The following is a 57671-nucleotide window of genomic DNA, read 5'->3' as shown; positions in this document are numbered from 1 at the left end:
ATCAGCCTCAGCGACCGGCTGGTCGACATCGCCGCAGGACAGGCAGATGTGGCGATCCGCTTTGGCCCCCTGACCGACAGTCCGCTGACCGCCCGCAAGCTGGGCGAAAACGGCCGGGTCATCGTCGCTTCGCCGGCTTATCTGCACCGCCACGGCACACCGGCGATACCAGAGGATCTGCATGGCCATAATTGCCTTAACTTCAATTTCCGCCGGGCCGAACCCGTCTGGCCGTTTCGCAAGGATGGGCGGGATTATGCGCTGAGCGTTCGCGGCACGATCGAAGCTAACAATGGTGAGACGCTGGGCCAGCTCGCGGCCGACGGTGTCGGCATTACCCGCGTGGGGCGGTTCAGTGTCCAACCCGAGCTGGCATCAGGCCAGTTGGTGGCGATATTGGAAGACTATAATCCGGGCGACATCGAAACAATCCATGCTGTTTTTATGGGCGGGGCGAATGTACCGGCCCGGGTCAGGGTTTTCGTGGATTTTCTCGCAGAGCGCCTGATCTAACATGGTTCGGTGCTCCAGGGTTTGGGCTGCCGACTGAATAGATGTTCAGCACAACCGGCCCCTCGGTCAATCGACGACGTCATCCATGCAAGGATGATGCGCTTGCTCCTGTCAAATGCCGTCATCAGCATAGCGCGGTGGCGAAGGATGCGCCGGGCTTTCGCTAAGAGCTTCTCGCCACTCCGAACAAGCAAAAGCCGCACTTGAGCCAAAGTCATATAGACTTCAGACTATGTCTATTGATTAAGTAGACATATATCCGTCACACCGCTCCGCATTCATCGAATGAGGGGGTTGGTTTGAAAGCGTTGTTCGGTAGGACTTTTTCTGGAAGAAGACACAGATTGCTCGCCAGCGCGGCGTCCGCGATTGCAGTCTCTGCGGTAATTTTTCCTCAAGTGGCTTCGGCCGAAGAAGCCGCCGGCCCGGCGGATGCAGCGCCCGATGGCGCAGACATCGGTGAAATCACCGTGACGGCGCGCTACCGCACGGAAAGCGCGCAGGACGTTCCCATCGCGATTTCCGCCATTTCCAGCCGCCAGCTGGAGGCGCAGGGCGTCAGTTCGCTCAAGCAGGTGGTCCAACAGCTCCCCAGCCTCAATATCCAGGGCTTCAGCGGCCGCAACCAGACGATCACGATCCGCGGCATCGGCACCAATGCCGGCGGCACCAACGACGGGCTTGAACAGGGCGTCGGGCTCTATGTGGACGGCGTCTACCGGCCGCGTACCGGATCGGTCATCACCGACCTGATCGACATCGAAAGTATTCAGGTCCTTCGCGGGCCGCAGGGAACCCTGTTCGGCAAGAACACCGTTGCGGGCGCGATCGACATCACCACGCGCGAGCCGCAGTTCCAGCAGGAAGCGCGGGCGGAGCTGAGCTACGGCAACTACAACCAGGTGCGCGGCTACTTCGCGTACAACGGGGTGGTCAGCGACGACTTGGCGTTCCGCATCTCATACTTGCGCAATCGGCGCGACGGGTTGATCTACAACACCACCCAGCGCGAGCATTGGGACAACCTCGACAACCATGCCGCGCGGTTCGACCTGCTCTACAAGCCGAGTGCGGACTTCAAGCTGCGCCTGATCGCGGACTACAGCATCCAGAAGGGCGACGTCGGCTTTACCAGCATCGCCGGCGTCCTGCCTACGACACTGGCGAACGGCGCGCAGGTCCGCGGGTTCTACCGCCGTGCCGCCGATGTCGGATACACGCCGGGCACCGTCAACGCTTTCGATCGCAAGACCGACATCGACTCCTCGCAGTACGACGAGATGCCCAGCTGGGGTGTCCAGGCCCGCGCGGACTGGGACGTCGGCCCGCTGACGCTGACCTCGATCACCGCATACCGCAACTGGAAATGGGTGCCCAATTACGACGGCGACCAGTTCGGCGCCAACGTCATCACCAACAGCGTGGTGGCCACCAAGCAGCAGCAGTTCAGCCAGGAACTGCGCGCCGCATCCAAGGGCGGCGAAACCATCGACTATACTGCGGGGCTCTACTTCTTCTGGCAGGAGGCCGACGACGACGTCATCAACCGCTATGGCCGCGACGCGACAACGTGGCTGACCACCGCGAACACGCCGACGGCATCGGTATCGACATTACCCTCTGCCGTGTTCGACGGCCTGACATCGTACAATCACGTCCTTCCCGCGACCCACAGCTATGCGGCCTATGGGCAGGCGACATGGAACATCTCCCCCTCGCTGCGCCTGACGGGCGGTCTTCGCTACACTTACGAGCACAAGACCGGCATTTATGAAGCCTACGCCACGGGCGATTACGCGCTCCTTTCCAGCTTCGATCCGGCGATCCGGTCCACCGTCGCCGCGCTGCGCGCCGCTTATGCGCCTGCGGGCGCCTACACCGCGTCGGACAACACCAGCAACGTGTCCGGCACCGCCATCGCCGCCTACGACGTTTCGAGCGACGTCCATACTTATGCGTCTTATTCGCGCGGGTACAAGTCGCCCGGCATCAACCTTGTGCGCCAGTCACTGGGCGTGGACATCTTCGTGCGGCCAGAGAAGGTCGACAACTACGAACTGGGTATCAAGACGCGCCTGCTGGGCGGTAAGGCGGAATTCAACCTCGCGCTGTTCTGGGCCGACGTCAGCAATTACCAGGCGAACTTCGTCAACTACGCAGTGACGCCTGCCGTCGGCTACATCAGCAACGTCGGCAAGCTGCGATCGCGCGGTGTCGAGGTCGATGCCCGCGCCCAGCCGTTCGACGGGCTGAACATCGGCGTCGCGGGAACCTACAACGACGCGGAATACCGCTCGTACCGCAACGCGCCCTCGCAGTTCCTCTATTCCTACCTGTCCTCGATGGATCTGTCGGGCCGCCGCGCTTCGGGCGCACCGCGCCTCGCCCTGACCGGCAACGCCGAATATCTGTATTCGGTGGGCAACGTCGATGCCTTCGCGGGCGGCGACATCAGCTATCGTTCGGGCTTCTACGCGGCGGTGAACCTCGATCCCTTCACCTGGGTGCGCGGCTACACGCTGGTCGGCCTGCACGGCGGCGTGCGCGATCCCGATGACCGCTGGGAAGCCTCCCTGTGGGTACGCAACCTGTTCAACAAGAACTACTTCAACACGCTCTCCGTCAGCGCTTCCAACGGCATCGTCCAGGGCGCTCTGGGCGAGCCGCGCATGTACGGGCTGACGCTCAAGGGGCGCCTGTGAGCCAGATTGTGAGCCAGCTGCAATCACCGAACGACCATCCGGCAAAGGAGTTACGGCAATGACCAGAAGAACCTTGAAGCTCGGCCTCGTCACGATGGGCGCGGGCGGTCCCGGCCAGCACAACCGCTGGCTCGATCCCGACATTCCGGCGGACGCCAGCGTCAACATCCGGTGGTACATCGAACAGGTGCGCAAGGCCGAAGCCGCAAAGTTCGACTTCGTGTTCATCGTCGACAGCCAGTTCATCACCAAGGATTCGCCGCCGCACTACCTGAACCGGCTGGAGCCGCTGACCCTGCTTTCCGCGCTGGCGACGGCGACGAGCCATATCGGCCTTGTCGGCACGCTCACCACCTCGTTCAACTCGCCGTTCAACCTCGCTCGCCGCCTCGCCTCGCTGGATCTCATCAGCGGTGGACGTGCCGGCTGGAACGTCGTCACCAGCGGCGATCCCGGTGCTGCGGGCAATTTCGGTCTGGACGAGCATTACGACTATGAAACCCGCTATGGCCGTGCGTTCGAATATATCGACGTGGTGCAGGGCCTATGGCGCTCGTACGAGGATGACGCCTTCCCGCGCGACCGCGAGACCGGGGTTTTCCTCGATCCCGCCAAGCTGCATGCGCTCAATCACAAGGGCAAGTATTTCTCGGTCACCGGGCCGCTCAACCTGCAGCGATCGCCGCAGGGTCAGCCGGTGATCTTCCAGGCCGGCGATTCCGATCACGGCCGCAACCTCGGCGCGCAGACCGCCGATGCCATCTTCACGCACTCAGCCTCGATCGAGGATGGCCGCGCCTTCAAGCAGGACATCACCCGCCGGGCCGTCGCGGCAGGACGCGGCGCGGACGACGTGCTGATCCTTCCCGGCGTCAGCATATACGTGGGCGACACCGACGAGGATGCCCGCCGCATCGAGACCGAATATCGCCGCGCGGACCACAGCTTCGAGCAGGCTCTCGGCGAACTCGGACGTTCGTTCGGATGGCATGATTTCCGACAGTACGACCTTGACGCCCCGTTCCCGGCCGAGACGCTCGAACACGCACGGCGCAGCTTCTTCACGCAGGCGCAGCGCATCGTCGAACTTGCCCGCAAGGACGACCTGACCCTGCGCCAGACCGTGGAAGTTCTCAGCGCCTCGCGCGGAAGCCCGTTCGTCGGCAGTGCCGAAACCGTTGCCAACGAGATCATCCGCTGGTTCGAGGGCGGCGCACTCGACGGCCTCAACGTGATGCTCGGCCACCCGGACCAGTTCGACCGGTTCCTGAACGAAGTCGTGCCGATCCTTCAGGCGCGCGGCGTCTATCGCAGCGAATACGAGGACACCACGTTGCGCGGCAACCTGGGATTGCCCAAACCCGCCAACATCCGCGCAGAAGCCCCCGCATCCCCGACTGCCCGGCGCGAAGAGCCGGCGCTGGCGGTCTCGTGAAAGCACGCTCCCTCGCAGGCTGGGCGGTGCTCCTGGCTGCCGCCCTGGCCACGGCCGGGTGCGGCGGCTCGGGCGACAAAGCCGCCGAAAAGGCGCGCGTCCGCTGGGCCTTCATGCTGCCCACGTCGTGGGACCCGGTGACGAGCCGCACCGGGGCCGACATCAACACCGTCAGCCTCGCCTATGCCTCGCTCACCCGGCTCGACAAGGATGGCAACGTCCAGCCCGCACTGGCGCAGAGCTGGACATACTCGCCGGACGGCAGGACACTGACCTTCCAGCTGCGCGACAAGCTGAAATTCACTGACGGCACCCCGCTCGATGCCGCCGCCGTGAAGGCCTTCTTCGAGCGCGGCAAGACGCAGAAGGATTCCTTCCTGCGCCCCGAGATCGAAAGCATCGCCAGCTTCGATACCGACGGGCCGCTGCGCGTGGTGTTTCACCTTTCGCGGCTCGATTACCAGCTGCCCTACGTGATGGCGGGCCGTGTCGGCGCTATCGCCAGCCCCACCGCCGCGGCGAAGGACAAAGCTAAGCTGGCGCTGTGGCCGATCGGCGCAGGGCCGTTCAAGATGGTCGAATTCGTACCGGAATCGCACGCCTATTTCGTCAAGAATCCGGATTACTGGGACGCTGCGAACATCCACGTCGAGCGTCTGGAACTGACCACGCTGTCTGAGCCGACAACGACGATCGCTTCGCTTGTCTCGGGCGCGATCGACGTGGCCTCGATCGGACCCAAGCGCGTGGAGGAAGCCCGTGCGCGCAAGCTGACGGTCACCACCGCCCCGTCGCTCAATGCCAGCGATCTCATGATAAACCGCAACAAGCCGCCCTTCGACGACCCGCGCGTGGCCGAGGCGGTGCGCTACGCCATCGATCGCGGCGAACTGGTGAAGACGCTCACGGCTGGTCTCGGCACGCCCACCAACCAGCCTTTCCCGCCGCACTACTTCGCCTTCGATCCGCAGACGAGGGACAAGTGGGCCTATGATCCCGCACGGGCCAAAGCGCTGCTGGCGCAGGCCGGCCACGCGCCGGGTTCCCTCACGGTCGAGATCGTCATCAATCCGCTGATCAACGAGGGTCTGCCGGAGCTGCTGCAGGCCCAACTGGGGCGCGTCGGCATCAAGTCGCGCCTGCGCATCGTGCCGCCGGGTTCATCCAGTTGGCAGAGCGAGGTCTATATCGCCAAGCGCCCGGCCACCGCAGTTGACGGCACGGTCGGACGGGAATCGCCGGTCCAGAACCTTCTGGCGGTCTACGGGCCGCAGGGCATCATGAACCTCAGCGGTCCTTATGCGCCGCCCGCGTTCCTCAAGGCCATCGACGAGGTGCGGGCCACCCCGATCGACGCGCCTCAGTACAAGGAGCGCCTGCAACGCGCCACCCGTCTGGGCGCCGAGCAGTCGCCCAGCGTCTGGCTGTTCAGCACGCCGTTCATCGTCGCCACCCGTTCGAGGGTGAAGCACCTCAACATCGTGCCCTCGCAAATCCGCTGGGAAGGAGTGACGGTCGAATGAGCACCGTTTTCGAACCAGCGCCGCCGCAGGCAGGGCCTATCGTAACCGGGGGGACCATCCGCCTGCGTCATGGCAAGGCGCTGCTGCGCCATGTCGGCGGGACGCTGGGGATCACCTTGCCGGTCTTCTTCATCGCCACGCTCATCACCTTCCTGCTGGGCGTGGTGTCCGGGCTGGATCCGGCAGCGGGGATCGCGGGCGACGCCGCATCGCCCGAGACCGTCGCGCGCATCCGCGCCGATCTCGGCCTCGATCAACCGGTGGTGTTCCAGTATCTGCACTGGATAAGCGGCGTCCTGCACGGCGACCTCGGCACTTCCTGGTTCAACGGCGTGCCGGCTTTTGAACTGATCCTGCAGCGCCTGCCGATCAGCCTTTCGATCGCGGGTGTGGCGCTGCTGGTGGGCGTGGTATTCGGGCTGGGCCTCGGCCTCGTGGCGGGCGTGCGCCACGGCGGGCGGCTGGACCGCGCGATCACGCTGTTCGCCGCCCTGGTCTCGTCCCTGCCGCCTTTCGTCGTGGCCTTCGTCCTGATCCTGATCTTCAGCCTCTGGCTCGGCTGGCTCCCGTCTTCGGGTTACGTGCCTTTCGCGGACGATCCGATCGGCTGGCTGGCCGCCGTGAGCATCCCGGCCGTGGCTCTCAGCGTCGATGTCATCGCAGACCTCGCCCGGCAACTGCGCACCGGCCTCGTTGTCGCGCTCTCGGAAAATTACGTGACCGGCGCGGTCGTGCGCGGCCTTTCGCACCGCCGCATCCTGTTCGTTCACGTCCTGCGCAACGCCTCAGGCCCGGCGCTGACCGTGCTGGCGCTCAAAGTGCCGATGCTGATCGGCGGCGCCGTCGTGACCGAGGCGATCTTCAACATGCCCGGAATGGGCAAGCTCGCCGCCGACTCCGCCCTGCGCGGGGACGTGCCGGTCGTACAGGGCACGCTCGTCTTGTCGATCCTGCTGATCCTGGCCTGCAACTTGTGTGTCAACGTCCTGCTGGGCGTCCTTCAGCCAGCCGCGCGGCGACGGAGTTGAAACCATGATACGCCAGCTCCTGCGCTATCCCAGCGCCCGCGCCGCCTTCGCAATTCTCGCTGTCGTGGCCGTACTCGCCGTCTTCGGGCCTTTCCTCGCACCGCATGATCCGCTGGCGCAGGACGGCTCGGCACTGCTGCAACCACCCGGCACGAGATACTGGCTGGGCACCGACGCGCTGGGCCGCGACGTCTTCAGCCGGTTGCTCGCCGGATCGACCGTCTCCGTCCTTGCAAGCCTGCTCTCGGTGTCGATCGGGTTGGTTCTGGGCGTCGTTCCCGGCCTGCTGTCGGTCTTTCTCGGACGCCGGTTCGAATGGATCAATCTGCGTGTGATCGACGCGCTCATGATGCTGCCGTTCCTGGTCTTCGCCATCGCCATGACCGCGATGCTGGGCAACGGGCTGGTCCAGGCGATGTTCGCCGTGGGCATCCTCATCACCCCGGCCTTCTTCCGGGTGACCCGCGCGGAGGCCCTGTCCATCGCCAATGCCGAATACATCGAGGCAGCGCGCCTGATGGGTGCCTCGACCTCCGCCATCCTGCGCCGCCACGTCGTCGCCAAAGTGCTGCCCCCGGTGGCGGTGGCCGCTGCATCGATGACCGGCGCGTGCCTTTCGATCGTCGCCTCGCTGACATTCCTCGGCATCGGCGTCGTGCCGCCCGACCCGACCTGGGGCGGCCTGCTCGCGACCGACCTCGCCAACCTCTACGACCGCCCGTTCGGCCCGGTCGCCCCTGCCCTGCTGATCGTCGCGACGGTCTGGGCGCTCAATGCACTTGCCGACGCGCTCAGGGATTCCGGACGCAAGGAGACCGCCGCATGACGCAAGCCCAATCCGGCCTTCCCGCCGACAACGTCGTTACTCTCGACATCCGCCACCGCCGCCCGGAACCGCCTGCCGAGCCATTGCTTTCGGTCCGCAACCTCCATGTCGTGACGGCGCAGGGGCGAGAACTCGTGCGCGATGTGAGCTTCGAACTGGCAGCAGGAGGGACGCTGGGCATCGTTGGCGAATCTGGCAGCGGCAAGTCGCTCACCTGCCGGGCGATCCTGGATGTCCTGCCGCCGGGCCTGAACATCGCCTCCGGTTCCATACGCTTCGGGGACGTGGACCTTTCCCGGCTCGATACGGCGTCGTGGAAGGATTTGCGGGGGAAGGCGCTTTCGGCCGTGTTCCAGGACCCGGGCTCCTACCTCAATCCTTCGATCCCGGTGGGCCGCCAACTGGTGGAAGCGATCCGGGCGACGCTGCGCCTCGGCCGCACTGCCGCCCGTGACCGCGCGCTGGAACTGCTTCGCCAGGTCGGCTTCGAGGATGCGAGCGTCGTCTATCGGCAGTACCCCTTCGAGCTTTCGGGCGGCATGGCCCAGCGCGTGCTCATCGCGATTGCGATCTGCGCCGGACCGCGCCTCCTGATCGCCGACGAGGCCACCACCGCGCTCGACGTGACGGTGCAGGCCGAAGTGCTGGACCTGATCGACAGGCTGCGCCGGGACCAGGCCCTGACCCTGATCCTGGTGTCGCACGATCTCGCCGTGGTGTCGCAGATCTGCGAGCACGTCATCGTCATGCGCGACGGCGCGATCGTGGACGCCGGGCCCACGCGCAGCGTACTCGGCAATCCGCAAAGCGCCTATACCCGCAGCCTGATCGAAGACCATGCGGTCCACACGATCGAAAGCGCCTGCCCGACATCGGTGAGCGGCAAGCGAACGCCACTGCTCGCAGTGAAGGGGCTGCATGCGGGCTACGGAATCCGCACGGTGATCGAGGACGTCGATCTGGAACTGGCTCCCGGAGAAATTCTCGGCCTGATCGGCGAGACCGGCTCGGGAAAAACCACGCTCCTGCGTACGATCCTGGGCCTGATCCCGACGGCGAGCGGCACTATCGAACTCGATGGCGCGCGGATCGACGGATTGAAAGCCGGACCGCTGCGCGAACTGCGACGGTCCGGCGCGTTGCAATACGTGTTCCAGGATCCGCTGCGCAGCCTCGATCCCGACCTGACGATCGCGGCCTCTGTCACCGAGGGTCTCCATCTGCGCGGTGAAACCGATGGCGCCTCCATCGCGCAGGCACTCGGCGAAGCCCTGCAGGCCGTCGGCCTCGATGCCGCGCTGGCCTCGCGCCTGCCCCGGCACCTTTCCGGTGGGCAGCGGCAAAGGGCGGTGATCGCCCGCGCGCTGGCGCTCGATCCAAGGGTGCTGCTGCTCGATGAGCCCGTCAGCGCGCTGGATGCGGTCAATCGCCTCCATGTCCTGAAACTTCTGCGTGGTCTGGCGCAGGAAAAGGGTATCGCGCAGGTCTTCATTTCTCACGACCTCGGCTCCGTCGCGGGGATCGCGGACCGGGTGGCGGTGCTCTATCGCGGCCGCATCGTCGAGACCGGGCCGGCCGACCTGGTGCTTGCCAACCCGTCCCATCCCTACACCCGTCGTTTGCTGGCCGCTGCGCCGCGCCTGTCCGCGCAGCGCAGCGAAGCCCCCGCCGTATTCACCGCTCACTGAAAGGTCCGATCATGGCACGCGATACACTGAAACTGGGAGCCGTCCTGATCGGCGTGGGCGATGCATCCGGGACCGAACTCTGGCGCGATCCCCAAGTGCCGCTGGACGCCAGCGTCAACATCGACTGGTATGTGAAGCAGGCGAGGGAGGCAGAGGACGCCCATTTCGACTTCGTCTTCATCGTCGACAGCCAGTACATCACGCCCGACTTTCCCAACCATCACCTGAACCGGCTGGAGCCGCTGACGCTGCTCTCCGCTGTTGCTTATGCCACCAACCGCATCGGCCTGGTGGCGACCGTCAGCACAACGTACAGCGAGCCTTTCGATATTGCCCGGCGACTGGCTTCGCTCGACCTCATAAGCGGCGGCCGCGCCGGGTGGAACATCGTGACCAGTCAGGATCCCGGGACGGCGGGCAACTTCAGTCGCTCCGGCCATGGTGATTACGACACGCGATACCGGCGCGCGGACGAAGCGGTCGAGGCGGTACAGGGCTTATGGCATTCCTACGAAGAAGGTGCCTTCTCCCGCGACAGGACCGCGCCGCGATTCCTGGATCCTGCAAGACAGCATCGGCTCGATCATCGCGGGGAGTTCTTTTCGGTCACGGGACCGCTCAATATCCAGCGTTCGCCGCAGGGGCAGCCGCCGCTGGTTCAGGCAGGAACCTCCGATCAGGGCCGCGACCTCAGCGCGAGACGCGCCGATATCGTCTTCAGCTTCGCGCGCAGCACCGATGAAGCCATCGAACTGGCACAGGACATTCGCGCCCGCGCACAGGCGATCGGGCGCGATCCGGACGAACTGCTGTTCATACCCGCGCTCGGCGTCACCATCGCCGATACCGACGAGGAAGCGTTGCAAATCGAGCGCCAGAGAACGACGGCGGGCGACATACGCCGCCGCCTAGCCGCGCTTTCACGCCAGTTCGATGGGCACGATTTCAGCGGCTACGATCTCGACGCGCCGTTTCCCGAGCTTCCCCGTAGCGAAGACGCCGGGATCAGGCGGTTCCACGAGGATATCGAGAACGCCCGGCGTGCCGGCGTCACCCTTCGCGGGGTATTGGAAGCGCAAGCGCTCGGCTGGCTGCGGCTCGTCGGCTCACCCGAGACCATCGCCGATCAGTTGCAGCACTGGTACGAAAGCGGCGCCGCCGACGGGTTCAATCTCTTCGTCCAGCATCCCGCCGACTGGGATCGCTTCCGCGCGAAGGTCGTTCCCATCCTGGTGGAACGCGGCCTGTTTCGCGGACAATATGAGGCCGAGACCCTGCGTGGTCATCTGGGCCTGCCGTTCATCGACAACCGCCATGCGGCCGCGGGTCAGTCAAACCCGCCGGTCCGGCATTTAGAGCCGATCCAGAACTGAAAGCGCATACGGGGCACCAGCACAAGGAAGGAGCAGGATGAACGAGCTGCGCTCGGCCGAACTCGGGTCGGATCATGGCAGGGACGCCGGTGTGGAGACGCTCGATCTCTGGGACGTCGGCGATGTGGTGCACGAGCTTGCCCAGATCCGCCGCCACTGGCGCAGCACCAACGCACGCCACGTCGAACATGGCGCCAAAGGGTTCCCCTCCCGCGTCCGGCTTGCAAAGATCGCGGAAGAATTGAGCAGTGCTCTCTTTCCCTTGAGGCTGGGGCCGGATTTCGTCCGGCAGGCCAACGAGGATACGTTCATCACCCAGACGCTGCAGATCGCCGCCAGCCGGCTGCATGCGCAGTTGCGGCTGGAACTGGCCTATGCCGACGAGATCGAAAGCCCTCTGGCAGACCAGCGTGCGACGGAGATAGTCGTGGCTTTTCTGCAAGCGCTGCCCAACCTGCGGCGCCTTCTGGATCTCGACATCCAGGCCGCCTTTCGGGGGATCCGGCCGCCCGCAGCATCGACGAGGTGCTGATCTGTTATCCCGGACTTCTGGCCATCATCCACCATCGTCTCGCGCACACGCTATACCTGATGGGAGCGCCGCTGGTCGCGCGGATCATATCGGAGATCTCGCATGGCGGCACCGGGATCGACATCCACCCCGGAGCACAGATCGGCAAGGGCTTCTTCATCGACCACGGCACCGGCGTGGTGATCGGCGAGACGGCCGTGATCGGTGACAACGTCCGCATTTATCAAGGCGTCACGCTGGGTGCGAAGAATTTTCCAACCGAGGCCGACGGCGCTCTGATCAAGTCCCTCCCACGTCACCCGATCATCGAGAACGATGTAGTCATCTATGCCGGGGCTACGATCCTTGGCCGGGTGACCATTGGCGCTGGCTCCGAGATCGGCGGCAACGTCTGGATTACGCATGATATTCCCCCGCTCAGTCAGGTCATGCAGGCGCGGGAACAGAACCATCTGATCCGGCAAGCCCGGCAACAAGGGATTACCAGGTCCGAATTCAACTGACAGCCCGGGGAACCGCTTTCGCGAAGAGATAAATCTCTATAAATATGATAGAGAATATTGTTTGCGCTTCATTCCCTGATGGTTAGTCAAAATCGGATGACCGCTTCTTCCTTTATCGTCCGTCGCCTGCGATTTCCTGGTTTTGGCATGCAAGTGCTGCTCGGCATGACCGTAGGGATAATGGCCGGGCTGATCGTACGCGGGCTTGACCCGCAGAGCGGGTTCGCCATGAGCACTACTGCCGCCTTCCATACGGTAGCGCTGATATTCATCCAACTGCTGCGGACACTCGTTCCACCGCTCGTCTTCACGGCCATTGTCGCATCGGTGGCCGCGCTGCGCGGTCTCGACAATGCAGCGCGGCTGGTCGTGCACACTCTCGTCTGGTTCGCGATCACTGCGCTCATCGCGGTGGTGATCGGCATCGCGCTGGGCGTGTCGATCCAACCCGGCCTGCACGCCGGAATCAGCCGGAGCGCCGCGCAGACTCCCGCCTCGGTAGGCAGCTGGCTGGATTTCCTGACCGGGCTCGTTCCCTCCAATTATCTGGGCATTTCGGCCTCCACCAGCGTCGAGAACGGCAAGGCGAGCACGTCGGTCAGCTTCAATGTCCTGCAAATCATCATCGCGGCAGCGGCAGTCGGCGCCGCAGCCGTTCGTGTCGGCGATCGAGCAAATCCCTTCCTGAACTTCATGACTTCGGCCAACCAGGTTCTGCGCCAGGTTCTGCGTTGGATCATCGCATTGACCCCGATCGGTTCAGCCGCGCTGCTCGCAAACGCTGTCGTGAGCTACGGCTGGGACGCGATGTCCGCGCTGGGCAGCTTCGTTGCTGCTGTTTACGCCGGGCTGGCGATCGTGCTGCTGGGTGTCTATCCATCCCTGCTTGCGCTGCACAAGATCGACCCGCGCAGGTTCTTTGCGGTGTCCTGGCCCGCCATCCAGATCGGTTTCCTGTCTCGCTCCTCGGTCGGCACGATGCCGGTCACCGAGGAAGTGACCGAGAAGTTGGGCGTCCCCCGGGCTTACGCCGCTTTTGCCGTGCCGCTCGGATCGACGACGAAGATGGACGGCTGCGCGGCGATCTATCCCGCAATCTCGGCCATATTCGTGGCGCAATTCTACGGAATCGCGCTGCAGCCTTCGGACTACGTGCTGATCGCTTTCGTCAGCGTCATCGGATCGGCAGCGACGGCAGGCCTTACCGGCGCTGTCGTGATGTTGACGCTAACGCTATCGACGCTCGGCCTTCCGCTGGAAGGGGCGGGGTTGCTGCTGGCTATCGACCCGATCCTCGACATGGGCCGTACGGCGGTCAACGTGGCGGGACAAGTGCTTGTCCCGGTGATCGTCTCGAAGCGCCTCGGACTGCCGGAAACCGCGTCCGTCACCATCTCGAATGAGCAAATATCGGAACATATTGAATAAAATCGACTGACAGACATCACCGGGCATGTAATGCGGCTCTGGCTCAACAAGGGCCCCAGTAGAATCAGATGTGTTCAGGTCCCGTCGCGCCCGACCGCAAAGCGGTTTCGCGGCATGAGGAGAAAATCATGAAATTCACGAATGCTCTGGCGCTCACCGCCGTATCGACCGTCGCCATTGCTCAGGCTCAGGTGGCCGGCGCACAGGAAACGGCTGCGGCTGCAGACACCGACAGCGAGATCGTCGTCACCGGCAGCCGCGCCCAGGGGCGCTCGAAGCTCGACACCGCATCTCCGGTGGACGTCGTGACGATCCAGGATCTGAAGCAGCAGGGCACGACCGAGCTTGGCACCGCGCTTGCCAACTCGGTTCCTTCGATCAGCTTCCCGCGCCCGTCCGCCACGGATGGCACCGACGCGATCCGTCCCGCCACCCTGCGCGGTATGAGTCCGGATCAGACGCTCGTCCTCATCAACGGCGTGCGCGCGCATACGTCGGCCTCGCTCAACGTCAACGGTGTGGTGGGGCGCGGCTCGGCAGCGGTCGATCTTAACACGATCCCATCCACCGCGCTCCAGTCGATCGAAGTGCTGCGTGACGGCGCTTCGGCGCAGTATGGTTCGGACGCCATCGCCGGTGTCGTCAACCTGCGCCTGCGCGAAGCGGACCACGGCGGCGGCGCCACCGTTACTTACGGGATCTACGACACGCAGATCGACACCGCGCGCGACAGCCGCCACGTCACCGGTGAAAGCACCGTGACCGCTGCCGGCTGGCAGGGCATCAAGCTGGGACAGGACGGCTTCCTGACCGTTTCGGGCGAATACACCAAGCGCAACCCCACCAGCCGCGGCGACGTGGACCCGCGCCTTGCCACTCCCGTAGTCGACAACCGCTTCGGCGATCCGGAAGTCGAAAGCTACTCGGTCTACGTCAACTCGGCCAAGCCGCTGAACGAAACCTGGGAAGTCTACGCCTTCGGCGGCTACCAGTACCGCGATTCCAGCTCGGCAGCTTTCCCGCGGCTGGATTTGGCCGCGGCGGCTTATGGCCTCGACGGCTTCCTGCCGAAGATCAATACTCACTCCAAGGACCTGACGGTAACCGGCGGCCTGCGCGGCGAGATCGCGGGATGGAAGACCGACCTCAACGTCAGCTATGGCCGCAATCGGATCGACTACCGGACCCGCGATTCCGCCAATTACACGTACGGGGCGGCCAGCCAGACGGAGTTCTACGATGGCGCTTCGATTTACGACCAGTGGGTCGCAGGCATCGATTTTTCCAAGCAGTTCGACGTATTCCAGTCGCTGAACGTAGCATGGGGCGTCGAAGGCCGCCGCGAAAGCTACGAGATCAAGGCGGGCGAGGCCGCGTCCTACGGCTACGGCACCGCCTATCCGAACGCGACGCCAGGCGCGCAGGGCTTCCCAGGTTTCTCGACGCTCAACGAAGTAAACGAGCACCGCCAGAACGGCTCCATCTACCTCGACCTCGAAGCGCAGGTGACGGACAAGCTGCTGGTCGCTCTGGCAGGACGGGGCGAGAAATATTCGGACTTCGGCAGCACCGGCACCGGCAAGCTGTCGCTGCGCTATGACTTCAGCCCCGCCTTCGCGATCCGTGGCACCGCCTCGACGGGCTTCCGTGCCCCCAGCCTGATCCAGCAGTATTACACCTCGATCACCTCGGTCATCCAGAACGGAAATCAGATCGTTACGGGCACCTATCCGTCCACTTCGGCGGAAGCGACCTCGCTCGGCGGCAAGGCGCTGGAGGCTGAAAAGTCCACCAACCTGTCGGCTGGTTTCGTGCTGCGCACCGGCGGCTTCTCGCTTACGGTGGACGGCTATCGCATCCACGTGCGCAACCAGATCGGCCTGTCGGAGAACATCGCCGTCACGACGATCCCGAACGTCTCTGCCGCGCGCTTCTTCCTGAACGGGCTGGCCACCACCACCAAGGGCATCGACGCGGTCGCCAACTACAAGATCGTCACCGAAGGCGCAGGCACTTTCGACCTCACCGTTGCAGGCAACGTCAACGACATCAAGGTGACGAAGGTGCCCGCCAACACGGCCTTGTTCGCCCGCAGCCGCATCTTGACAATCGAGGACGGAACTCCCGGTGAGAAAGTCTCCGGTACCGTGGTGTGGACCGGCGATACGCTAGGCGCCACCGCACGCGTCACCTATTATGGCGACGTTCTTCAGCCCGGCACCGTCGCCACCAGCGACCTTCACACCGGCAAGCGCGCGATCACGGACCTCGAACTGCGCTATCAGCCCAAGGATGCGTCGTTCAACCTGGCGCTGGGCGCGAGCAACCTGCTCGACGTCTATCCCAAAAAGGTGCCCGCAGCGCTCAACACCACTGGTGTGACTGCGTTTCCCTACTACTCGCCGTTCGGCTTCAACGGCCGTTATCTGTATGTCCGTGCCGGACTGAGTTGGTAACAGTCCGTGAACATCTGGCCGCCGTGCGTGAAGCTGACGGCCAGATGATCGGTCGATGGTGTAGGCAGGTCGCCACACCATGGCTTAAAGATCAGAATTTCGTCCTGAGCGTGACACCGTACGTGCGCGGATCGCCCAGCGTGCCGGTGACTGCGCCGGTAGTTCCCGCGGACAGGCTCAGATAATAGAGCTTGTTTGTCAGGTTGCGCGCCCAAAGCTGAACGTCGAGCACTCCGTCGAGCGCCCGAAAGCCGATGCGTGCGTTGACCAGCGAATAGCCTGGGATCAGCGAGTAGCGCGAAAGGCTTGCAGTGGTGTTGAAGTCGGACCGGTAGCTGTAGTCAGCGCCGAGATAGACCTCGCTGTCGCGGCCGAGCACCGATCCTACGCCCTGACGCGCCTCGCCGCCGGTGGAGGCCGCCCACTTCGATACGCCCGGCAGACGCCGTCCGCTCAGATCGCAGGTGGTCTGCCCGGTGACCTCGATCGGGCACGGCGCATTGGGATAGTCCACGTATTTCGCATCGGTGAACGCGCCCGAGGCGTAGAGTGAGAGCCACGGCGCCGGATTTGCGCGCAGGTCCGCCTCGAAACCGCGCGTGCGCACTTTGCCGACGTTGGTGAAGTAGGACTGGTTGTTGCGCTCCACATCGACCACGGTAGTCTGGTAATCGCTGTCGTCGGTCCAGAACGCGGCGAGGTTGGCGGTCAGCCTGTTGCCGAACCACGCGGTCTTCACGCCCAGTTCGTAGCTGTCGATCGTCTCGGGCTTGATGACCGGATCGGCGGCGAAGGCGCCCGTTGTCACGATGTTGGCAAGGTTCAGGCCGCCGAACTTATGGCCGCGCCCATAGGTCGCATAGACCAGCGCGTCGGGCGTGACCTTCCACGACAGCGTCGCCGAGCCGGACAGGCGGCCTTCCTTCGTGCTGGCGGAATAGGAATTGACGACGCCGTAACGCGACCGGATCGTGTTGGCTGCGGCAAGCTGCGCGGTGGTCAGCCCGTCGAGGCTGGCGCCGGTGGCGGTCTGCTCGAACCAGCCGGTCTTCGTCTCGTAGGTGTAGCGCAGGCCCGTGGTCAGATCGAGCGTGGGCGTCACGTGCCAGATCGTCTGGCCGAAGGCGGCGTAGCTGTTGGTCACCGGGCGCGAGTGGCCGAGGATGGTGTAGCCGTTGAGCGCGGCGGCAGCGGCGGTGCGGTCCACGCTGGGCGCCACGAACCATGCGGCGGCATCGCTGCCATAGGCATTCAGCGCCTCGGCATCGATCGCCTGCCACAGGTAGTAGAGGCCCGCGACGTAATCGACCTTGCGCGTGCCTTCCGAGGCGATGCGCAGTTCCTGGCTGAACTGGCGCTGCTCGTTGCTCTGGTGGAAGTCGGTGCCGGCATCGAGGCTGGTGGAATCGCCGTCATTGTGCGGATACCAGTTCCACGCGCGGTAGGCGGTGACCGAGGTGATCGTATTGCCCGGGATGGTAAGGTCGGCGATCGAGGTCACGCCCCACTGGTTCATCTTGTAGCGCGGATTGGCGTCCACATCGACCTGCCGCGCCGAAGGGTCGATCGGCAGCGGCGTATAGCCGGTGCGCGCGGCGCGGGCGTAATAGTTGTTCGCGAACGCGGTGCCGTTGTCGTACTGGGTCAGCACGCCGGTCAGCACTGCCGCCGCCGTCTTGGAATGCTGGCGGCCATAGTCGCCGATCAGGCGCAGCTTGAAGTTGCTGGCAGGCGTGAACAGCAACTGTCCGCGCAGGCCGAAATCGTGATAATCCTGCGTGTCCGAACCGTCATAGCGGTTGGTCATGTAGCCGTCGCGGTCGGTCTTCGAGACGTAGAGGCGCGCGGCCAGCAGGTCATCCACTAAGGCGCCGCTGGCATAGGCATGGATCTGCCGGAAATCGTAATTCCCGAAGGTCACGTCGCCGCCCGCCTCGGGCTCGAACGTTGGCGACTTGGTGGTGACGACGACCGCGCCCGCCGACGTGTTCTTGCCGAACAGCGTGCCCTGCGGCCCGCGCAGCACTTCGATGCGCTCCACATCCGAGAGGTCGAACACTGCCTGTCCGGGCCGCGCGAGGTAGACCTGATCGACATAGACGCCGACCGCCGGCTCCAGACCGTCGTTGTAGACCGAGACGTTGTTGCCCAGCCCGCGGATGTTGATGCTGGTGTTGCGCGGGTTGGTGTTGGTGACGACGAGACTGGGAGTCAGTTGCTGCAGGTCGCGCAAGTTGTAGGTGCGCGTCGCGGCCAGCTGCTCGCCGCCGAAGGCATTCGCGGCCACCGGCACGTCCTGGATGCGCTCGTTGCGGCGACGGGCGGTGACCATGATATCGAGGCCTCCACCAACTTCTGCGTCGGCAGCGGCTTCGGCGGCTGGTGCCTCTTCGGCGTATGCGGGGACGGCAGCCAGCGCGCTCGACCCGAGCAGGGCGAGCGTGGTGGCACGCAGGAACGTGTTCATGGAAAGACCCTCATTGCATGGCGCGACCGGCGACCGGGCGGCCGCCTGAAACTCAACTATTTGAGTAGAGAACTCATGGTGCGCGGCAACAAAGATTCTCTACATAACTGGTAGAGTAAAACTTTGTGGGCCGCCGGAAATGCTCCCGTTAGGTCTTGCGCTCCCACGCATCGCCACGAACGGAACCGACGTGACCCGCAAGGCCGCCCTGATTGCCGCCGCTCTCATGAGCACTCTGATGACCCGTCCCGCCGCTGCGCAGGCGCTTCCCGCCGCGCCAGTGCCCGCATCGGCTGCCGCACCGGGCACTACGCAGAGTGCTGCGCGTCCGAACTTCCTCGTCATCGTCGCCGACGATCTCGGCTGGTCGGACCTCGGCGCCTTCGGGGGCGAAATCGCGACGCCCAACCTCGACGCGCTGGCCAACAGCGGCGTGCGCTTCACCGGCTTTCACACCGCGCCGACATGTTCGCCGACCCGCTCGATGCTACTGAGCGGCGTGGACAACCACGAAGCCGGGATCGGGACCATGGTGGAATCGCGCCCCGCCACCCTTGCCGATCGGCCCGGCTACGAAGGCTATCTCAACGACCGCGTCGCCTCGATCGCGGAGCTGCTGCAACAGGGCGGCTACCGCACGCTGATGTCCGGCAAGTGGCACCTCGGCCTCACCGAGGATCGCGGCCCGGCGGCACGCGGGTTCGACCATTCCTATGCGCTGCTGCAGGGGCTGGGCAATCACTTCGGCGCCGACCAGAATGCGGCGTGGACCAAGGCTAAGGCCAATTCGCTCTACCGGCAGGACGGCAAGCTGGTGAAGTTCCCGGTCGGTCACTACTCGGCGGACGAGTTCGCCGACAAGCTGATCGGCTTCCTTGATGAAGGGGCCGCCGACAAGCGCCCGTTCTTTGCCTACCTCACCTTCACGACACCGCACTGGCCGATGCAGGCCCCTTCCGAGACGATCGCGAAGTACAAGGGCCGCTACGACGCGGGCTACGAAGTGCTGCGCGCACAGCGGCTCGAACGGCAGAAGAAGCTCGGCCTCGTCGCGCTCGACCAGCAGCCCCATGCGCTCGACGGCGTGAAGCCGTGGGACAGCCTGACGGCCGAGCAGAAGGCGTTCGAGGCGCGCAAGATGGAAGTCTACGCCGCGATGGTGGACCGCATGGACCAGAACGTGGGCCGCGTGGTCGCCGAACTGAAACGCACCGGCCAGTACGACAATACGGTCATCGTATTCCTGTCCGACAACGGCCCCGAGGGCAGCGAGATCGACGCTCCGTTCCAGGTCCGCGGCGTGCCGGGCGGCGCGAAGAAACTGGGCATCGACAACCGGCTGGAGAACATCGGCAATGCCACCTCCTACGTCGGCTACGGCGCGGGCTGGGCGCAGGCCAACAGTACCCCGTCGTGGCTGGTGAAGGGCTATCCCACCGAAGGCGGCACGCGGGTCTCGGCTTTCGCCTCGGGCAAGGACGTCGTCGGCAATCGCATCGCACGCGGCTATCTGAGCGTCACCGACATCGCGCCGACCCTGCTCGACCTTGCCGGGCTGACCCAGCCGACCACTTATAAGGGCCGCACGATCCTGCCGTTCGAGGGGCACAGTCTGGTCCCCGTCCTGGCCGAGAAGGCCAGCGAAGTGCGCTCGCCGGACGAGCCGGTCGGCACCGAGCTGTTCTATCGCCGCGCGCTGCGCAAGGGCGACTGGAAGGCGGTCTACCTGCCGAAATCCGGCTCAACCTACCCGCGCGACGGGGTTGGCGAGGGCAAGTGGCAGCTCTTCAACCTTGCGACCGACCCGGCCGAAAGCACCGACCTTGCCGCCAGCCATGCGGACAAGCTGGCCGAACTAACAGCGGACTGGGATCGCTACGCCGCGCAGAAGGGCGTGGCACTTCCCGAGGATGCCGCAACCCCTGCGGCAAAGCCCTGAAGCGGGCGGCTTGAGCGGGCGGGGGCGTGCCGGGTGCGTTGCCCGGTGCGCCGCCAGCCGCTAGGTCCAGGTCGAGGATAAGGACGGGTGATCTTTTTGCAGGACGGCATCGCAATGACGGATGCGCAACGTGAGGCGCCGGCCGGGATGGTCCGTATTCCCGGCGGCACTTTCGCGATGGGATCGGAAACCTTCTATCCCGAGGAAGCGCCCGTGCGCCGCGTTTCGGTCGATGGGTTCTGGATCGATGCCACGCCCGTCACCAACCGCCAGTACGCACGGTTCGTCGCGGCGACCGGCTATCGCACCGTCGCCGAAGTCGCGCCCGATCCTGCGCAGTACCCCGGCATGCCGCCCGAGATGGCGCAGCCCGGCTCGCTGGTCTTCCACAAAACCGCCGCCCCGGTCGATACCGGCAATCCCGCCAACTGGTGGCGGTTCGACTTCGGCGCCGACTGGTGCCATCCACTGGGACCGGATCGCGACGTCGAGGCGCTCGGCTTGTGGGACCATCCGGTCGTCCAGATCGCCTATGCCGACGCGCAGGCCTATGCGGACTGGGCAGGCAAGGACCTGCCGACCGAAGCCGAATTCGAGTTCGCCGCACGCGGCGGGCTGGACGGCGCGGACTATGCCTGGGGCGACGAATTGGCGCCGGACGGCGCGATGCTGGCGAACTACTGGCAGGGCCTGTTCCCCTTCGCCAACCAGATCCTGGACGGCTGGGAACGGACCTCGCCCGTCGGGACCTATCCTGCCAACGGCTACGGCGTGTTCGACATGATCGGCAACACCTGGGAATGGACCAGCGACTGGTGGAGCGAGACGCCCGAAGTGGCCCGCAAGAAGGTAGGCCGATCGTGCTGCACGCTAAGCAACCCGCGCGGCGGCAAGCTCAAGGACAGTTTCGATCCCGCCCAGCCGGGCGTGCGGATTGGCCGCAAGGTGCTCAAGGGCGGTTCTCACTTGTGCGCAGCGAACTATTGCCAGCGCTACCGCCCCGCCGCGCGCCATCCCGAGATGATCGACACTTCCACCTCGCACATCGGCTTCCGCTGCGTTCGACGTTGAATCGTTTGCTGGCATTTCGTTTCAGTCACGCAGGTGCGCGACATCAATGCCTTTAGTCAGAGCAGAGACCGAGAGCGCCCCAAGCGGACTGAATGTCGGCTTTCCAATGGCCGCCTCTCCGAAGGCGACTGACCGGAATGTCCCAATTGCCGAACGCCCGACAATGGGTGGTGGATCAGCCTCATATTATACGAGTGGGCGATTTTCCCATTCTCGCAAATCGCTTATAAGCACCAAACAATTATGGATTGCCCCGAACGTTGATCTAGCATCCGATGAGGAAGACGATATCGGCGACAGACGCAAAGTCCAAACTGCCCACCATCTTCCAAGACGTGGCTGACGGGCACTGCTATCTTGTCACCATCCATGGACGAGCAATCGCGCAAATCGGTCCAGTCGCACCGTCTGGTAGGCTTGCGCTCGCCGCACGCGCGGCCCTGCTTGCACGCCTTGAGCGCCAGACGATCATCCGTACCAGCGCCTGGACACGCGATGATTTGTACAATGGCGATCGGTAAAATACGCCGCGGTCACCTTGGCAGCGTCGATGACGGAACTGGCAGGCGACACGATCAATCGGCATCAATCAAGCCACTCGATCCCGACCTGCGCCTCCAGGATGCGTGCCGCATGAGCGATATGCTTCAGCGAAGGGCGACGGCATGATTTCTGGAAGAAACGCCCCGTCCCTGCCCGCTTGTCCAGTTCAACAAAGGAGATTTGCATCTCTTTTGACCGGCGACGGATCGCATCGAGCGTGGGGTCTTCGAACGTTACCAAACTCGGTTGTCTTCGGACGGCGCCGATATGGGATGCCTTGCTCTTGATTTGACACAAGCGCAGTCCGGGGAAGAGCTTGATGAGTTCATTGTCGGACACGCTGTCACGATAAGCAGCATGAAGGCGTAGCACTTCCTTGTTGGTCCAGACATGGCGCCGGACCACGATCCCGATTCTCCGCACACGATGCTTGATAGCTGCAACGGTCCGACCAGGCAGCAGGCGCCGCAATGCGCGATAGTCTGGGTAGATTTCCCGCAGCACCTGGTCCTCCACCTCAGACCAAAACGGCTCAGATATGCCCTTTGCCTGATCGCTTCCGGAGCTAGGCATGGGCCCAGAATATCGTGGGTCGCCCGCCCAGAAGGATCATCGCCCGCTGGAGAGCGCGCCAATCCATGTAGCTGGGCGATACGAAATATCGCCGCCTGCCAACAAAGGCGTCGAGGTCCGTCATCGAAAGGCGGCATTCGAACGCGCGTTTGCGAATGCTGTCGACAAGCGGCATTCCAGTTGGCGTGGGCGCACGCCGGGGGCGACGATATCCCTTATCGCGGGCCTTCCTCCATATTTGCGAGCGGGTCTTGCCTGGAAACATCTCGAGTAATTCCGACATGGGAATGCCTGCCACATAGGGCTTCCGCAGGCGAATAGCCTCATCGCTGGTCCATATCCGGCGAGAAGGTACGAGCCCCAATTGCCGCGCCTTGTGCATAACAGCTGCAAGGGTTCTGCGCGGCAGAGCCACGCAGGCAGCTTTCCTGTCGGGAAAGGCAGCGCACAAACGGGCGATCTCGTCATCAGTCCAGACCGGATCGCCGGCGATGGTGCATCCGGTTCGCTCGATATGACGGAGCAAAGCCATGCGCCCGCGTTCGCCGCGACTCTGACCATCAAAAGGAATCATGCTGCGCCCCGAGCGTTTCGGTCGTCGCTCAGAATTGGGGACAATCTATACGCCCATATGACATCGGCCCCAGAATATGACGCAGTTTGGAAGAAATCAGCTAACCCAACCGGCGGCACAGGATCTGTAGCCAGGAGCGCAGAATCCGGCCCAAAGGGCAAGCGTCGGCACAATCGGCACTTCAGTGCCCTACCCCCTTACGTCGCGAAGCGCCTTGCTGCATCATGATCGTGGTCCAACAGATGGCTGGATGTGCCACAGGCCCTGCGGGGTTCTGAACTGCCAGCCCGATCGGAAGGCCACGGTTGCAAGCATACAGGCTTGCAACCTGCTCATTGAACATGTGGATAGGGTCAACAAGCGAGGTGCGATCCCTGGCCCATCAGCAGCGGAGGCGCCACAGTTTCCGACAGGGATTCTAAGCTGCCGTTTTTCTGTCGATGGAGAATCAGCCTGCAATCCGATAACGGCCGTATCCGGTCTTCTGGAGCAGCCCTTCGTGACACATGCGGGAGAGATAACAGCGAGGGATACCAATGCCTGTGAGGTCCTTGGTTCTCACTTCGCCCCGCTCGCGCACGAAAGCCACGGCACGTTCTCTCAAGGATTCTTTAGGACTTCCTGCTGATTTGATACGTTCCTTACGATCGCGATCACGCTTGCGAACCCCATGCGTGGGTTCTCGTGGCAATGACAAAGGCGCATCCTTCGCAAATTCGCAAGACTGGACCGCCACCTTTAGCAATGAATTTCTTGCCATAGCGCGATATCGTGATATGGTTTTTCTTGCTTCATCGGATACGAATATTGAATTTTTTTAGACGTATACTGAAATGGGAGCCAACTTCTTCCGCTCCAGATCATGATCACAGGATGATGACCGCCCGACCCCAAGCGGGCGCGCGACAGCGGATAATACTTCCAAAGATCAGCTTCTTACCGTCTCCGATCGAATCCGGTTCGGCAGCGCGCGGCCGGCTGCGAAGTCGCTTACGCTCTGCAGTGTGGTCCGCGCGATCGCGTCCAGTGCTTCCTCGGTGAGGAATGCCTGGTGCCCGGTCATCAGCACGTTGGGGAACGTCAGAAGCCGCTGCAGCAGGTCGTCGTCGATGATCTCGCTGGACAGGTCGTCGAAGAAGACCCCCGCCTCCTGCTCATAGACATCGAGGGCGACGCCGCCGACGCGGCGCTGCTTGAGCGCCTCGATCAGCGCGGCGGTGTCGATCAGGGCGCCGCGACTGGTGTTGACCACAACAAGACCCGGCCGCGCCGCCACGAGGACGGCGGCATCGATCAGGTGATACGTATCCGGCGTCAGGGGACAGTGCAGCGTGACGATTTCCGATTCGCGGAGCAAAGCCTCTCGCTCGACGTAGCGCACGCCGATTTCGACCAGCCCCTCATCGACCACCGGATCGCTCGCCAGCACGTCGCAGCCGAACCCGGCGCGCAGCGTGCGGGCGACGAGAGCGCCGATCTGGCCGGTGCCGACGACGCCCGCCACCCGGCCATGGAGATTGCGGCCGACAAGCCCGTCCAGCGCGAAGTTGTTCTCCCGCACCCGCGACCACGCGCGGTGGATCTTGCGGTCAAGCGAGAGCAGCAGCCCGACGGAGAATTCCGCCACAGCATGGGGCGAATAGGCGGGCACCCGCACCACCGCGATCCCGAGCCGGTCGGCGGCGGCAAGATCGACGTTGTTGTACCCCGCGCACCGCAGCGCCAGCAGCCGCACGCCTGCACTCGCGAGCGCTTCGAGCACGGCCCGGTCGGCCTTGTCGTTGACGAAGACGCAGACCGCCTCGTGCCCTTCGGCGAGCCGGGCGGTCGAGAGCGTCAGGGGAGCATCGAGGAATTGCAGGTCGAAACCATGATCCGCATTGGCAGCTGACAGAAACGTGCGGTCATAGCTACGGGTGCCATAGACGGCGATGCGCATCGTTCGACCTCGTTCGAATGGACCGGCGCGACGATGCCCGCCCCGGCAGGTCCTGTCCACCGCGGCCTTGCGCCGGACCGCATCGGGGCTATCGTAGGGCCATGTCTCGCATCCGCATCGCCGCCCTCTCCGCCCTGCTTCCCCTGACCTTCGGCGCGGCGCCGGCCCTCGCAGCGCTATCGCCTGCCGAACGCCAGATCGTGAGCACCGCCGATGCGGGCACGGAAAGCGATATCGCCCTGCTCGAAAAGCTCGTCGCGCAGAACAGCGGCACCCGTAATCTTGACGGCGTGCGCAAGGTGAACGCCATGGTCGCGCCCGAATTCGCGGCGCTGGGCTTCGAGACGCGCTGGGTGCCGATGGATGCGGTGGGCCGCGCCGGGCACCTCATCGCCACGCACAAGGGCAAGCGCGGGACGACCCGGATGCTGCTGATCGGCCATCTCGATACCGTGTTCGAGCCAGGCTCCCCCTTCCAGACCGCCCGGCGCGAGGGCACCATGCTGCACGGCCCCGGCGCGGCGGACGACAAGGGCGGCGTCGTGGTGATGCTCGCCGCTCTCAAGGCGATGAAGGCGGCGGGCACGCTGGCGGGCGCCAACATCGAGGTCGTCCTCACCGGCGACGAGGAGGCTGCGGGCGAGCCCGTCAGCCTCGCCCGCGCCGACCTGGTCGCGGCGGGCAAGCGGGCCGACGTCGCGCTCGATTTCGAGGGGCTGGTGATCGTCGACGGACAGGACTACGGCTCGGTCGCGCGGCGCTCGGCGGGGGATTACACGATCACCGCCAGCGGGATCACCGCGCATTCCAGCGGCACCTTCTCGCCGGAGGTAGGCGACGGCGCCGTCTTCGAACTCGCGCGCATCATCACCGCCTTCCGCGAGGAATTGCCCGAGCCCAACCTGACCTTCAACATCGGCCTCGTCGGCGGCGGCGCCACGGCAGCGCTCAGCGGGGACGAGGCGCAAGTCACCGCCACCGGCAAGACCAACATCATCCCGCCCGTCGCGATCGCCAAGGGCGACTACCGCGCTCTGACGCCCGAGCAGGTCGAGCGGGTCAAGGCCAGGATGCAGGCCATCGTCGCCCGTCACCTGCCGCGTACCGACGCGGCCATCCGTTTCAAGGACGGCTATCCGCCGATGGCGCCCACGCCCGGCAACCAGGCGCTGCTCGACCGGCTCAACACGATCAACACCGACCTCGGTTTGAAGGCCATGCCCGCGCTCGACCCGCTGAAGCGCGGTGCGGGCGACATCAGCTTCGTCGCACAGTACGTCGATGGACTGGCAGGGCTCGGCCCGTCGAGCAGCGGCGATCATACACCCGAGGAGCGCGTCGACCTTTCCAGCTTCCCACGCCAGATCAAGCGCGCCGCCCTGCTCATGACCCGCCTGAGCCGTGAGCCTGCCGGGCGCTGACAGCCTTTTCCGTCATGGTGCATGCCCTGATCCGCGCCATCGTAAATTAACCATTTGCTGCCAGACGGCCCCGGCCATAAGGGGCCGCAAATGAGCTTTCCGGACGTCGATACGCTGCGCCTGTGCAGCATCCTCGCCTCGATGGCGTTCGGCATCGTCTTCACGGTGCTGTTCTTGCGCGCCCGCAGCGAGCGGCACTTCCTGTGCTGGGGCATGTCCTCGCTGCTCTACAGCGGCGCGATCCTCCCCTTTTCGTTCGCGCCGCTGCGCACGCCTGTCATCGTCACCCTGCTCTATGCAGTGCTCGGAATGACCAACGTGCTGCCGGTGGCCGGCGCTCGCCTGCTGGAGGGACACAGCGCCTTCGTGCGCTGGATGATCATTCCCATCGCCAGCGCCGCCCTGGGCCATGGCCTGCCGCTTGTGCTGGGCGCCGCGGGGCTCGTTCAGCCCTACGGCATCTGGCAGACGATAGGCGATGCGCTGGGCCTGTCGATCTCGATGGGGCTTTCCGGGTACATCCTGGCCTTCACCGGCAACGCGGCGCAATCGTCCGGGCGGCGCATGGCGGGACTGTCGATGCTGGCCTACCTGCCGGGCTACATGCTGTCGATCGTCGCGACGATCTGGGCGATGCCCGGAGACGAGTGGGTGGCGCTGCTGGCCATGCTGTCCGACCAGATCCTGCTCGGCGTGCTCAACCTCGGCCTACTGGCGATCCCGGTGGAACTAGTACAGAGCCGCCTGCGCGACGCTGCCTTGCGTGACATGCTGACGGGCACGTGGAACCGGGCCGGGCTGGAACACGTGGCGCCCCGCTTCCTCGTCGCGGGGGCCGGAGTGATTGCCCTCGACGTCGATCACTTCAAGTCGATCAACGACCGTTTCGGCCATGCCGCCGGAGACGAGGTGCTGGCGACCATCGGGCAGGAAGCGCGGCAACTGGCGGCGAAGTCGTCCGGGCAGGTGATCCGCCATGGCGGCGACGAGTTCCTCGTGCTGCTGCCGCCCGCGCAGGATGCACAAGCCTTCGCGCGGACGCTGAAGACCTACCTTGCCGACCATGGCGCCGGATCGGGCTGGGGCGTCAGCATCGGCATCGCGCATGTCGCTGCCGGGGACGCGACGCTGGGCGAAGCGGTGAAGCGGGCCGACGCCGCGCTCTATCAGGCCAAGGCGGCGCGCGCGCCCTTCGTGCCGGTCATCTGACGGCTCAGGCCAGAGCCAGTCCCCCTGCTCCCACGCACGAGACGACCAGCCCGATCTGGAGCGCACGGCGGAAACGCGGCGGCGCGAAAGGCGCAAAGGCCGCCGCCAGCACCAGCGCCGACCCGATCCAGAAGATCGCCGCGAACGGTGCTGCGTTGCCGATGACGAAACGCGCCACCAACGTCAGGGCAAGCGCCATGGGGCTCCCCCATACCACCGCGTCCCATGCCTTGAGCAGACGCGGTTCGTCGTGGCCGCGCCGCCGCCGCTTGCCAAGCCAGATGTAGGTTCCGGTCGCGCAGATCGCCGTCAGCGCCGTGCCGAACAGAACGTAAGCCAGCTTGACCGGCAATCCGCCGAAATTCCCGAAGTGCAGCCGGTAGTTGGAGGCCGCCGCCTGCTGCCCCAGTTCGCCGTCCGCGAGGCCCGCAACGCCGAGGAAGCGTCCGCCCGCATCGAAACGGTAACTCTCACCGAAGATCAGGCGCCTTGCGTGGAGCGCGGAGACCTGAATCTCCTGCCCGCGCGTCAGCGGATCGTGGAGCGTCACGTAAGTGATCGTCACTTGCGGATAATGCCGCGCCATGTAGTCGAGCGCCGCCGCCACGTTGGGCGCCGGAGCAACGCGCTTGTCGGGCTTGCCCTCCTCGCCGAACAGGGGCTGGTACACCGCCTCTATATCGCCGCCATGGTCGAGCGAGGCGATGGCGTAAGCCGTGATCGACCCGAGCCCGATCACCGCGCCGGTCAGCGCCACGGCCACCGTGAAGGGCAGCGACCATACGCTCATCCGGTTGTGCCAGTCCGCCAACCCGAGCCCGGTCTGGTTGCGCGCGCGCAGCAGGAAGGCATCGCGGAAGATACGCGGATGCGCGATGACGCCGGTGAGCGACAGCGCCAGCATCATCACCCCGAGGATGCCGACGATCGACATGCCCACGAGCGCCGGCAGGTTCAGCGTGTAGTGAAGCTCCACCAGGAAGTCCGACCAGCCGATCTCCTCGGCATTGGCGAGCCGGCCATCCGCCGCGACATGGGTGGCGCGGGTGTCGGTGGTGATGGTCGTGCGCGGCAGTTCCTCGACCGGCATGTGGACGTAGAGGTGCGTGGTGACCGGCCCGCCCTGCTCGGCCTTCAGCGCCGCTTCCACGCCGCGCTGGACGGCGACGGGCGCGATGGTGGCCATCTCGGGCGCCTTGTCCTGCTCGGCGCGCTGGAGTTCTGCGTAGAACACCGCGATCGTCCCCGTCAGGCTGACGATGTAGAGCAAGGCGCCAGCGATCAGCCCGATCGCGGCATGGGCCGACAGCGCGCGCTTGACGGTGGAAGGTTCGGGAGCGGTCGTCATGAAAGCAGTCCTGCGGCCAGCGCGGGCCATGTCGGCAAAGAGGAAATGGCCAGCACCTTGATCTGCCCGCGCCGCGCAGGCTGCATCAGCACCGCATAGGCGATGAGCATCCACGCCAGCGGCATGGCGAAGAACGCCAGCGCCAGAGCATTGGCGAGGCTCCATCCCAGCATCCGCCCCAGCGCCGCAATCGCCAGCGCCGCGCCCACCGAGGGCAATGCCGAGACGATGCCGACCAGCACGAACGTCAGCACGCGCCCGCCGAGGCGCAATGGTTCACCGCTCTCGGGCAGCATTCCGGCGCGGCGGTTGGAAGCGGCAACCTTCGCAGGCTCCGAGACAAGCGCCGCATGGACCAGCAGCACGAAGGCCGCGCCCATCGACCAGAGCGCAGCAATGGAGGTGCCCCACGCCCCGGCGCCCATCCAGCCGACCACTGAGGAAACGAGCAGAAGCGCCCAGCCGAGGGCATTCAAAGGCATCGAGCGCCGGGCTTGCCGCCACGCAAGGCGCAAGGCCGCGACACCGGCAATGCCCGCCGCGGAGGCGAGCGCCAGAAGCATGTCGCCGGACGTCACTGCTTGCTGCTCGGGCCGAAGAATCGAAATGCGCGCATCATTGTCCCTTGCCTCTCTCAAAGGTCAACTAATGCGATCAATTTTCAATAGCAAGGTAAGGGCTGGTTTGCTCTGGACCCGCTCCGGAGACCACCATTGCTTCGTTTACAAAGATGGGGCTGCGATGGGCTTGGAGTGGACCGAGGGTGAGTGTTTGTCTGAAAACATCATCCGTCATCCCCGCGAAGGCGGGGATCCATCTGACGCCGGTGCAACCGGCACCGTCAGGAAGGAGATGGGCTCCCGACTTCTCGGGAATGACAATGATACAGGTGACGGCGATCACGCTGTAGAATCGAGAACTAGAAAGAAGGACGCGGCCTTCACCGCGCCCCTCCCCTCCGCCAATCAGAACTTGATCGAAACGCCTGCTGTCGCGCGGTCGGTGTGGTAATCACCCTGCCGCACGATCGCATATTCGACGCGCATCTTGATGCCGTTGGTCAGCTTGAGCCCCAGTTGGCCGCCCGCCTCGAACGAGTCCTTGTCGGCATCGACGCTCGACACCAGCCAATCCGCCGCGCCCAGTTCGGCGGTGCGCACGGCCGTCGCGTCCTTGAGTTCGTGGCGCCAGTTGCCGAACAGACCGGCCTCGACCGGATTGCCGACGCCGATCGCCAGTTCCGCGCCCAGCTTGGTCCGTGCGCTGGTCCACTTCTCGCTCGGCATGGTTAGGCCGATGACGGTGGAACCCGTTTCGGCCACCGAACCCGCTTTGCTGCGCGCGATCTCGATCCCGGCGACGGGCCGGATCACCGAACGATCGCCGAGCTTGAGGTCTACCTTGGCTTCCAGTGCGGCCGTCAGCGTCTTGATCTTGTAGCTGTCGGTGGCGCGCTGGTTGCCGGTCATCAGGCCGACGTTGCGGATCGTATCGAGGCTCGCCTCGTTGTAGCCCACCACGAGGCCCAGCGAGAGTGCACCGAAACGATGCGCGCCGTAACCGAAGGCGGACCAAGTCTTGATGGCCGCCGAACTGCCGACATCGCTGTACATGTCGCCGTCTGTATAGCTGCCGCCGATACCGATCCGGGTGCCGTCGATGTTCACCGCGTTGATGCCTGCGATCACGCCGTGCGCCTTGCGGTCGTAGCCATAAGCGATGCCGTCCTCGCCCACTTCGGTGGACTGGCCGATGTAGCGACCCCATGCGGTCGCACCCTTGCGGGTCGATTCCACGCCGCAGCCATCGTCGGTGCCTTGCGGCGCCGGGTCGGTGAACTGGCCGGGCGTCTGCACCGCAGGCGAGCAGCCCCAGGGTTCCTGCGCGGCGCTCAGCGCGGTCTGGCTGATGTCGCGCGCAGAACTCAGCGCCATCTGCAGCGTGTCGGCATGGATCTCGCCGCTGATCTGCGAGAAGGCATAGCCCAGTTCCCCTGCGTCGTAGCCGTAGAGGCCGCTGAACAGCGGATAGTAGGCTCCGCTGCGCGCGCCGGCCGCCGGACGGACGCCGTCGAGCCCGGCCGCTGCCCATACCGCGTTGCGCTTCCATCCCGCGCCCGCGCCGAACGTGGCGAAGCTGGTCGGGGTCACCGCCGCGAGCACCTGCGTCGAGCGATAGATCACGTCGAAGCGCGTGTTGGCCGCAAGTCCCGAACTCGGCTGCACCACCGAATCGAACGCCCCCGAGCCGACCGCGCCGCCATCGACGATCACGAAGGTATCGCCCACCACCGGGGTGAAGGTGTTGTTGCCGCCAGTGATCCCGCGCAAGGTCGGCGCGAGGATGCCGTTGGGCTGGAACGTCGCGCCGGTGGTCAAAGCCAGGCGATCGTAAGTGCCCGCACCGCCCGCCGCGTTGTAGGTGCGGCCGTCGATCTCGACTTCGAAGGTCGCGTCGTCGGCAAGGGTCACGTCACCCGCCGCGACGACCAGCGTGCCGGGGCTGTTGCCCGGGGCGAGCGTGCCGCCGGAATTGACCGTGACGTCGGCCACGATCGTGCCGCTGCCGCCCAGCCGCGCGCCGTCGTTGACGGTGACACTCGCGGCCGAGAGCGCCGAATTGACCAGCAGCGCACCGCCATCGACCACGAAGCCTTCGTTGAGCGTGCTGATCGCGCTCGACAACGTCAGGGCGCCCGCGCCGGTCTTGGTCATGCCGCCAACGCCGGTCAGGCCGCCGGTCAGCCCGACGTCGAAGCCGTTGCTGTCGATCGTGCCGCCCTGGCTCTGGACCGTGAACGCGGTGGCCACGTCACCGCCCGAGGCGAACTGCAGGGTGCCGCCGACGAAGTTCGGATTGACGTCGCCATCGTTTACTTCCTGCGTCGTGTAGAACGCCTTGGCGAGATCGATGTCTGGAATGTCGCCGCCGATCGGGATCAGCACGTCGGAGCCGCGCGTAAGGTCGGTCGCGGGGTCGAAGTCGACGTTCGCGTTGGCGCTGGGAATGGCATTGCCGAAGCCGTCGACGTAGACATAGCCCGAGTGCGCGCCGTATGGGCAGTCGAGCGCTACGAAAAGCAGATCGTAGTCATGGCCCGCGACCATGTCGATGTCCTCGACCTTCCAGTCGCTCGTCACGTAACGCCCGGCCTGGCGGAAGATCGTCGTGTTCTGCGCGGTATAGGCGCTGTAGGCGATGTTGTTGATGACCTTGCCGGTCGTCTTGTCCACCACCTTGATGATGAACGAGGGACTGTCGGTCGCTCCGTGCGACGGCTCGAGTATCGCATTCCAGGCGTAGTAGAGCTTGTTGCCGGTGTAATTGGCGACCGACTGAGAGAGCGCGGTGACGCCATAGTTGGGGCTCATGTCGTTGAGCCGGATCGCGTGGTTGCCCGCGAACACGGTCGGCGTGCCGGTGAACGGATCGAGGTCGCCCGCATTGGTGATGGTGTAGGAATTGGGCGCCCCTGCCCAGGTCGAGTCCGCAGGCGGCCATTGCGCCGTGCTGGTCCAGGTGCCCCCGGTGAGCACCCAGCCGGTGGTGTCGCCGCTTTCGAACCCCGGATTGATGACGGTTTGCCCCAGGACCGGCGCCGCCAGAGCCAGAGAAGCCGCAAGCGCCATGGCGCTGACCGCCCCCCGCGCGTTGATCAGGCGCGCGTTGATCAGGCACGGGGCCGCGTTCACGGCAAGCGTGTTGGGTGTCGCACTACCAAACATGATGTCCCCCTCATGACGAAGCAAAGATGCCTCGAGCGCAGGGACTAACTCACGCAAAGACGGGCGAATAGTAATCAACCCTGTCAGGAAAATTACAAGGCCGGTTATCTTGTTAACAGAGAGACTTTTACTAGTGTATACTTAGATACACTCGAAATCCCAAGTTTCTGGAAGACATACGAAAAAGGCGTCGCCGGTGTACGGCGACGCCTTTTCGAACATATGCGGTGCGATCAGGCCAGCACGCCGTGGCAGTGCTTGTACTTGTTGCCGGAACCGCAGGGGCACGGCGCATTGCGGCTAATCTGGAGATCGGCCCAGGGGTTGCCCTCGCCGCTTGCACCTGCCGGAGCACCTTGCACGACACCCTCGGGGCTGCCCGCGAGGTTGCCGAACAGTTGCGCCATCTGCGCCGAACCATCGCCGTCCGCCGAATCGTCGAGGCCGGTGAACGGGTCGATGTGGCCGGTCAGGAAGTCCGGCAGTTCAGGCAGCTGCGTCTGCTCGGGCATGCGCAGTTCGCTGACCGAGATGATGCGCGTCACGTCTTCGCGGATACCGTCGAGCATGCGCTCGAACAGGCCGAAGGCTTCCTGCTTGTACTCGTTGATCGGCTGCTTCTGGGCATAGGCGCGCAGGAACACCACCTGGCGCAGCGCGTCGAGCGTGGCGAGGTGTTCCTTCCAGTAGTGGTCGAGCCGGTCGAGCAGGATCGACTTTTCCACCTGGCGCCAGATTGCCGGGTCGTCTTGGCTCATCTTCGCGGCCATGTGGGCATCAGCCAGCTCGGTGATGCGCTGCTCGATGTCCTCGGGTTCGAGGCCGTCCTCCTCGATCCACGCCTCGATCGGGGCGTCGATGGCGAGGATGTCCTGCACCTTCTCCTTGAGGACCGCGATGTTCCAGTGCTCGGGGTAGGAACCGGCCGGGCAGGCATCGGCCACCAGCGAGTTGATGGTGTCATGGCGCATGTCCACCACGACATCGTCCACCGCTTCGGCATCCATGATGTCGGAGCGCTGCTCGTAGATCACCTTGCGCTGGTCGTTCATCACGTCGTCGTATTCGACGACTTGCTTGCGCACTTCGTAGTTGCGGGCCTCGACCTTCTTCTGCGCGGTCTCGATGGCCTTCGACAGCCACTTGGAACCGATCGCCTCGCCGTCGGCCAGATTGCTGTTCATCATCTTGGAGAACAGCGTGTCGGGGCCGAAGATGCGCAGCAGGTCGTCTTCGAGGCAGAGGTAGAACTTCGACAGGCCCGGATCGCCCTGACGGCCCGAACGGCCGCGCAGCTGGTTATCGATGCGGCGGCTTTCGTGGCGCTCGGTGCCGATGACGCACAGGCCGCCAGCTTCGAGGACGAGGCGCTTCTGCTCGCCTACCTCGGCCTTGATCTTCGCGATCGCGGCGTCGCGCTCAGGCCCCTCAGGCATGTCGCGCAGTTCGTCCTCGACGCGGAATTCCACGTTGCCGCCCAGCTGGATGTCGGTGCCGCGGCCCGCCATGTTGGTGGCGATCGTCACGGCACCGAGCGAACCTGCCTGCGCGACGATATGCGCTTCCATCTCGTGGAAACGCGCGTTCAGGACCGAGTGCTTCACGCCTTCCTTGTTGAGGAAGTCCGACAGCAGTTCCGACTTCTCGATCGACACGGTGCCGACGAGGACCGGCTGGCCGGTCTCGTACTTCTCGCGGATCAGCTTGGCGATGGCGGCGAACTTGTCGAGCGTGTTCTTGTAGAACTCGTCCTCCTCGTCCACGCGCTGCACCGGCACGTTGGTCGGGATGGTGACAACGTTCATCTTGTAGATGTCGTAGAATTCCGGCGCCTCGGTCGCGGCGGTGCCGGTCATGCCCGAGAGCTTGGGATACATGCGGAAGTAGTTCTGGAAGGTGATCGAGGCGAGCGTCTGGTTCTCCGGCTCGATCTTGACGCCTTCCTTGGCCTCGACCGCCTGATGCAGGCCGTTCGACCAGCGGCGGCCGTCCATCATGCGGCCGGTGAACTCGTCGATGATGACGACCTTCTCGTCCTTGACGATGTAGTCGGTGTCGCGCTTGAACATCATCACGGCCTTGAGGGCCTGGTCGAGATGGTGGACGACCTGCGTGTTCTCGACATCGTAGAGGTTCGAGCCTTCGAGCAGCCCGGCGGCCTCGAGCATGCGCTCGGCCTTCTCGACGCCGTCCTCGGTCAGCGAGATGTTCTTGGTCTTCTCGTCCGCCTCGTAGTCCTCGGGCAGCAGCTGCTTCACGATCGCGTCGACCTGGACGTAAAGCTCGCTCTTGTCGTCAGTCGGGCCGGAGATGATCAGCGGCGTGCGCGCCTCGTCGATCAGGATCGAGTCGACTTCGTCGACGATCGCAAAGTTGAAGGGGCGCTGCACCATCTGGCTGCGCTCGTGCTTCATGTTGTCGCGCAAATAGTCGAAGCCGAATTCGTTGTTGGTGCCGTAGGTGATGTCGGCGCCGTAGGCCTCGCGGCGTTCCCACTCGTTGAGGTTCGGCACGATCACGCCGACCGTCAGGCCGAGGAACCCGTGCAGCTTCTCCATCTGCTCGGCGTCGCGGCGGGCAAGGTAGTCGTTGACGGTGACGACGTGAACGCCCTTGCCTTCCAGCGCGTTCAGGTAGGTCGGCGCGGTCGCCACGAGGGTCTTGCCCTCGCCCGTGCGCATTTCCGCGATCTCGCCGCGGTGGAGCACCATGCCGCCGATCATCTGCACGTCGAAGTGGCGCATGCCGTACACGCGCTTCGAGGCTTCGCGCACCGTGGCGTAGGCTTCGGGCAGGATGTCGTCGAGCGTGGAGCCGCTGGCCAGCATCTCGCGGAACTTGGGGGTCTGGGCGGCGAGTTCCTCGTCGCTCATGGCCTCCATGGCGGGCTCGAAGGCGTTGATCTGGGCGACGATCTTGTCGAGCGACTTGACGTAACGCTCGTTGGACGAGCCGAAGATGGACTTGACGAGTGCGCCGAGCATGGCGGTGAACCCCTGTTTTTCGTGAATTACATATGGTCGGTGTACGCGGCCCAAGCTCACAAGGAGGCGGCCGAACGACCGGGCGCGTGAATAAGCTCGCGAGGATGCGAAAGTTGCCGGGCGGCGCGCTTATTGGCGCGCGCGGTCTATCCCGGTGAACACCGCTGGCACGGCGACCGGCGCGAAGGCGACCGGCTGCTGCGGCGCATGAAGCCGCGTGTTGCGCAGTCCCGGTTCGGGCAGCCGCGCAAGGGCGACCGGCGCACGCGGCGCCTTGGCGGCGACTTCATGGGCGGCCAGGACCTGCACCGCCGACACCCGCGACACAAACGCCTCGGCCGGGCCGACTTGTGCGGCGAGCCCGGTAAGCAGGGCAAGCAGGGTCAGGATCAGGCGATGGGCCATAGGGAACGTCAGATAGGGTCGATGACGGGATGTGTCCACATGCGTTTGCGGCAAAGCGCACGTGGGCCTGCTTGCCCCGACTATCGACACGCAGGCGCTCAAGGCTTGCGGGCGAACAGGATCACGTGCTCCAGATCATCGCCGCCGACGGTATCGCCGGTCATCGCCTCGACCGGCACGACCTCGACCGTGAAGCCCGCTTCCGCCAGCAACGCGGCGAACGCCGCATCGGGCGCCGCAGACCAGATTGCAAGCATGCCACCGGGACGCAGTGCCCGCATCGCCGCGTCCAGTCCTTCGCGGGAATAGAGCCAGTCGTTGATGCGCCGGGTCAGCCCTTCCGGGCCGTTGTCGACGTCGAGCAGCACCGCATCGTAGGCACCGCGCGCCGAATCGATGAGGATCGCCACATCGTCCTGCACCAGCTGGACGCGCGGATCGTCGAGGCATTCGCCGGTGTAGACCCGCATCGGGCCGAGCGCCCAGTCGATGATCTGCGGGACGATCTCGGCCACGGTCACTTCGGCGGCGTCGTCCAGAACGGCCAACGCCGCACGCAAGGTGAAGCCCATGCCATAGCCGCCGATCAGCCACTGCGGATCGGGACGCAGGCCAAGCCGATCGCATGTCATCGTGGCGAGCGCTTCTTCCGACGCGTAGAGGTCGGTGCTCATGAGTTCGTGGCGATCGAGGAGAATGACGAACTCGCCTTCGCTGCGCACCAGGCGCAGGCGATCGCCGTTCGGCACATAGGCGACGTCGATCAGTTCGTCGCCTTCTTCAAGCTGGAGGCCGGGGCCTGGAGCGGATTCGAGGACCGGATGGTCGTCCGCAGGCGCGGCGGCCTCGGCCGGGATCACTTACGGCGGGCTTTGCGCGCGGCGTAGCGGGCATCTCGCGCGGCCTTGCGCTCTTCCTCGGTCAGTTCGGGCTTGGGCGCGTTCGCAGCGGCAGCTGCGGCCTTTTCCTCGGCTTCGCGCTCGCGGCGTTCCTTGGCGGCCTGGCGCTTTTCGGCCTGGGCCTGCTCGCGCGCCTGCGCCTTGGCGATACGCTCGGCCTGAACGGCGGGATCGATGGGGGTCTTCGCCTTGAGCTTTGCGAGCGCCTTTGCACGCGCTTCGGCTGCGGCGTTACGGCGGGCGTCGAAGCCCGGTTCCTTGTATGCTGCCATTACCTGCTACTTGATCTCTTTTTCATGCGTACCGTGCTGCAGGCAAGCGGGCCGACGATGCCGGAACCCGCCTGCCGCAAGGTTCAGGCGACCTGGAGGTTCACCGCGGAAGTCTTGCCACGGCGATCGGTTTCCAGCTCGTACGACACGCGCTGGTCGCGGTCGAGCGTACGCAGACCGGCGCGCTCCACAGCCGAAATGTGCACGAAGGCATCGCCGCTGCCGTCCTCGGGCGCGATGAAGCCATAGCCCTTGTCGGCATTGAAGAACTTCACAGTTCCGGTGATCATGAACTTATTCCCTTATCCGTATCGTCTACGGCCTCGAACCCGCTTGGCACGAACCGCGCCTCTGGGGCCACTGAGAATAAGGAGTGCGATTGAGACGCCCAACATTCGACCAGGGCGACATCAGCGGCGGCGCTATAGCAGCGTTCGCGAGCCCTGTCACTGTTCACGCGGCGGGCACTGCTTGATACCCTGAAAAGCGCGGTTTCCTACAGGCATATGGCGACGGTAATTTGCGGGCGATGATCCTCCCCGCCCGCCCCCCTGCTCCTCCCGCGCCGTGGCGTCGCAAGGTGACACATTGCGCGTACAAGGTGACAGGTTTACCTCGCAAGGTGACACTTTCAGGGCCGGATGTGTCACCTTGCAGGGCCAAGGTGACACCTTTTCCCTCTGGACCGTGTCAACCGTGTAAACCTGCGTCACCTTGCGCGGCCGCCGAACCGCCCTTGACCTGCAACACCCACACGCTAGGCAACCCGCCATGTCCTACCCCGTCTCCCCGCTCGCCTCGCCCTTCCCCGCCCTGCCCGAGATCGCGGGGGTCGTGCCGCATGTCGTGCGCGCCGGCTACAAGGACTGGGGCCGCTGCGACCTCACGTACGTCACGCTGGAGGAAGGCACCGCGGTCGCGGGCGTTTTCACGAAGAACGTATGCTGCTCGTCCGAGGTCGATCTCGGCCGCGAGAACGCGAAGCTCGGCCGCGCCCGCGCGCTGGTGGTGAATGCGGGCAATTCCAATGCCTTCACCGGCTATCGCGGGCGCGAGGCGGTGGAGCAGATCATGGAGCAGGTCGCCGCGCACATCGGCTGTCCGAAGGAGCAGGTCTTCGTCTCCTCGACCGGCGTGATCGGCGTGCCGCTGCCCAAGGACAAGGCACGCGAGGGTGTGGAAAAGGCCCTCACCGCCGAGCCCTGCAGCTGGGAAGACGCCGCCAATACCATCGCCACCACCGACACTTTCGCGAAGGGCGCCGCCGCCACCGCCATGGTCGGCGATACCAAGGTGAAGATCAGCGCCATCATCAAGGGTTCCGGCATGATCGCGCCCGACATGGCGACGATGCTGGGCTACCTGTTCACCGACGCCGCCGTGGAGCCGGGCTTCCTGCAGGCCTGCCTTTCCGCCGCGAACCTGCGCACGTTCTCGTGCATCACCGTCGATTCGGACACCTCGACCAGCGACACCGTCCTCGCCTTCGCCACCGGCAAGGCGGGCAATGCACCGATCACCGGCTTCGACAGCCCCGGCGCCCACGCCTTCGCCGCCGCGATCCATGACGTCTGCCGCCAGCTCGCCCACCTCGTCGTGCGTGACGGTGAAGGCGCGCAGAAGTTCATCGCCGTCTCCGTATCGGGCGCGGTGTCGGACGAGAGTGCCCGCAAGGTCGGCATGGCGATCGCCAACTCCCCGTTGGTCAAGACCGCCATCGCCGGCGAGGACGCCAACTGGGGCCGCGTCGTCATGGCCGTCGGCAAGGCCGGCGAGCCAGCCGACCGCGACAAGCTCTCGATCGGCTTCGGCGGCACCTGGGCCGCGCAGCAGGGCCTGCCGCTGGCAGACTACGACGAGGCGCCCGTCGCCGCGCATCTCAAGGGTCAGGACATCTCGATCGAGGTCGATCTCGGCCTCGGCGAAGGCACCGCAACCGTGTGGACCTGCGACCTGACGCACGGCTACATCTCGATCAACGCGGACTACCGGAGCTGATATGACTGCACCGTTCTTCACGATCTGGGGCCGCCTGAACTCGCACAACGTCAAGAAGGTGGCCTGGTTCGCCGAGGAACTGGGCCTCAAGTACCAGCGCCATGACATAGGCGGAAGGTTCGGCTTCACCGATGAATACCTCGCCAAGAACCCCAACCGCCTGATCCCCACGATCGAGGACGGCAAGGTGGTGCTGTGGGAATCGAACGCGATCCTGCGCTACATGGCGGCCGAATACGGCGGCGCTGCATGGTTTGCCGCCGATCCCATCGACCGTGCCCTCGCCGACCGCTGGATGGACTGGCAGTTCACCTATGCCGACGCGCAGCGCGCGCCGTTCCTCGCCACGGCGCGCCAGTCGCCGGATCAGTGGGACCATGCCGCCATCGCCAAGGGCATCGCCGACTGCGCGAAGCAGTTGGCGATCATGGACACGTACCTCACCGGCAAGCCCTGGCTCTCGGGCGCGCAGTTCGGCATCGGCGACATTCCCATGGGGGTCTACGCCTACACCTGGTTCAACCTGAAGTTCGACGCCTTCGGGATCGAGCAGCCGGAGTTCCCTGCCATTGCCGACTGGTACGCGCGCATCGTCAAGCGCCCCGGCTTCGCCGCGCAGGTGATGATCCCCCTGACATGATGACGCCCGCCCTTCACGCCGCCGTCGAGACGATCATGCGCGAGGCGAGCGAGCACGCGATCCTCCCGCACTACCAGAAGCTCGCCGCCAGCCAGATCGACGCCAAGGCCCCGGACGACGTCGTCACCGTGGCCGACAAGCAGGCCGAAGCGCTGCTGACCGAGCGCCTGTCCACGCTCCTGCCCGAAGCCGACGTGGTGGGCGAGGAAGCCGCCTTCGCCGATACCTCGGTGATGGAGCGCCTGAAGGACCGCCTGTGCTGGATCGTCGATCCGCTCGACGGCACCAACAACTTCGCCGCCGGCAAGCCGCCCTTCGGCGTTCTCGTCGCGCTGGCGGAAAAGGGCGAGACGATCGGCGGCTGGATCCTCGACTGCCTGACCGGCCGCTTCTGCCGCACCGACCTCGGCGGCGGCGCCTGGATCGACGGGGAACGGATCACCGCGCGCACCACCGGGGCCGAGCCGCCGGTCGCCGCGATCTCGACGATCTTCCTCGATGACGGCGCGCGCGAGAAGGTGCTCACGCACATCGCCCCGCACTACACCCTGGTCGATATCCCGCGCTGCGCGGCCGAGCAATATCCCCGCCTCGTGAATGGCGCCAATGACATCTCGGTGTTCAACCGCACCCTGCCGTGGGACCACGCGGCGGGCGTCCTGTTCCTCAACGAGGCAGGCGGCAAGGCGGCAAGGCCGGACGGCAGCGCCTACCGCGTGGACGAGTACGAACGCCGCGACCTGATCGGTGCGTCGAGCCCGGCGCTGTGGGATGCGTTTGCGGACGTGGTGGCAAGGCTAGGCTGACGGCCGGGGCTCTTTGCCCACCCCGTCCGGCTAGTTCGCTTCGCTCTCAAGCCTACCGGGCCTCCCGCAAGCGGGAGGGCTGTCCTTTCTCCCCTCCCGCTTGCGGGAGGGGTCTGGGGTGGGCCTTCTCGCAAAAAGAAAACCCCCGCCGTTCCCACGGCAGGGGCCTCTTCAACCTCAGACCTAAGCGATCAAAGTTCGCTTTCGATCCAGCCCTTCAGCGCGCTCTTGGGAGCGGCGCCGAGCTTCTTGGCCACCGGCTGGCCGTCCTTGAACAACACCAGCAGCGGGATCGACTGCACACCGATCGCCGAGGGCGTCTCGGTGTTGGCCATGATGTCCATCTTGGCGATAGTGACCTGCTCGCCCAGTTCCTCGGCGATTTCCTCAAGGGCGGGAGCGATCATCTTGCACGGACCGCACCAGTCGGCCCAGAAATCGACGAGGACGGGCTTGTCGGACTTGAGGACGTCGGCCTCGAAGCTGGCATCGGTGACGGCAATAGTGGACATCGATTGACTCCTGAACTTTAGAATTGGGCGACAACTTAGGGATGAAACCCGGCGACGCAACGCCGGAGCGGAGAAAGCATTACTCGCGCGGCTCCAAGACGGGCTTGTGCGCCGCCAGCACCTCGGCGGAAACCGCGATCAGGCGCGGGACGGCCGTGTAAAGCAGCGCGACTTCCACCGTCCGCCCCGGGAAGGTCGCTTCCAGCGCGGCGGCATAAGCGCCCATCTGGCGCAGCACGCCGCGCGGCACCGCCTGCAAGCTATCGGGCGGCCGCCGCGCGCTCTTGTAATCGACCAGACGCACGCGGCCCGGCTCGATCACCAGCCGGTCGATCGTGCCCGCAACCACCTGCCCGCCGACCACCGCCGCGACCGGCACTTCGGCAAGGCTGTCGGGACCGAACAGGTCCGCCCACTCCGGATTGCCGAGCACCGTGAGGGCGCTGGCCAGCAGGGCTTCACGGTCCGCCGGTGCAAGATCGACGGCGTGGCGGGCCAGCCACCCTCGCCCGGCATCCTCACGCACCGCTGCAGCCACGTCCGGCAGGCGTTCGAGCAACTTGTGGACCAGCGTACCGCGCCGCGCTGCATCGCGGCCGGCACCGGGCGGGAACGGCGGATCGGGCGCGTCCTCCTCACCCAGCGAAGATGGTGCGAGCGGGCGCGGCGGACGCGGTTCGGCGGGCGGCCCGCGCTCCAGCCAGCGCGGCAGCGGCTCACGCAGGTCGAGCATCGGTCCACCACCTTGCTTTCCAGCCTTGACCGGAACCGGAGCGGCGGGCTGACCATGCTCGCAGCGTGCACCCCATATTGGATCGCCGACTTCTGCCTCGGCCGGAAAAAGCGCCCGCAACCTCGCGTACCAGCTCTTCGGACTAGGCTCCCCCTTGTCGCGGCTGGTGAGAGCCCCGCCGACGAACAGAGCCTCCTCCGCCCGCGTCATCGCTACGTAGAGCAGGCGCCAGTGCTCCTGCTCGTCCGCCCGCTTGCCCTCGTCCAGCCGCGCGGCGATGCGGCCCTGCTTCTCGTCCTTCGAGAGTGGCGGCAGCGGGATCGCGCGCGCCTCGTTGGCGGGATCGGGCAAGTCGATGCCCCGTTCGCGCGCATTGTCCGGGTTGCTCGTCGCGTCGGCGAGAATTACGATCGGCGCCTGCAGGCCCTTCGAACCATGCACCGTCATCACCCGGACGAGGCCCGCAGCATTGTCCGCCTCTCGTTTCAACTCGCCATCGCCCGCGTCGAACCACGCGAGGAAGCCCGCAAGGCTCGGCGTATCAGTGACGGCATAAGCCTTGGCGGCATTGACCAGTTCGTCGATCGGATCGTTCGCTTCCGAGCCCAGCCGGGCCACCAGCCGCCGCCGCCCCTGCCACGGGCCGACCAGCAGCCACTGCAGCAAGTCCTGCGGCGGCGCATAGTCGGCGCGCTTCAGCACCTCGCCCAACTGGTCCATGACCGCCGCAACCTCAGGCTCGCGCGAACGGCGCAAGTGCTCCCACAGCCGCGTGTGCCTCTCGCGGTAGCCATGGGCCAGAAGCTGCTCCTGGCTCCACCCGACCAGCGGCGAGACCAGCAGCGCCGCAAGGTTGAGGTCGTCCAGCGGCTGCACCGCGAAGCGCAGCGCCGCGACGAGATCCTTCACCGCCAGCGGCGCGCCGAGGCGCAGGCGATCGACGCCCGCCACCGGCACCCCGGCGGCATGGAGCCGCGCGACGATCAGCCCGGCCAGTTCCTTCCTCTGGCGCACCAGCACCATGATATCGCCCGCCTGCGCGCGGCGCGGGTTGCCCTTGACCAGAGTGAAGCCAGGTCCTTGCACGTCCAGCCAGTCACGCACCTGCAGCGCGATACGCTCCGCCATCTGGCGGTCGGGGCGCGAGAGCCAGTCGGGCGTAGCGCCTTCCTCGTCCGGCAGTTCGTCGTCCTCGGCATCGGCCGCATCGCTGACCGGATGCCAGAGCGCCACGTAGCCCGGTCGTTCCTGCCCCTGGTGCGGATCGGCGGGACGGTCGAGCCCGAAGTTTGCGTGGCCGATCCCGGCGATGGCCCGGTCCACGAAGTCGAGCACCGTCTGCGCCGTGCGGAACGAGCGGTCGAGGCCGTACTCCCGGAACTCGGGCGGCGCGAAGCTGTCGCGCAGCATTTCGGCGTTCTGTGCCGCCTGCCCCATCTCGCGCCGCACGCGCTCGGCGGCGCGGCGGAAGTTCTCCGGGCTGGTGCCCTGGAAGCGGAAGATCGCCTGCTTGTAGTCGCCCACGACGAACAGCGTGCGCATGAGGTCTTCGTGCTGGCCCAGCCCTGCCCAGAACTCCCCCGCCATCGCGAAGATGATGTCCCACTGCGCCGCGTTGGTATCCTGCGCCTCGTCGACGAGGATATGGTCGAACCGGCGATCGAGCTTGTAGCGGATCCAGTCCGCCTGCGCTTGGTTGGCCAGCAGATCGGCGGCGCGGCGGATCTGGTCGTCGAAGTCGATCAGCCCCTCGCGCTGCTTGGCCGCATCCCAGGCCATCGCGAAGGCACGGCCGAGCCGCAGCGCCGGGACCAGCCGATCCGCCAGCGCCAGTAGCGCACGCATCGCTCTGATCTCAAGGATGCACTCAATCACCCGTGCGGCGGAATCCGCATAGCCCGGGTCAAGCTTATCCTGCGACTTGCTGGCCTTGGGCTCGTTCTTCTGAGTCAGGAACTCCTTCGCCAGCGCGTCGAGGCTGTCCAGCCGCTGCGCCCCGTTGCCGAGCAGCCATTCGCTGATCGCATCGACCGCGCCAAGCCCGGTCTTGGTGCCCCACTCGGCGTTGACCGCCATGCAGTGCCGCAGCGATCGCACGTCGAACGCCGCATCCTCGCACCGCGCCGCCAGCGAGGCTTGATCCGCATCGGACGGCAGGCCCAGCAGCCGCAGCACGTTGCCGCGCATGTCGCCCGTTTGCCAGCTGCCAGGTCCGAACCACGCCTCGCGCGCCGAAGCGCAGCGCAGCAGGAACGCCATCACCGCATCGGGGCCATGGCGCAGCGAAAGCTTTTCGACCGCCTGCAGCAAGGCGGGATTTCCACCCTCCGCATCGACCAGCAGGTCGGCCAGTACCTGCCGCGCCAGAAGGTCGCGCTCGCGATCCTCCATCGGGCGGCTGCCGGGAATGAGATCGGCCTCCAGCGGAAACGTCGCCAGCAGCCATTGCGAGAAGGCATGGATCGTGTCGATCCGCAGCCCGCCGCCCGGACTGTCGAGCACCGAGGCGAACAGCGTGCGGGCCCGCGCGAGGTTCTCGTCGCTCGCCAGCGCCCCGATCGCGGCAAGGCGCGCGCGCAGATCGAACTCGCCGAGCCGCACCCATTCGGCCAGCGTACCGTTGATGCGCGCGGCCATTTCGGTCGCGCCAGCCTTGGTGAAAGTCAGGCACAGGATCTGCGAGGGATCGACGTCCGGCTGCAGCAAAAGCCGCAGCACGCGCGAGGACAACACCTGCGTCTTGCCCGTCCCGGCAGAGGCGGAAAGCCACACGGTCTCCTGCGGATCGACCGCCAGCATCTGGTTGCCGTGAAGCGGATGGACGGTAGCCGGGCCGCTCATGCTGCGCCCTCCGGCCTGTTGCCGAGCGAGGTGATCCATTCGTCCAGCCGCATGAGCTGGTCGTAGTCGGCATAGCTGCCCAGTTCCGGGTTCAGCCGCGCGGTGAAGGCTTCCTCGCCGAGAATCCAGCGGTCGAGCGCGTCATTGAGGTAGCGCAGCGTCTCGGGCAGGAAGTCCTCGCGCGGGATGCCGGATTTCTTGCGGCCTTCCAGCACCGGCTCGAACATGTAGCCCATCGTGCCGTCCTTGCCCTTGGCCATCGACCAGTATTCGAACGAATCCGCCACGCCCTCGACACCCTCGAAGCCGCCGTCCCTCGCGATCAGCGCGATCAGGCCCAACTGCAGCGCAAAGCCCTCCTGCACGCGGCTGCCCGTCGGCGGCTGGCCGGTCTTGTAATCGACCACGGCAAGGCTGCCGTCCTCGCGCAGGTCGATGCGGTCGGCGCGGCCGTGGATGCGCACGTCGCGGTGGCGCATGTCGCCCCACTTCTCGACCGCAACGACCTCGCGGCCCGTGGCCTTGGCATCGAGGATCATCGTCTCGAACGTCTCCAGCGCAGCGGAGAGGCGCGGCCACCACAGCACGCGCATCAGCGGGTGGGCGTTCTGCTCGGTCAGCACGCCTTGCGCGATGGCATGGAGGCCGCCAGCCGGCTCACCTGCCTTGTGCCAGCGCTCCATGATCAGGTGCGCGACCTCGCCCTTCCACGCCGCGCTCGGCTCGGCATCCAGACCGTCGAGGCTGCGCAGGCCGAGGATGGCGCTGGCGTAGAACTGGTACGGATCGCCGCGCAGCCGGTCGAGCCCGGTGACCGAGACGTCCACCTTGCGCTGCTCGGCCGAGGGCATCGGCTGCGGGCGCGGATGCGCCGCGACCGGCGCCGCATCGTCGAGCAGGCGGGCGAGGCGCACGGCCTCGCCCTCGATGTGGCGTTCCAGCTGGTCGCCCAGCATCGCGCGCACGCGCAGCACGAAGCGTGAGGGGATCACCGGACCGCCCTCGTCCCGCTGCGCCCAGCTCAGCACCACCTCGGGCGCGCCGAGCGCGGCAGCAAGGTCGTGCGCGGAAAGGCCGATGCGAAAGTCCGCGCCGGGCACGCCCAGAGCACGCAGCACGGCGGGCGGCAGCAGCGCATCCTGCGCCGCCGTCCCCGGCCAGACGCCCTCGACCAGACCGCCGCAGATGACCAGATCGGCACGGCTCATGCGCGCTTCGAGCAGGCCGTAGACCGAGACGCGCGGATGCCCGCCCCAGGGCGGACGCACCGAGACGCGGTCCATCGCATCGCGCAGCACCGCATTGATCTCGCGCGGGTCCAGCAGCGTGCCTGCCGCGCCCGCTGCGCCGCGCAGTTCCTCCACGAAGGCGCTGAGCGCGCGGCCGTCCGCCCCGCCCCACAGCGCCTCGCCGCAAAGCGCCTCGGCGGCGGCGGCGATGAGGCCCAGCAGACGGTCCAGCGGCTCCGTCTCGCCGAGCGCGAACAGCGGCGTCAGGATCGCCTCGATCCCGGCCCACCATTCACCCAGCTTCGCGCCTTCTGCCCTGGCCGCCAGCGGAGCGAGCCCGGCCCCGGGGCGCGGCCCTCGCAATTCGAGGTCCAGCTTGCGGGCATTCTCCAACCAGCGCGGGCGGCCCGGCCCGGCTCCAGTCAGCGGATGGACGAGCAGCGCGATCAGCGGCACCGGCGCGGCCTGCTCGGCGACGACTTCGGCCAGAAGCAGCAGCAGGCGGCCAGCGGCGGTCTGCGGCAGCGGGCGACCGGCGGTGTCATCCGCCTCGATCCCCCAGCGCTCCAGATGGCTGACGACTCGCGCCGCCAGCCCCCGGTCGGGCGAAACGAGCGCGACGCGGCGCTCGGGTGTCTCCAGCGCCTCACGGATGAGCACGGCGATCGCCTGCGCCTGCTCGCCGGGATGCGTGCATTCCATCAGACGCACACCGCTCAGGCGGCGCTGCTCGGGCGGCAGATCGACCCATGCGGCGGAAGCGCGCGGCGGCAGGAACAGGTTGGAGATCGCGCGGCTGCGCTCGGGCGGCGCGGCGGCAAGGCCGGAGCGGTGCCACGGCTGCACTTCACCGCGCGCAATGCCCATCCGGTTCAGCAGCAGCTTGAGATGGTATTGCGGATGGGTCACCGCATCGCCGCGCGCGAAAGGCGGCTCACCGACCTCGGCCGGAGCGCCGGCGACGCCCAGTTCCTCCCACACCTCGTCGGCGAGCGACAAATCGAGATCGGGCAGGACGACGAGGCCCTGCGGCATCTCGCTGACCACGCGCAGCAATCGCGCCAGCGCGGGCGAGGCGCCGGTGACACCGGCGGCGATGACTGGATATGGCGGAGGCTCTTCCCGCCAGCGCGCGGCGGCATGGTCGAACAGGCGATTGCGACGGTCCGGTGCGTCGATCTCCCCGCGCGCGGCCAACTCGGCGATCCAGTGCTGCTGCACCATCAGGAAGCTGCGGGTATTGTCGCTCCAGTGCCCGGCAAGATCGCCGACGATGCCGATGACGCGCTCCGACATCAGGTCGATCGGCGCGATCTCCTCGGCCAGCAGGCGGTCCATGGTGCGGCCGATCTCGAAGGCGCGGCGCAGCAATGCCGCCCCGGTTCCCGCAGCATCGCCCTCCACCTCACGCAAATGATGCGCAAGGCGCAGCCAGCGGCGCGTCGGGTCGGCGGCGGGCGGGATGTCCGCCGCGCCCAGCGGATCGAGCAATGGCCCAAGCGCTTCGTCGAGATCGAGATCACCCACCGCGACCATGCGCGGCAGCAACATGCCGCTCCCCGAATGACGCACGAAAGCCTCGGTCATCGTGCGGATCGTGCGGCGGCTCGGCAGCAGCAGCGTCAGCCGCGCGAGGGCGATCTCATCCTTCGCATAGCGCGGGATGAGCCCGGCGACGAGAGCGTCGGCGAAACCACGATGCGCAGCAATGGAGTAGACTTTCGGACCCGTCCGGTCAGGCACGGGTCAGCCATTCCTCGGTCGGCCTGATGGCGGCGGGCTCGCCCACTTCGAACCACAGGCCCTGATGCGAGATGCCGTAGAGGCGACCTTCCTCGATCGCGCGGCTCCACAGGATGTTGGTGGAGAACGCGCCCTCGGGCGCATCGCGCAGCAGGCGCTTCGACACGAGCTGGATGCCGGTGTAGATGAACGGCGCCACCCGCCCCTGACGGCGGCGCGAGACGCGACCATTGGGATCGAGGTGGAAGTCGCCCTCGCCGCGATAATTGAGCGCGCGGGTGTGCGGCACCATCAGCAGCAGCGCGTCCATCCGCTCCGCATCCCAGGCCTGCGAGAGTTCGGCAAAGACGTCCTGCGGGCCGTCGAGCCAGATGTTGTCGCTGTTCAGGCAGAAGAACGGATCGGGCAGCAGATCGGCCGCCCTGACCATGCCGCCGCCGGTTTCCAGCAACAGTTCGCGTTCGTCGGACAGGGTGACGGCAGGCGCGATCTTGCGGACCTTGAGATGGCCTTCGAGCGCGTCGGCCATGTAGTGCGCATTGACCACCGCCTTCGTCACGCCCGCATTGCCGAGCTTGTCGAGCGCATGGTCGATCAGCGACTTGCCCGCCACGCGCACCAGTGGCTTGGGCTGGGTGGCGGTGAGCGGGCGCATGCGCTTGCCCAGCCCTGCGGCGAGCACCATCGCGGTGTCGCTGGCGAGAGGCTTCATCGGGCGAACTCCCCGCCGTTCGCCTCGCGCAAGGCGGCGGGGATGTTGGCGTCGAACCATGCCGCGACCGGCGCCATCGCGGGATGGGCAAGGTCGCGCTCCATCGCCGCCCAGACGCGCGGGATCAGGTCGAGGTAGCGCGGCTTGCCGTCACGGCGCCACAGCCGCACGAAGATGCCGACGATCTTGGCGTTCCGCTGCGCGCCGAGCCGCGCGTAATCGGCGAGGAAAGTGTCGACGTCCGTGCCCGTCTTCTGCACGTAGCGATCGAACATCTGCGCCTCCAGCTCGGGCGCAACTTCGCGCCGGGCATCCTGCAGCAGCGAGACGAGGTCGTAGGCCGGATGACCGACCAGCGCGTCCTGGAAGTCGAGCAAGCCCTGCTTCTCGAGGCTGCCGAGCAGCATGATGTTCTCGGCATGATAGTCGCGCAGCACCGTGACGCCCGGGCGCTGGCGCGGCAGCAGCGGCGAGAGCGCCTGCTCCCACGCGCTCACGAAGCCTGCGGCATCGACGTAGAGGCTCTGCGCGGTGCAGTACCAGTCGATGAACAGCTTCACCTCGCGGATATATTCCGCCAGCGAGTAATCGAGGAACGGCCCGGCGGGCAGCTGGTGCAGCTTCGCCAGCGCGTCGATCGCGGCGGAGTAGACCGCCGCTTCGTCCGCTGGCCACTGGTCGAGATAATCGCGCATGCGCGCCTCGCCGAAGTCCTCCATCAGGATGAGGCCCTTGTCGGGCTTCTCCGCGAGGATGCGCGGCGGGCGCAGGCCGTTGTCGTCGAGCCAGTGCGCGGCGCGCAGGAACGGGCCGATGTCCTCCTGCGGCGGCGGCGCATCCATCAGCATCGCAGTGGCGCCATCGACACTGCGGATACGGAAATAGCGGCGGAACGAGGCATCGCCCGGCAGCGGCTCGACAGCCGCGCCTCCCCAACCGGCGGCGGCGAGAAAGGCATCAAGGCCCTCGGGAAAGTTCGCGTGTTCGAGCGTCATACAGGTATACGCCCTAGCCAATCCGCCCCGCCTTCGACAATGGCGATCCGACCGTCCTCGACAACTTCCAGCGTGATCGAGAGGCAGCCCGGCTCATGTGCGAAGCCGCCCGCGTGATCGGGCCACTCGGCGATGAGCACCGCGCCCTCGCGGTAATCGTCGAGGCCGATCTCCTGCGCCTCGTCGGGATGGTTCAGGCGGTAGAAGTCGGCGTGAACCAGCGGCAGGCGGACGGCAGGCGGGTCGTAAGGCTCGATGATCGCGAAGCTGGGTGACGGCACTTCGCCCTCATGACCAAGCCCGGCGATGATCGCGCGCGCCAGCGTGGTCTTGCCCGCGCCGAGACCGCCGGTCAGTGCGATCACGTCGCCGGGGAGCAGCGCATCGGCGAGCTTGCGGCCCCATGCGTCCATCGCCGCGAGGTCTGGCAGCGGCAATCTCATGCCAATGTTCCTCTCATGGCAGTTCGATCAGCGCGCTGGTGCCCTTGCCCGGCTCCGATTCGAGCCGCAGGCTGCCACCGTGCGCCTCCACCAACTGGCGGGCGAGCGGCAGGCCGAGGCCGTCGCGGCTCTCCACCTTGCCGTCGGCGCTGACCTTCATCCCGTCGAGCGCGCGGGCGAGCGTGCGACTGTCCATTCCGGCTCCCTTGTCCTGCACGAGGATCTGGATCGCATCCCCCTCTCCGGCTTTGCGCCGCGAAAGCTGGACGAGAATGCGCCCGCCGCGCGTCGAGGCGGCGATGGCGTTGTCGACGATGTGCCCCAGCGCCCGCGCCAGCCTTCGCCGGTCGGCCACCAGTGGACGCAGCAGGCCCTTGGCCTGCAGGTCGAGCGTGAGGCCCGCCTTCTGCAACCGCCCTGCCCGTTCCTCGACCACCGAGCGCACGAAGGGCATCGGGTCGATTTCCTCGAACTTGAGCGGCAGCAGGCCCGCCTCGCTCTGCGACAGGTCGAGCAGGCTGTCGATGTGATCACCCAGTTGCTGCGACGCCTCGATGATCGAGCCGACATAGTCGCGCCCGGAATCGTTGAGGTCGCCGCCGATGCCGAGGTCCAGCATCTCGGCAAAACCGCCGATCGAGGTCAGCGGCGTGCGCAGTTCCTTGCTCATGTTGGCGAGGAAACGGGTCTTGATCGCATCCGCCTCGATCAGCGCGGCATTGCTTTCGCGCAGGGCCTGCTCCGCCTTCATCGAATCGGTGATGTCGAGCACCGCGAGCAGGCCATTGCCGTCCGGCAGCGGCACGCCCGCATATTCCAGCACGCGCCCGTCGGCGAGGCCGATGCGCCCGCCCGTCTGCGCGCGGTCGAGCGTCGCGGCGCGCACGACGTTGCCCACGGTTTCCGCCTCGACCGGGCGCTTGAGGCGCGAGGCGATCTTCTTGAGCAGCGCTTCCACATGCGGATGGGTGTCAAGGAATTCGCTCTCCAGCCCCCAGTCGGCGGCGAAACGGCGGTTCCATATCTGCATGCGGCCATCGGGCGCGAAGACCGCGACCGATTCGAACAGGCTGTCGAACGTGGCGGTGCGGGTGCGCAGCAGGGTGTCGCGCACGGCGGAAAGGCGCAGCTGTTCGGTGCGATCCTCGACGATCAGCAGCAGCCCGCCATCAGGGACCGGCTGGGCGACGATGCGCAAGTGCGTGCCGTCCGCGAGCGTCCAGCTTTCCTCCTGCGTCGAGCCTGCCGAAAACCAGCCCGCCTTCTCGCGCCGCCATGCTGGGAAGTCGCGCACCTCGGGCACGCGGCCCGCATCGCGCGCAGCATCGAGTAGGCGCTCGAAGGCGGGCGGATCGACGAGGATACGCCCGTCGAGCTTGAACAGGCGCTGGAACGGCTGGTTGGCGAAAGCGAGCCGCCGCTTGGCGTCGAACTGCGCCACGCCCGCGGAAAGCTGGTCGAGCAAGGCCCGCTGCGCCTCGCGGAAGGCGCGGAAGGAGCGCGACATCTCCTCCAGATCCTCGATGTCCACCGCGTAGCCCGCGACGCCGTCGTCCCCCAGCGGCAAATCGCTGACGCGCAGGGCGCGGCGCTGGCCATCAATGGTGGTCGAGACGATGCGCTCGATCGGGATGCCCTTTTCAGCCGCCTTCCGGGCGACTTGTCCCGGGGCGAGGCCATCGACCGATTCGATCAGTTCGATGCCCTTGACGACCACGTCGTCTGCGTTCTTGGCGCCCACGGCGGCGACGTAGGCATGGTTGACCAGTTGCAGTTCGCCATCCGGGCGGCGGAACCACATCGGCATCGGCGCGGCCTCGATCAGCGAGACGAGCGCGTGGAAGTCACCGCGCGCGCGGGCGGCTTCGTCACGCAGGCGGACGAGTTCGGTCTCGCTGTCGGAAAAGTCGAAGACCCAGACCAGTGCGGCGCCGCCGGGCGAGACTTGCGGGTCGGCGAGGTGCCCGCGCAGCGCAAGGCTGCGGCTGGAGCCATGCGGCGTCACCGCCATGCGGAACGGCGCGGCGGTCTTCTGGCAGCGGCGAACGGCCTCGGTCAGTTCGGCGAGTTTCTCGGCGGGCAGGCCGCGATCATTTCCATCCAGTTCGGAGAGGAACTGCGGCACTTCGTCCAGCCCCAGCCACTGCGCGAGGCGCGGAGAAGCCTCGATCCGGCCGTCCGTGCGCACCAGCAACGGGAGCGCGGGCGATTCCTCGACCATGCGGCCGAGGCGGCGGGCGGAGCGCAACTGCGCCTCGGCGCGGTTTTGGCGCGAACGCGCGGACAGCACCGCCCAGGCTGCGGCAATCGTCCAGGCGCCGAGCAGCAGGCCGATCAGGAGAGGCAGGAAACGCGAGAATTCCATCGCCACAGGCTATGATGCGCGCGGATGGCCCTGACAATGGGGGATGGCGCGAAAGCGGTAGATACGCGGGTTGGCCGACGGATCGACGTTCACGCCCTCTTGTTTACGACACCGTCATAAGCCCCTCCCGTCCATCATGCGTGACATTCACGAAAATTATCGGCGACAGGTTAGGGCGGGTGGGAAAGTGGATTCCCACGGATAGCAGGTCAGGAAGACGCCCCCGCCTTTCCTTACCCCTCCGGAGCTATGGCCAATCCGCCGATCGCCACGCACAATATGGAGAAAGCATGGTACGGCGTCGAAGCCTGCGGCTGCCCAAATGAATAGGCAAAATAACTAGGCAATCGAAATAAGACTATATCATCAAAAGAGAATTTTCATTTTGATGGAACAGTTAATAAATCTTCACTGTGTCTCACGGATAAAAATTTCCAATGTTCCCAAAATCATAAGGGAACCCCATGGGTAATGACGAACAACCGCGGCTACAACGGCCTGACACGCCGGCAAAGCCAGTGCCTGGCCCTGGTAAATCAGGGGATGACCTCAAAGGAGATCGCCCGGCAACTCGATCTTTCGCCATCGACGGTGGATAATCACCTGCGAGAAGCCATTGTGCGTATGGGAAAGAACAATCGGCAGGAGGCCGCGCGCGATTTCGCGTTGGCGCACCTCCAGGTGGACCAATCCGAACGTTTGCCGGGAGATTGTTTACCCCGCGCGATGTCACTCGTCCGCCTTGATGACATCGGACCGTTCACCGTATTCATATGTAAGAATTGATCAGCCATTATTTAGGCTTTTGCACCTCGAATGACTGCGGAACGCAAAAAGGGCGCCTCCTTTAAAGAGACCCCCCTTCTGCATCGACATCAAACCGTGATCAGTAGCGGTAGTGGTCCGGCTTGAACGGACCCGCTTCCGGCACGCCGATGTAGTCGGCCTGCTTCTTCGAAAGCTTGGTGAGCTTCACGCCCAGCTTTTCGAGGTGCAGCGCGGCGACCTTCTCGTCGAGGTGCTTGGGCAGCACGTAGACGTCGTTCTTGTAGGCGTCGTTCTTGGTGAACAGTTCGATCTGCGCCAGCGTCTGGTTGGTGAAGCTGGCCGACATCACGAAGCTGGGGTGGCCGGTGGCGCAGCCCAGGTTCACCAGGCGGCCCTTGGCGAGCACGATGATCTGCTTACCGTCCGGGAAGGTCACGAGGTCGGTGCCCGGCTTCACTTCCTTCCACTCGTAGTTGTCGAGCGCCGAGATCTGGATCTCGCTGTCGAAGTGGCCGATGTTCGAGACGATCGCCTTGTCCTTCATCGCGGCCATGTGCTCGCCGGTGATGACGGCTTCGTTGCCAGTGGCGGTCACGAAGATGTCGGCGCGCGAAACCGCGTCCTCCATGGTGACGACCTCGTAGCCCTCCATCGCGGCCTGCAGCGCGCAGATCGGGTCGATCTCGGTGACGAGGACGCGGGCGCCGCCGTTGCGCAGCGAAGCGGCCGAGCCCTTGCCGACGTCGCCGAAACCGGCGACGCAGGCGACCTTGCCGGCCAGCATCACGTCGGTGGCGCGGCGGATCGCGTCGACCAGCGATTCACGGCAACCGTAGAGGTTGTCGAACTTCGACTTGGTGACGCTGTCGTTCACGTTGATCGCGGGGAACGGCAGCTTGCCGTCCTTGGCGAGGTGGTAGAGGCGGTGAACGCCGGTGGTGGTCTCTTCCGAAACGCCCTGGATCGCCTTGACCGAAGCGGTCAGGTAGCCCGGCTTGGCCTTGAGGAAGGCGTTCAGCGCGCGGACGAACTCGATTTCCTCGGCATTGCTCGGCTCGAACAGCGTCTCGCCCGCTTCGACGCGCGCGCCCCACAGGGCGAACATCGTGGCGTCGCCGCCGTCGTCGAGGATCAGGTTGGCGGTGAGGTCGGGATTGCCCTCGCTCGACCAGTCGAAGATCTTGCCGACATAGTCCCAGTAATCGGCCAGCGATTCACCCTTGATCGCGTAGACCGGGATACCGGCGGCGGCGATGGCGGCGGCGGCGTGGTCCTGCGTCGAGAAGATGTTGCAGGTGGCCCAGCGCACTTCCGCACCGAGAGCCACCAGAGTCTCGATCAGCACGGCGGTCTGGATCGTCATGTGCAGCGAACCGGTGATGCGCGCGCCCTTAAGCGGCTGCGACGCGCCGAATTCCTCGCGCAGCGCCATCAGGCCCGGCATTTCGGTCTCGGCGATGGCGATTTCGGTGCGGCCGAAGTCGGCGAGGCCGATGTCGGTGATGGCGTAGTCGGGGGTGGTGGCCACGTGGGACTCCTGAAGATTGCGTCACGCCGGCGCCGCGCGCGGAAAACCACCCGCGAGCGGCGCCGGTACTGCCGCGTCCCTACCCGCTCCGCATCAGCGAGGCAAATATAAAGATAGCTTTATATGTTCTGTTCAACGCATGGCCAGAGCCATGAGGATGGGCGGCTGGCGCTCCAAGAGCTGCCCCGCGACTTCCACCAGCGTTGCGCGGCCCTGCACCGTGGCGAGTCCCTGCGTGATCGAGCGCAACTGGTGGCACGAGAGCCAGGGATGGCCGCCGCCGTACTCGTTGGCCATGACCACGCTCATGCGGTCGAGCGGCCCGCCCGAGGCGTCGGCGGCATCGCCGAGTTCGGCGCGCAGCTGGGCATTCGCCTCGTTGAGTTCGGACATGTGGCTGCTGGTGAACTTGCCGTAGTCCTCCATGAAGTCGTCCGCCGTGGTGCGGCATCGCAGGCCGGTCACCATCAGCATGATGTCCATGCGGCGCAGCTTCTGCGCCTCGCTCGGGCGAGCCGTCGGCGGTGCGACGACGGTATGAGGTGCCTCCGGTACTGCCGATTGCGCGAGTGCCGGTGTTGCCGCACCGAGCCCGCACGCGAGTGTCACGGCCAGCCACGGCCGCTTGATTCCGATCCTGATCATTGCCCTGTTCCCCGCAGGCAAATCGCCTGACCGAACGGGAATGTCATCGATTGCATACCGCGATCTGAAGAACCACGGTTAACGCATTTTCACGATGAAAATCCCCGCAAAATGGCCGGTTGAACGATCACGAATGACCACATCGGACGCCCTTTGAGAGCATGAGTGAACGTATCCCCGGACGCCGCCGCGACACGCCTTGCTCGGCGCCCGGCTCACGGCGCGAATCGAAATTCCCGCAGGTGCGGCGTTGCCCATCCGGGCGCTCGGCCTATATCTGCGCGGCAAAGCCGTTTTGCTGTCATGAAAGGACGAATGCCATGGCCATCTCCGTTGGCGACACGCTGCCCGACGTAAAGCTCATCAAGGTCGGCGAAAGCGGCCCCGAGCCGGTGCAGTCCTCCGAATACTTCGCGGGCAAGAAGGTCGCGTTCTTCGCGGTTCCCGGCGCGTTCACCCCGACCTGCTCGGCCAAGCACCTGCCCGGCTTCGTCGACAAGGCGGAAGAGTTCAAGGCCAAGGGCATCGACGAGATCGTCTGCACCTCGGTCAACGACGCCTTCGTGATGGGCGCCTGGGGCAAGGCCGCCGAGGCATCGGACGTGACCCTGCTGGCTGACGGCAACGCCGACTTCGCCAAGGCGGTGGACCTGACCATGGACGGTTCGGGCTTCGGCATGGGCACGCGCAGCCAGCGCTACTCGATGGTCGTCAACGACGGCGTGGTCGAGCAGCTCAACGTCGAGGCGCCCGGCTCGTTCGAGGTCAGCTCGGCGGAGCACATGCTCGGCCAGCTCTGAGGCTGAGACATATCGGCAAAAGGGCGCCCTTCCATGCGGAGGGGCGCCCTTTTCGTATCGGCGGGGCGGTGGAATGGCCTCGTACCTTGGCCTTGGCGGGGTGCGCGGGTAGCACTTGTGCGAACAATTCATTTCAGGGGTTAGATCATGGCGCGCTCGGTTATCGTCACCGGTGGTTTCGGGGTTCTGGGGCAGGCAGTGGCGCAGGCCTTCGCTGCGGCGGGAGACAAGGTCGCCCGCGTGGACTTCGCGAAGACCGCGCATGAGCCGCTGGACGGCGCGCTCGACATCGGCGGGGTCGACCTGACCGATGCGGCCTCCACCCAGGCCGCGCTCGACACGGTCGCGGCGGCGCATGGCGGGGTGGACGTGCTGGTCAACGTCGCGGGCGGCTTCACCTGGGAGACGCTGGAGGACGGCTCGATCGATGCCTGGGTGAAGATGCAGGCGATGAACCTGCTGACCGGCGCGACGATCACCAAGCTCGCCCTGCCCGCGCTCAAGGCTTCCGCAGCGGGCCGGATCGTCAACATCGGTGCGGGCGCGGCGGGGAAGGCGGCGGCCGGCATGGGTGCCTACACCGCGTCGAAGTCGGGCGTCCACCGGCTGACCGAGGCGCTGTCCGAGGAGCTTTCCGGCACCGCCGTCACCGTCAACGCGATCCTGCCGAGCACCATCGACACGCCGACCAACCGCGCCGACATGCCGGACGCGGACTTTGCGACATGGGTGCAGCCCTCGGCGATCGCGGATGTGATCGTGTTCCTCGCCTCGGCACAGGCGCGGGCGATCAGCGGGGCGCTGATCCCGGTGACGCGCGGCGGATGATGCGCGGCACGTAGACGACGATGCCTTCGCCTGCATAGATCCGCTGCCATGCCCGGCTGCGGGCGAGTGCCTCGGCGAGCGGCGCATTATGGTCATCGTCGAGCACGAAGGCGGCCGGGTTCCACTTGTGCACGACGTCGACGAGCGGGACGATGCCGTTCTCGATCCCGCCATTGTACTGCCATTCCTCGCGCGCGTAGCGGTAGTAGCGGCCGTCGTAGGCGACCTTCCAGTCCGGGTAGCCGGTGTCGATGATGACGCCGCCGAACGGGAAATCGCCGTAGACCGTCCCGCGCACTCCGAATTTGCGCAAGTGCTCCACCGCTTTCAGCGGCAGGGTCGGCGCGAAGCGGGTCGGGGCGAGCAGCGGGGTGACCACAGCGACGAGCGCGAGCGGAGCCAGCACCGTCAGCCATTCCGAACGGGCGGGTTTCGCGCCCTCCTTTCCGGCAGCGCGGGCGATCACCGGCACCATCGCCACCGCCCAGAACAGCACGAAGCGATAGGCCGTCAGCGTCATCACCGAAAGGCCGATGACGACGGCGATTTCCGCCAGATCGACGCACCCGCCCCGACGCACGATCAGCCAGAGCGTCAGCACGGTCACCACCAGCACCGGCAGGGCATTGGCGTAGTTGGCGGGTGTCCAGATCGGGAACCACTCGCTCGCGCCGATGGCTATGCTCGCCTGCGCGTTGGCAGCCGAGGT

Annotated in this window: 41 protein-coding genes and 2 pseudogenes (1 of these 43 running past the window's edge); 21 read left to right on the top strand and 22 right to left on the bottom strand. The window is 65.7% G+C overall.

Going from position 1 to position 57671, the window contains the following annotated elements; all coding sequences use genetic code 11:
- From HWN72_RS05960 to HWN72_RS05910, 11 genes and pseudogenes are all read left to right on the top strand, one after another.
- Positions 1-513: the 3' portion of a LysR family transcriptional regulator gene (locus HWN72_RS05960; RefSeq protein ID WP_197524418.1), read on the top strand. It extends 393 nt beyond the left edge of the window; the window shows 513 of its 906 coding nt (coding positions 394-906); its start codon lies beyond the left edge, outside the window; its stop codon occupies positions 511-513.
- A gap of 398 nt (positions 514-911) precedes the next feature.
- Positions 912-3215, top strand: a complete 2304-nt coding sequence (locus HWN72_RS05955; protein WP_156799754.1) for a TonB-dependent receptor — start codon at positions 912-914, stop codon at positions 3213-3215.
- A gap of 58 nt (positions 3216-3273) precedes the next feature.
- Positions 3274-4650: an LLM class flavin-dependent oxidoreductase gene (locus HWN72_RS05950; RefSeq protein ID WP_069707622.1), complete on the top strand. Its 1377-nt coding sequence runs from the start codon at positions 3274-3276 to the stop codon at positions 4648-4650.
- On the top strand, positions 4647-6173 hold the full coding sequence (locus HWN72_RS05945) for an ABC transporter substrate-binding protein (RefSeq protein WP_069707621.1): 1527 nt from the start codon (positions 4647-4649) through the stop codon (positions 6171-6173). The genes HWN72_RS05950 and HWN72_RS05945 overlap by 4 nt, the downstream gene beginning before the upstream one ends.
- Positions 6170-7201 carry an ABC transporter permease gene (locus tag HWN72_RS05940; protein ID WP_211149969.1) on the top strand — a complete coding sequence of 344 codons (1032 nt, stop codon included), beginning with the start codon at positions 6170-6172 and terminating at the stop codon, positions 7199-7201. Before HWN72_RS05945 ends, HWN72_RS05940 begins: the two co-directional genes overlap by 4 nt.
- 4 nt (positions 7202-7205) lie before the next feature.
- A complete protein-coding gene (locus HWN72_RS05935; RefSeq protein WP_069707620.1) occupies positions 7206-8027 on the top strand; it encodes an ABC transporter permease in 822 nt (273 codons plus the stop codon).
- Positions 8024-9715 carry an ABC transporter ATP-binding protein gene (locus tag HWN72_RS05930; protein WP_083274568.1) on the top strand — a complete coding sequence of 564 codons (1692 nt, stop codon included), beginning with the start codon at positions 8024-8026 and terminating at the stop codon, positions 9713-9715. Before HWN72_RS05935 ends, HWN72_RS05930 begins: the two co-directional genes overlap by 4 nt.
- A gap of 11 nt (positions 9716-9726) precedes the next feature.
- Positions 9727-11088 (top strand): NtaA/DmoA family FMN-dependent monooxygenase, encoded by a 1362-nt coding sequence (locus HWN72_RS05925; protein ID WP_069707619.1) that lies wholly within the window; start codon positions 9727-9729, stop codon positions 11086-11088.
- A gap of 37 nt (positions 11089-11125) precedes the next feature.
- Positions 11126-12123, top strand: a pseudogene (gene epsC / locus HWN72_RS05920) (serine O-acetyltransferase EpsC).
- A gap of 147 nt (positions 12124-12270) precedes the next feature.
- Positions 12271-13551: a dicarboxylate/amino acid:cation symporter gene (locus tag HWN72_RS05915; protein WP_248005839.1), complete on the top strand. Its 1281-nt coding sequence runs from the start codon at positions 12271-12273 to the stop codon at positions 13549-13551.
- Positions 13552-13679: 128 nt separating this feature from the next.
- Positions 13680-16007: a TonB-dependent siderophore receptor gene (locus tag HWN72_RS05910; protein ID WP_069707616.1), complete on the top strand. Its 2328-nt coding sequence runs from the start codon at positions 13680-13682 to the stop codon at positions 16005-16007.
- 91 nt (positions 16008-16098) lie between these two features.
- Here the strand turns inward: HWN72_RS05910 and HWN72_RS05905 are convergent, their stop codons facing one another.
- On the bottom strand, positions 16099-18474 hold the full coding sequence (locus HWN72_RS05905; RefSeq protein ID WP_069707615.1) for a TonB-dependent receptor: 2376 nt from the start codon (positions 18472-18474) through the stop codon (positions 16099-16101).
- 238 nt (positions 18475-18712) lie between these two features.
- Between HWN72_RS05905 and HWN72_RS05900 the strand changes: the two genes are divergently transcribed.
- Positions 18713-20413: an arylsulfatase gene (locus HWN72_RS05900; RefSeq protein WP_375154516.1), complete on the top strand. Its 1701-nt coding sequence runs from the start codon at positions 18713-18715 to the stop codon at positions 20411-20413.
- A 114-nt stretch (positions 20414-20527) separates the two neighbouring features.
- A complete protein-coding gene (locus tag HWN72_RS05895) occupies positions 20528-21484 on the top strand; it encodes a formylglycine-generating enzyme family protein (RefSeq protein ID WP_375154515.1) in 957 nt (318 codons plus the stop codon).
- A 585-nt stretch (positions 21485-22069) separates the two neighbouring features.
- Here the strand turns inward: HWN72_RS05895 and HWN72_RS05890 are convergent.
- The 3 genes from HWN72_RS05890 to HWN72_RS05880 all read right to left on the bottom strand — a co-directional run bounded on the left by HWN72_RS05890 (position 22070) and on the right by HWN72_RS05880 (position 25113).
- Entirely contained in the window at positions 22070-22531 is a 462-nt protein-coding gene (locus tag HWN72_RS05890) for a hypothetical protein (protein WP_155986150.1), read from the bottom strand.
- Between the two features lie 61 nt (positions 22532-22592).
- On the bottom strand, positions 22593-23174 hold the full coding sequence (locus HWN72_RS05885; protein WP_155986149.1) for a hypothetical protein: 582 nt from the start codon (positions 23172-23174) through the stop codon (positions 22593-22595).
- Between the two features lie 928 nt (positions 23175-24102).
- Positions 24103-25113, bottom strand: coding sequence for a 2-hydroxyacid dehydrogenase (locus tag HWN72_RS05880; RefSeq protein ID WP_211149968.1), 1011 nt, complete (start codon positions 25111-25113; stop codon positions 24103-24105).
- 101 nt (positions 25114-25214) lie between these two features.
- Here HWN72_RS05880 and HWN72_RS05875 point away from each other — a divergent pair, with 101 nt between their 5' ends.
- Positions 25215-26534: a M20/M25/M40 family metallo-hydrolase gene (locus tag HWN72_RS05875; protein ID WP_069707611.1), complete on the top strand. Its 1320-nt coding sequence runs from the start codon at positions 25215-25217 to the stop codon at positions 26532-26534.
- 90 nt (positions 26535-26624) lie between these two features.
- Positions 26625-27743, top strand: coding sequence for a diguanylate cyclase (locus HWN72_RS05870; protein WP_211149967.1), 1119 nt, complete (start codon positions 26625-26627; stop codon positions 27741-27743).
- Positions 27744-27747: 4 nt separating this feature from the next.
- On the opposite strand, the gene HWN72_RS05865 is transcribed toward HWN72_RS05870, so the two are convergent.
- The 8 genes from HWN72_RS05865 to HWN72_RS05830 form a co-directional block, all read right to left on the bottom strand.
- Positions 27748-29091: a PepSY domain-containing protein gene (locus HWN72_RS05865; RefSeq protein ID WP_069707610.1), complete on the bottom strand. Its 1344-nt coding sequence runs from the start codon at positions 29089-29091 to the stop codon at positions 27748-27750.
- The gene (locus tag HWN72_RS05860; protein ID WP_083274567.1) at positions 29088-29669 is read right to left on the bottom strand and encodes a hypothetical protein; all 582 of its coding nucleotides are present in this window, start codon (positions 29667-29669) and stop codon (positions 29088-29090) included. Before HWN72_RS05860 ends, HWN72_RS05865 begins: the two co-directional genes overlap by 4 nt.
- Positions 29670-30056: 387 nt before the next feature.
- On the bottom strand, positions 30057-32816 hold the full coding sequence (locus HWN72_RS05855; protein WP_069707609.1) for an autotransporter outer membrane beta-barrel domain-containing protein: 2760 nt from the start codon (positions 32814-32816) through the stop codon (positions 30057-30059).
- A gap of 233 nt (positions 32817-33049) precedes the next feature.
- Entirely contained in the window at positions 33050-35800 is a 2751-nt protein-coding gene (gene secA, locus HWN72_RS05850) for a preprotein translocase subunit SecA (RefSeq protein WP_036522695.1), read from the bottom strand.
- Positions 35801-35929: 129 nt separating this feature from the next.
- The gene (locus HWN72_RS05845) at positions 35930-36244 is read right to left on the bottom strand and encodes a hypothetical protein (protein WP_231958137.1); all 315 of its coding nucleotides are present in this window, start codon (positions 36242-36244) and stop codon (positions 35930-35932) included.
- Between the two features lie 59 nt (positions 36245-36303).
- On the bottom strand, positions 36304-37065 hold the full coding sequence (locus HWN72_RS05840) for a spermidine synthase (RefSeq protein WP_211149966.1): 762 nt from the start codon (positions 37063-37065) through the stop codon (positions 36304-36306).
- Positions 37062-37376, bottom strand: coding sequence for a DUF6481 family protein (locus tag HWN72_RS05835; RefSeq protein WP_008830880.1), 315 nt, complete (start codon positions 37374-37376; stop codon positions 37062-37064). The genes HWN72_RS05840 and HWN72_RS05835 overlap by 4 nt, the downstream gene beginning before the upstream one ends.
- Positions 37377-37459: 83 nt before the next feature.
- Entirely contained in the window at positions 37460-37666 is a 207-nt protein-coding gene (locus tag HWN72_RS05830) for a cold-shock protein (protein ID WP_008830881.1), read from the bottom strand.
- A gap of 481 nt (positions 37667-38147) precedes the next feature.
- On the opposite strand from HWN72_RS05830, the gene argJ reads away from it, so the two are divergent.
- Genes argJ through HWN72_RS05815 form a run of 3 tightly spaced genes read left to right on the top strand, consistent with a single transcriptional unit; the run spans position 38148 to position 40820 of the window.
- Positions 38148-39374 carry a bifunctional glutamate N-acetyltransferase/amino-acid acetyltransferase ArgJ gene (argJ, locus tag HWN72_RS05825; protein ID WP_008829657.1) on the top strand — a complete coding sequence of 409 codons (1227 nt, stop codon included), beginning with the start codon at positions 38148-38150 and terminating at the stop codon, positions 39372-39374.
- Between the two features lies 1 nt (position 39375).
- Entirely contained in the window at positions 39376-40014 is a 639-nt protein-coding gene (locus HWN72_RS05820) for a glutathione S-transferase family protein (RefSeq protein ID WP_069707607.1), read from the top strand.
- The gene (locus HWN72_RS05815) at positions 40011-40820 is read left to right on the top strand and encodes an inositol monophosphatase family protein (RefSeq protein WP_083274566.1); all 810 of its coding nucleotides are present in this window, start codon (positions 40011-40013) and stop codon (positions 40818-40820) included. The genes HWN72_RS05820 and HWN72_RS05815 overlap by 4 nt, the downstream gene beginning before the upstream one ends.
- 191 nt (positions 40821-41011) lie before the next feature.
- On the opposite strand, the gene trxA is transcribed toward HWN72_RS05815, so the two are convergent.
- The 7 genes from trxA to HWN72_RS05780 form a co-directional block, all read right to left on the bottom strand.
- Positions 41012-41332 carry a thioredoxin gene (trxA, locus tag HWN72_RS05810; protein ID WP_069707606.1) on the bottom strand — a complete coding sequence of 107 codons (321 nt, stop codon included), beginning with the start codon at positions 41330-41332 and terminating at the stop codon, positions 41012-41014.
- Between the two features lie 79 nt (positions 41333-41411).
- Positions 41412-44906 carry a double-strand break repair helicase AddA gene (gene addA / locus HWN72_RS05805; RefSeq protein WP_211149965.1) on the bottom strand — a complete coding sequence of 1165 codons (3495 nt, stop codon included), beginning with the start codon at positions 44904-44906 and terminating at the stop codon, positions 41412-41414.
- Positions 44903-47878, bottom strand: a complete 2976-nt coding sequence (locus tag HWN72_RS05800; protein ID WP_069707604.1) for a PD-(D/E)XK nuclease family protein — start codon at positions 47876-47878, stop codon at positions 44903-44905. Before HWN72_RS05800 ends, addA begins: the two co-directional genes overlap by 4 nt.
- Positions 47871-48590 (bottom strand): nucleotidyltransferase family protein, encoded by a 720-nt coding sequence (locus tag HWN72_RS05795; RefSeq protein ID WP_069707603.1) that lies wholly within the window; start codon positions 48588-48590, stop codon positions 47871-47873. Before HWN72_RS05795 ends, HWN72_RS05800 begins: the two co-directional genes overlap by 8 nt.
- On the bottom strand, positions 48587-49585 hold the full coding sequence (locus HWN72_RS05790) for an aminoglycoside phosphotransferase family protein (RefSeq protein ID WP_069707602.1): 999 nt from the start codon (positions 49583-49585) through the stop codon (positions 48587-48589). Before HWN72_RS05790 ends, HWN72_RS05795 begins: the two co-directional genes overlap by 4 nt.
- A complete protein-coding gene (gene tsaE / locus HWN72_RS05785) occupies positions 49582-50028 on the bottom strand; it encodes a tRNA (adenosine(37)-N6)-threonylcarbamoyltransferase complex ATPase subunit type 1 TsaE (protein ID WP_069707601.1) in 447 nt (148 codons plus the stop codon). Before tsaE ends, HWN72_RS05790 begins: the two co-directional genes overlap by 4 nt.
- Positions 50029-50041: 13 nt before the next feature.
- On the bottom strand, positions 50042-52393 hold the full coding sequence (locus HWN72_RS05780; protein WP_069707600.1) for a PAS domain-containing sensor histidine kinase: 2352 nt from the start codon (positions 52391-52393) through the stop codon (positions 50042-50044).
- A gap of 471 nt (positions 52394-52864) precedes the next feature.
- On the opposite strand from HWN72_RS05780, the gene HWN72_RS05775 reads away from it, so the two are divergent.
- On the top strand, positions 52865-53179 hold the full coding sequence (locus HWN72_RS05775) for a helix-turn-helix transcriptional regulator (protein ID WP_008829667.1): 315 nt from the start codon (positions 52865-52867) through the stop codon (positions 53177-53179).
- 100 nt (positions 53180-53279) lie between these two features.
- On the opposite strand, the gene ahcY is transcribed toward HWN72_RS05775, so the two are convergent.
- Both ahcY and HWN72_RS05765 read right to left on the bottom strand, forming a co-directional pair.
- A complete protein-coding gene (gene ahcY, locus HWN72_RS05770; protein ID WP_008829668.1) occupies positions 53280-54689 on the bottom strand; it encodes an adenosylhomocysteinase in 1410 nt (469 codons plus the stop codon).
- Positions 54690-54821: 132 nt separating this feature from the next.
- Positions 54822-55334 carry a hypothetical protein gene (locus HWN72_RS05765; protein WP_008829669.1) on the bottom strand — a complete coding sequence of 171 codons (513 nt, stop codon included), beginning with the start codon at positions 55332-55334 and terminating at the stop codon, positions 54822-54824.
- A gap of 320 nt (positions 55335-55654) precedes the next feature.
- Between HWN72_RS05765 and HWN72_RS05760 the strand changes: the two genes are divergently transcribed.
- Positions 55655-56134: a peroxiredoxin gene (locus tag HWN72_RS05760; RefSeq protein WP_069707599.1), complete on the top strand. Its 480-nt coding sequence runs from the start codon at positions 55655-55657 to the stop codon at positions 56132-56134.
- Positions 56135-56281: 147 nt separating this feature from the next.
- Positions 56282-56962 (top strand): SDR family NAD(P)-dependent oxidoreductase, encoded by a 681-nt coding sequence (locus HWN72_RS05755; protein WP_069707598.1) that lies wholly within the window; start codon positions 56282-56284, stop codon positions 56960-56962.
- On the opposite strand, the pseudogene HWN72_RS05750 reads toward HWN72_RS05755, so the two are convergent.
- Positions 56925-57671, bottom strand: a pseudogene (locus HWN72_RS05750) (hypothetical protein); the annotation flags it as partial. The gene HWN72_RS05755 and the pseudogene HWN72_RS05750 overlap by 38 nt on opposite strands.

Origin of the sequence: Novosphingobium sp. HR1a (genome assembly GCF_015594425.1) — a bacterium.
Taxonomy (GTDB): Bacteria; Pseudomonadota; Alphaproteobacteria; order Sphingomonadales; family Sphingomonadaceae; genus Novosphingobium; species Novosphingobium resinovorum_A.
Note: the sequence above shows the minus strand (reverse complement) of the source record. Positions and strands in the feature narration are given on the sequence as shown.

What these genes read in the sequence shown, in the direction of transcription:
- HWN72_RS05885 (WP_155986149.1), bottom strand. Translation starts at nt 23,174, where the DNA reads ATGATTCCTTTTGATGGTCAGAGTCGCGGCGAACGCGGGCGCATGGCT.
- HWN72_RS05895 (WP_375154515.1), top strand. Translation starts at nt 20,528, where the DNA reads ATGACGGATGCGCAACGTGAGGCGCCGGCCGGGATGGTCCGTATTCCC.
- HWN72_RS05875 (WP_069707611.1), top strand. Translation starts at nt 25,215, where the DNA reads ATGTCTCGCATCCGCATCGCCGCCCTCTCCGCCCTGCTTCCCCTGACC.
- HWN72_RS05935 (WP_069707620.1), top strand. Translation starts at nt 7,206, where the DNA reads ATGATACGCCAGCTCCTGCGCTATCCCAGCGCCCGCGCCGCCTTCGCA.
- tsaE (WP_069707601.1), bottom strand. Translation starts at nt 50,028, where the DNA reads ATGAGATTGCCGCTGCCAGACCTCGCGGCGATGGACGCATGGGGCCGC.
- HWN72_RS05765 (WP_008829669.1), bottom strand. Translation starts at nt 55,334, where the DNA reads ATGATCAGGATCGGAATCAAGCGGCCGTGGCTGGCCGTGACACTCGCG.
- HWN72_RS05925 (WP_069707619.1), top strand. Translation starts at nt 9,727, where the DNA reads ATGGCACGCGATACACTGAAACTGGGAGCCGTCCTGATCGGCGTGGGC.
- HWN72_RS05900 (WP_375154516.1), top strand. Translation starts at nt 18,713, where the DNA reads ATGACCCGTCCCGCCGCTGCGCAGGCGCTTCCCGCCGCGCCAGTGCCC.
- argJ (WP_008829657.1), top strand. Translation starts at nt 38,148, where the DNA reads ATGTCCTACCCCGTCTCCCCGCTCGCCTCGCCCTTCCCCGCCCTGCCC.
- trxA (WP_069707606.1), bottom strand. Translation starts at nt 41,332, where the DNA reads ATGTCCACTATTGCCGTCACCGATGCCAGCTTCGAGGCCGACGTCCTC.
- secA (WP_036522695.1), bottom strand. Translation starts at nt 35,800, where the DNA reads ATGCTCGGCGCACTCGTCAAGTCCATCTTCGGCTCGTCCAACGAGCGT.
- HWN72_RS05755 (WP_069707598.1), top strand. Translation starts at nt 56,282, where the DNA reads ATGGCGCGCTCGGTTATCGTCACCGGTGGTTTCGGGGTTCTGGGGCAG.
- HWN72_RS05830 (WP_008830881.1), bottom strand. Translation starts at nt 37,666, where the DNA reads ATGATCACCGGAACTGTGAAGTTCTTCAATGCCGACAAGGGCTATGGC.
- HWN72_RS05820 (WP_069707607.1), top strand. Translation starts at nt 39,376, where the DNA reads ATGACTGCACCGTTCTTCACGATCTGGGGCCGCCTGAACTCGCACAAC.
- HWN72_RS05950 (WP_069707622.1), top strand. Translation starts at nt 3,274, where the DNA reads ATGACCAGAAGAACCTTGAAGCTCGGCCTCGTCACGATGGGCGCGGGC.
- HWN72_RS05780 (WP_069707600.1), bottom strand. Translation starts at nt 52,393, where the DNA reads ATGGAATTCTCGCGTTTCCTGCCTCTCCTGATCGGCCTGCTGCTCGGC.
- HWN72_RS05915 (WP_248005839.1), top strand. Translation starts at nt 12,271, where the DNA reads ATGCAAGTGCTGCTCGGCATGACCGTAGGGATAATGGCCGGGCTGATC.
- HWN72_RS05775 (WP_008829667.1), top strand. Translation starts at nt 52,865, where the DNA reads ATGACGAACAACCGCGGCTACAACGGCCTGACACGCCGGCAAAGCCAG.
- HWN72_RS05760 (WP_069707599.1), top strand. Translation starts at nt 55,655, where the DNA reads ATGGCCATCTCCGTTGGCGACACGCTGCCCGACGTAAAGCTCATCAAG.
- HWN72_RS05905 (WP_069707615.1), bottom strand. Translation starts at nt 18,474, where the DNA reads ATGAACACGTTCCTGCGTGCCACCACGCTCGCCCTGCTCGGGTCGAGC.
- HWN72_RS05855 (WP_069707609.1), bottom strand. Translation starts at nt 32,816, where the DNA reads ATGTTTGGTAGTGCGACACCCAACACGCTTGCCGTGAACGCGGCCCCG.
- HWN72_RS05880 (WP_211149968.1), bottom strand. Translation starts at nt 25,113, where the DNA reads ATGCGCATCGCCGTCTATGGCACCCGTAGCTATGACCGCACGTTTCTG.
- HWN72_RS05795 (WP_069707603.1), bottom strand. Translation starts at nt 48,590, where the DNA reads ATGAAGCCTCTCGCCAGCGACACCGCGATGGTGCTCGCCGCAGGGCTG.
- HWN72_RS05910 (WP_069707616.1), top strand. Translation starts at nt 13,680, where the DNA reads ATGAAATTCACGAATGCTCTGGCGCTCACCGCCGTATCGACCGTCGCC.
- HWN72_RS05870 (WP_211149967.1), top strand. Translation starts at nt 26,625, where the DNA reads ATGAGCTTTCCGGACGTCGATACGCTGCGCCTGTGCAGCATCCTCGCC.
- HWN72_RS05865 (WP_069707610.1), bottom strand. Translation starts at nt 29,091, where the DNA reads ATGACGACCGCTCCCGAACCTTCCACCGTCAAGCGCGCGCTGTCGGCC.
- HWN72_RS05940 (WP_211149969.1), top strand. Translation starts at nt 6,170, where the DNA reads ATGAGCACCGTTTTCGAACCAGCGCCGCCGCAGGCAGGGCCTATCGTA.
- addA (WP_211149965.1), bottom strand. Translation starts at nt 44,906, where the DNA reads ATGAGCGGCCCGGCTACCGTCCATCCGCTTCACGGCAACCAGATGCTG.
- HWN72_RS05790 (WP_069707602.1), bottom strand. Translation starts at nt 49,585, where the DNA reads ATGACGCTCGAACACGCGAACTTTCCCGAGGGCCTTGATGCCTTTCTC.
- HWN72_RS05930 (WP_083274568.1), top strand. Translation starts at nt 8,024, where the DNA reads ATGACGCAAGCCCAATCCGGCCTTCCCGCCGACAACGTCGTTACTCTC.
- HWN72_RS05815 (WP_083274566.1), top strand. Translation starts at nt 40,011, where the DNA reads ATGATGACGCCCGCCCTTCACGCCGCCGTCGAGACGATCATGCGCGAG.
- HWN72_RS05835 (WP_008830880.1), bottom strand. Translation starts at nt 37,376, where the DNA reads ATGGCAGCATACAAGGAACCGGGCTTCGACGCCCGCCGTAACGCCGCA.